The organism is Streptomyces sp. NPDC101219 (genome assembly GCF_044767675.1).
Taxonomy (GTDB): Bacteria; Actinomycetota; Actinomycetes; order Streptomycetales; family Streptomycetaceae; genus Streptomyces.
The window spans coordinates 57,672-114,134 of record NZ_JBIWOK010000009.1; the positions used below are offsets into that span (position 1 = coordinate 57,672).

Annotated in this window: 51 protein-coding genes, 1 tRNA gene and 1 other RNA gene (2 of these 53 running past the window's edge); 34 read left to right on the forward strand and 19 right to left on the reverse strand. The window is 71.7% G+C overall.

Annotated features, from left to right (window positions below; translation table 11 throughout):
* The 4 genes from ssrA to ACIRPP_RS19360 form a co-directional block, all read left to right on the forward strand.
* Positions 1–153: a transfer-messenger RNA gene (gene ssrA / locus ACIRPP_RS19345) on the forward strand (it extends 251 nt beyond the left edge of the window).
* 495 nt (positions 154–648) lie between these two features.
* A complete protein-coding gene (locus tag ACIRPP_RS19350) occupies positions 649–1,737 on the forward strand; it encodes a hypothetical protein (RefSeq protein ID WP_403644093.1) in 1,089 nt (362 codons plus the stop codon).
* Complete coding sequence (locus tag ACIRPP_RS19355; protein ID WP_403644096.1) at positions 1,737–3,929, forward strand: glycosyltransferase; 2,193 nt, start codon at positions 1,737–1,739, stop codon at positions 3,927–3,929. Before ACIRPP_RS19350 ends, ACIRPP_RS19355 begins: the two co-directional genes overlap by 1 nt.
* A gap of 62 nt (positions 3,930–3,991) precedes the next feature.
* Entirely contained in the window at positions 3,992–5,212 is a 1,221-nt protein-coding gene (locus tag ACIRPP_RS19360; protein ID WP_403644625.1) for an acyltransferase family protein, read from the forward strand.
* A gap of 74 nt (positions 5,213–5,286) precedes the next feature.
* Here ACIRPP_RS19360 and ACIRPP_RS19365 read toward each other — a convergent pair whose 3' ends face one another.
* From ACIRPP_RS19365 to ACIRPP_RS19375, 3 genes are all read right to left on the reverse strand, one after another.
* Entirely contained in the window at positions 5,287–6,018 is a 732-nt protein-coding gene (locus ACIRPP_RS19365; protein WP_403644099.1) for a Crp/Fnr family transcriptional regulator, read from the reverse strand.
* 3 nt (positions 6,019–6,021) lie between these two features.
* On the reverse strand, positions 6,022–6,357 hold the full coding sequence (locus ACIRPP_RS19370) for a hypothetical protein (RefSeq protein WP_403644102.1): 336 nt from the start codon (positions 6,355–6,357) through the stop codon (positions 6,022–6,024).
* 563 nt (positions 6,358–6,920) lie between these two features.
* Complete coding sequence (locus ACIRPP_RS19375; protein ID WP_403644105.1) at positions 6,921–7,397, reverse strand: integrase; 477 nt, start codon at positions 7,395–7,397, stop codon at positions 6,921–6,923.
* Between the two features lie 71 nt (positions 7,398–7,468).
* Here ACIRPP_RS19375 and ACIRPP_RS19380 point away from each other — a divergent pair, with 71 nt between their 5' ends.
* Entirely contained in the window at positions 7,469–8,095 is a 627-nt protein-coding gene (locus ACIRPP_RS19380) for a nucleotidyltransferase family protein (RefSeq protein ID WP_403644108.1), read from the forward strand.
* Here ACIRPP_RS19380 and ACIRPP_RS19385 read toward each other — a convergent pair.
* On the reverse strand, positions 8,070–8,549 hold the full coding sequence (locus ACIRPP_RS19385; RefSeq protein ID WP_403644110.1) for a hypothetical protein: 480 nt from the start codon (positions 8,547–8,549) through the stop codon (positions 8,070–8,072). The two genes, ACIRPP_RS19380 and ACIRPP_RS19385, sit on opposite strands and share 26 nt — an antisense overlap.
* Positions 8,550–8,945: 396 nt before the next feature.
* A complete protein-coding gene (locus ACIRPP_RS19390; protein ID WP_403644113.1) occupies positions 8,946–9,164 on the reverse strand; it encodes a hypothetical protein in 219 nt (72 codons plus the stop codon).
* A 273-nt stretch (positions 9,165–9,437) separates the two neighbouring features.
* Here ACIRPP_RS19390 and ACIRPP_RS19395 point away from each other — a divergent pair, with 273 nt between their 5' ends.
* The 8 genes from ACIRPP_RS19395 to ACIRPP_RS19430 all read left to right on the forward strand — a co-directional run bounded on the left by ACIRPP_RS19395 (position 9,438) and on the right by ACIRPP_RS19430 (position 19,344).
* Entirely contained in the window at positions 9,438–10,796 is a 1,359-nt protein-coding gene (locus ACIRPP_RS19395; protein WP_403644115.1) for a nitrate/nitrite transporter, read from the forward strand.
* Positions 10,797–10,920: 124 nt separating this feature from the next.
* A complete protein-coding gene (locus ACIRPP_RS19400; protein WP_403644118.1) occupies positions 10,921–12,072 on the forward strand; it encodes a uroporphyrinogen-III synthase in 1,152 nt (383 codons plus the stop codon).
* 159 nt (positions 12,073–12,231) lie between these two features.
* Positions 12,232–12,825 carry a CGNR zinc finger domain-containing protein gene (locus tag ACIRPP_RS19405; protein WP_403644120.1) on the forward strand — a complete coding sequence of 198 codons (594 nt, stop codon included), beginning with the start codon at positions 12,232–12,234 and terminating at the stop codon, positions 12,823–12,825.
* Between the two features lie 267 nt (positions 12,826–13,092).
* Complete coding sequence (locus ACIRPP_RS19410; RefSeq protein ID WP_164338096.1) at positions 13,093–13,674, forward strand: sigma-70 family RNA polymerase sigma factor; 582 nt, start codon at positions 13,093–13,095, stop codon at positions 13,672–13,674.
* Between the two features lie 47 nt (positions 13,675–13,721).
* Complete coding sequence (locus ACIRPP_RS19415) at positions 13,722–14,510, forward strand: zf-HC2 domain-containing protein (RefSeq protein WP_403644123.1); 789 nt, start codon at positions 13,722–13,724, stop codon at positions 14,508–14,510.
* 60 nt (positions 14,511–14,570) lie between these two features.
* Positions 14,571–16,868: a HelD family protein gene (locus ACIRPP_RS19420; RefSeq protein ID WP_403644126.1), complete on the forward strand. Its 2,298-nt coding sequence runs from the start codon at positions 14,571–14,573 to the stop codon at positions 16,866–16,868.
* Between the two features lie 345 nt (positions 16,869–17,213).
* Positions 17,214–18,635, forward strand: coding sequence for an NAD-dependent malic enzyme (locus ACIRPP_RS19425; RefSeq protein ID WP_403644129.1), 1,422 nt, complete (start codon positions 17,214–17,216; stop codon positions 18,633–18,635).
* Between the two features lie 427 nt (positions 18,636–19,062).
* A complete protein-coding gene (locus ACIRPP_RS19430) occupies positions 19,063–19,344 on the forward strand; it encodes an HU family DNA-binding protein (protein ID WP_003990598.1) in 282 nt (93 codons plus the stop codon).
* Between the two features lie 581 nt (positions 19,345–19,925).
* Here ACIRPP_RS19430 and murA read toward each other — a convergent pair.
* Entirely contained in the window at positions 19,926–21,272 is a 1,347-nt protein-coding gene (gene murA, locus ACIRPP_RS19435) for a UDP-N-acetylglucosamine 1-carboxyvinyltransferase (protein ID WP_164335564.1), read from the reverse strand.
* 254 nt (positions 21,273–21,526) lie between these two features.
* Between murA and ACIRPP_RS19440 the strand changes: the two genes are divergently transcribed.
* Complete coding sequence (locus tag ACIRPP_RS19440) at positions 21,527–22,099, forward strand: YqgE/AlgH family protein (RefSeq protein WP_164442524.1); 573 nt, start codon at positions 21,527–21,529, stop codon at positions 22,097–22,099.
* 29 nt (positions 22,100–22,128) lie between these two features.
* Positions 22,129–22,401: a DUF3039 domain-containing protein gene (locus ACIRPP_RS19445; RefSeq protein WP_403644133.1), complete on the forward strand. Its 273-nt coding sequence runs from the start codon at positions 22,129–22,131 to the stop codon at positions 22,399–22,401.
* 34 nt (positions 22,402–22,435) lie between these two features.
* Here the strand turns inward: ACIRPP_RS19445 and ACIRPP_RS19450 are convergent, their stop codons facing one another.
* Positions 22,436–23,644 carry an RNA-guided endonuclease InsQ/TnpB family protein gene (locus ACIRPP_RS19450; protein ID WP_403644135.1) on the reverse strand — a complete coding sequence of 403 codons (1,209 nt, stop codon included), beginning with the start codon at positions 23,642–23,644 and terminating at the stop codon, positions 22,436–22,438.
* A 25-nt stretch (positions 23,645–23,669) separates the two neighbouring features.
* On the opposite strand from ACIRPP_RS19450, the gene tnpA reads away from it, so the two are divergent.
* The 9 genes from tnpA to ACIRPP_RS19495 all read left to right on the forward strand — a co-directional run bounded on the left by tnpA (position 23,670) and on the right by ACIRPP_RS19495 (position 35,964).
* Positions 23,670–24,101, forward strand: a complete 432-nt coding sequence (gene tnpA, locus ACIRPP_RS19455; protein ID WP_403644137.1) for an IS200/IS605 family transposase — start codon at positions 23,670–23,672, stop codon at positions 24,099–24,101.
* Positions 24,102–24,434: 333 nt separating this feature from the next.
* Complete coding sequence (locus tag ACIRPP_RS19460) at positions 24,435–25,730, forward strand: extracellular solute-binding protein (protein WP_403644140.1); 1,296 nt, start codon at positions 24,435–24,437, stop codon at positions 25,728–25,730.
* Positions 25,727–26,713, forward strand: a complete 987-nt coding sequence (locus ACIRPP_RS19465) for a carbohydrate ABC transporter permease (RefSeq protein WP_403644143.1) — start codon at positions 25,727–25,729, stop codon at positions 26,711–26,713. Before ACIRPP_RS19460 ends, ACIRPP_RS19465 begins: the two co-directional genes overlap by 4 nt.
* A 29-nt stretch (positions 26,714–26,742) precedes the next feature.
* A complete protein-coding gene (locus tag ACIRPP_RS19470; protein WP_403644146.1) occupies positions 26,743–27,588 on the forward strand; it encodes a carbohydrate ABC transporter permease in 846 nt (281 codons plus the stop codon).
* Position 27,589: 1 nt separating this feature from the next.
* On the forward strand, positions 27,590–29,266 hold the full coding sequence (locus ACIRPP_RS19475; protein WP_403644148.1) for a beta-N-acetylhexosaminidase: 1,677 nt from the start codon (positions 27,590–27,592) through the stop codon (positions 29,264–29,266).
* 287 nt (positions 29,267–29,553) lie between these two features.
* Positions 29,554–30,447, forward strand: a complete 894-nt coding sequence (locus tag ACIRPP_RS19480) for an FAD binding domain-containing protein (RefSeq protein WP_403644151.1) — start codon at positions 29,554–29,556, stop codon at positions 30,445–30,447.
* Positions 30,444–32,216 carry a 2Fe-2S iron-sulfur cluster-binding protein gene (locus ACIRPP_RS19485; RefSeq protein WP_403644154.1) on the forward strand — a complete coding sequence of 591 codons (1,773 nt, stop codon included), beginning with the start codon at positions 30,444–30,446 and terminating at the stop codon, positions 32,214–32,216. Before ACIRPP_RS19480 ends, ACIRPP_RS19485 begins: the two co-directional genes overlap by 4 nt.
* Positions 32,213–34,528 carry a xanthine dehydrogenase family protein molybdopterin-binding subunit gene (locus tag ACIRPP_RS19490; RefSeq protein WP_403644157.1) on the forward strand — a complete coding sequence of 772 codons (2,316 nt, stop codon included), beginning with the start codon at positions 32,213–32,215 and terminating at the stop codon, positions 34,526–34,528. Before ACIRPP_RS19485 ends, ACIRPP_RS19490 begins: the two co-directional genes overlap by 4 nt.
* A 269-nt stretch (positions 34,529–34,797) precedes the next feature.
* Positions 34,798–35,964 (forward strand): SUKH-4 family immunity protein, encoded by a 1,167-nt coding sequence (locus ACIRPP_RS19495; RefSeq protein ID WP_403644159.1) that lies wholly within the window; start codon positions 34,798–34,800, stop codon positions 35,962–35,964.
* 83 nt (positions 35,965–36,047) lie between these two features.
* On the opposite strand, the gene ACIRPP_RS19500 is transcribed toward ACIRPP_RS19495, so the two are convergent.
* Positions 36,048–36,371, reverse strand: coding sequence for a hypothetical protein (locus ACIRPP_RS19500; protein WP_403644161.1), 324 nt, complete (start codon positions 36,369–36,371; stop codon positions 36,048–36,050).
* The gene (locus ACIRPP_RS19505; RefSeq protein ID WP_403644164.1) at positions 36,368–36,685 is read right to left on the reverse strand and encodes a hypothetical protein; all 318 of its coding nucleotides are present in this window, start codon (positions 36,683–36,685) and stop codon (positions 36,368–36,370) included. Before ACIRPP_RS19505 ends, ACIRPP_RS19500 begins: the two co-directional genes overlap by 4 nt.
* A gap of 170 nt (positions 36,686–36,855) precedes the next feature.
* Here ACIRPP_RS19505 and ACIRPP_RS19510 point away from each other — a divergent pair, with 170 nt between their 5' ends.
* Complete coding sequence (locus ACIRPP_RS19510) at positions 36,856–37,098, forward strand: GntR family transcriptional regulator (RefSeq protein ID WP_403644166.1); 243 nt, start codon at positions 36,856–36,858, stop codon at positions 37,096–37,098.
* A 152-nt stretch (positions 37,099–37,250) separates the two neighbouring features.
* On the opposite strand, the gene ACIRPP_RS19515 is transcribed toward ACIRPP_RS19510, so the two are convergent.
* Together ACIRPP_RS19515 and ACIRPP_RS19520 are read right to left on the reverse strand one after the other, a co-directional pair.
* On the reverse strand, positions 37,251–38,423 hold the full coding sequence (locus tag ACIRPP_RS19515; RefSeq protein ID WP_403644169.1) for a serine hydrolase domain-containing protein: 1,173 nt from the start codon (positions 38,421–38,423) through the stop codon (positions 37,251–37,253).
* Positions 38,424–38,496: 73 nt separating this feature from the next.
* Positions 38,497–39,840, reverse strand: a complete 1,344-nt coding sequence (locus ACIRPP_RS19520) for a transcriptional regulator (RefSeq protein WP_403644172.1) — start codon at positions 39,838–39,840, stop codon at positions 38,497–38,499.
* 251 nt (positions 39,841–40,091) lie between these two features.
* Here ACIRPP_RS19520 and ACIRPP_RS19525 point away from each other — a divergent pair, with 251 nt between their 5' ends.
* The 4 genes from ACIRPP_RS19525 to ACIRPP_RS19540 all read left to right on the forward strand — a co-directional run bounded on the left by ACIRPP_RS19525 (position 40,092) and on the right by ACIRPP_RS19540 (position 43,082).
* Complete coding sequence (locus ACIRPP_RS19525; RefSeq protein ID WP_403644175.1) at positions 40,092–40,712, forward strand: ATP-binding protein; 621 nt, start codon at positions 40,092–40,094, stop codon at positions 40,710–40,712.
* A 128-nt stretch (positions 40,713–40,840) separates the two neighbouring features.
* Positions 40,841–41,008: a hypothetical protein gene (locus ACIRPP_RS19530; RefSeq protein ID WP_403644177.1), complete on the forward strand. Its 168-nt coding sequence runs from the start codon at positions 40,841–40,843 to the stop codon at positions 41,006–41,008.
* Positions 41,009–41,094: 86 nt separating this feature from the next.
* On the forward strand, positions 41,095–42,291 hold the full coding sequence (locus ACIRPP_RS19535; protein WP_403644628.1) for a JmjC domain-containing protein: 1,197 nt from the start codon (positions 41,095–41,097) through the stop codon (positions 42,289–42,291).
* Complete coding sequence (locus ACIRPP_RS19540) at positions 42,225–43,082, forward strand: aldo/keto reductase (protein ID WP_403644180.1); 858 nt, start codon at positions 42,225–42,227, stop codon at positions 43,080–43,082. Before ACIRPP_RS19535 ends, ACIRPP_RS19540 begins: the two co-directional genes overlap by 67 nt.
* Here ACIRPP_RS19540 and ACIRPP_RS19545 read toward each other — a convergent pair.
* Complete coding sequence (locus ACIRPP_RS19545; protein ID WP_403644182.1) at positions 43,070–43,927, reverse strand: hypothetical protein; 858 nt, start codon at positions 43,925–43,927, stop codon at positions 43,070–43,072. The two genes, ACIRPP_RS19540 and ACIRPP_RS19545, sit on opposite strands and share 13 nt — an antisense overlap.
* Positions 43,928–44,151: 224 nt before the next feature.
* Positions 44,152–44,223: transfer RNA gene (locus tag ACIRPP_RS19550), tRNA-Cys, on the reverse strand.
* Positions 44,224–44,455: 232 nt separating this feature from the next.
* On the opposite strand from ACIRPP_RS19550, the gene ACIRPP_RS19555 reads away from it, so the two are divergent.
* The 4 genes from ACIRPP_RS19555 to ACIRPP_RS19570 all read left to right on the forward strand — a co-directional run bounded on the left by ACIRPP_RS19555 (position 44,456) and on the right by ACIRPP_RS19570 (position 49,834).
* Entirely contained in the window at positions 44,456–45,949 is a 1,494-nt protein-coding gene (locus tag ACIRPP_RS19555) for an MFS transporter (protein WP_403644185.1), read from the forward strand.
* Between the two features lie 145 nt (positions 45,950–46,094).
* Complete coding sequence (locus tag ACIRPP_RS19560) at positions 46,095–47,888, forward strand: DEAD/DEAH box helicase (RefSeq protein WP_403644187.1); 1,794 nt, start codon at positions 46,095–46,097, stop codon at positions 47,886–47,888.
* A gap of 332 nt (positions 47,889–48,220) precedes the next feature.
* On the forward strand, positions 48,221–48,859 hold the full coding sequence (locus tag ACIRPP_RS19565) for an IclR family transcriptional regulator (protein WP_403644189.1): 639 nt from the start codon (positions 48,221–48,223) through the stop codon (positions 48,857–48,859).
* A 186-nt stretch (positions 48,860–49,045) separates the two neighbouring features.
* The gene (locus tag ACIRPP_RS19570; protein WP_403644192.1) at positions 49,046–49,834 is read left to right on the forward strand and encodes a PDZ domain-containing protein; all 789 of its coding nucleotides are present in this window, start codon (positions 49,046–49,048) and stop codon (positions 49,832–49,834) included.
* 15 nt (positions 49,835–49,849) lie between these two features.
* Here ACIRPP_RS19570 and ACIRPP_RS19575 read toward each other — a convergent pair whose 3' ends face one another.
* From ACIRPP_RS19575 to ACIRPP_RS19595, 5 genes are read right to left on the reverse strand one after another with little or no spacing between them, the layout of a single operon-like run.
* Positions 49,850–50,818 carry a glycine betaine ABC transporter substrate-binding protein gene (locus tag ACIRPP_RS19575; RefSeq protein ID WP_403644195.1) on the reverse strand — a complete coding sequence of 323 codons (969 nt, stop codon included), beginning with the start codon at positions 50,816–50,818 and terminating at the stop codon, positions 49,850–49,852.
* Between the two features lie 44 nt (positions 50,819–50,862).
* The gene (locus ACIRPP_RS19580; RefSeq protein WP_403644197.1) at positions 50,863–51,723 is read right to left on the reverse strand and encodes an ABC transporter permease; all 861 of its coding nucleotides are present in this window, start codon (positions 51,721–51,723) and stop codon (positions 50,863–50,865) included.
* On the reverse strand, positions 51,720–53,000 hold the full coding sequence (locus tag ACIRPP_RS19585) for a betaine/proline/choline family ABC transporter ATP-binding protein (RefSeq protein ID WP_403644199.1): 1,281 nt from the start codon (positions 52,998–53,000) through the stop codon (positions 51,720–51,722). Before ACIRPP_RS19585 ends, ACIRPP_RS19580 begins: the two co-directional genes overlap by 4 nt.
* The gene (locus ACIRPP_RS19590; protein ID WP_164332651.1) at positions 52,993–53,640 is read right to left on the reverse strand and encodes an ABC transporter permease; all 648 of its coding nucleotides are present in this window, start codon (positions 53,638–53,640) and stop codon (positions 52,993–52,995) included. Before ACIRPP_RS19590 ends, ACIRPP_RS19585 begins: the two co-directional genes overlap by 8 nt.
* A gap of 25 nt (positions 53,641–53,665) precedes the next feature.
* On the reverse strand, positions 53,666–54,166 hold the full coding sequence (locus ACIRPP_RS19595) for an Lrp/AsnC family transcriptional regulator (RefSeq protein ID WP_164332652.1): 501 nt from the start codon (positions 54,164–54,166) through the stop codon (positions 53,666–53,668).
* A gap of 122 nt (positions 54,167–54,288) precedes the next feature.
* On the opposite strand from ACIRPP_RS19595, the gene hppD reads away from it, so the two are divergent.
* A complete protein-coding gene (hppD, locus tag ACIRPP_RS19600; protein ID WP_403644204.1) occupies positions 54,289–55,434 on the forward strand; it encodes a 4-hydroxyphenylpyruvate dioxygenase in 1,146 nt (381 codons plus the stop codon).
* A gap of 78 nt (positions 55,435–55,512) precedes the next feature.
* Here the strand turns inward: hppD and ACIRPP_RS19605 are convergent, their stop codons facing one another.
* On the reverse strand, positions 55,513–56,463 hold the 3' portion of the coding sequence (locus tag ACIRPP_RS19605) for a tetratricopeptide repeat protein (protein WP_403644207.1). It continues 537 nt past the right edge of the window; 951 of the gene's 1,488 nt are visible here — the last part of the coding sequence; its start codon lies beyond the right edge, outside the window — the gene reads right to left on this strand; it ends in the stop codon at positions 55,513–55,515.

Here is a 56,463-nt window from a genome sequence, read left to right on the forward strand (position 1 = left end):
TCACGGGGTGAAAAGGGAAATCTCACAGTGACTGGGCCCGTCGGAGACTTGTCGGCGTGATCTCCGGGGCCGAGAAAAGCACAGCCGACTGCACACGGAGAAGCCCTGGTTCCGCACCGTTGGACGCGGGTTCGATTCCCGCCATCTCCACTTGCCCCATGTGGGCGGAGGCCCCGTCGCGAAAGCGGCGGGGCCTCTGTCGTTCCCGTACCCGGGCGCGGCCCGGCGTGTCGCGGGGACGCGGCGGGCGTGGCGCGATCCGGCGGATCATGGCCGGATCCCAGCGACCGGAAGGGGATGAGGGCGTGAGGGGGCGGACCGGTGCCCGCTGCCCCCGGACACGCACGCCACCGGCCCGTCCGGCTATCCGCTTCCCTACCATGACTTCGCCCGGTATCGGGCGGCTCATGGGGAAATGTGGACCGAAAGGATCCGGCCAGCCCCTTTGTCGTGGTGCCGTCCCCGAGATGTCTCACGATCGATACGAATCGCCACCCGGTCCGCACGGGACCTCCGCGTGCGCTACATTCAACTCCCGAGCACAGTGTGATAAACGGGGCGCTCGGAGCGGGTTGGGGGCCCGGTCCGCCGACGAGTGCTCGGGTCGAACGCGCACCCGGATCTGTCCCTGGGGGGAAGTGCGTGCGCGTGAAAGACTGGCGAGAAGACGCCCAACCGGAGCGTCCCGAAGGCGCGTCGGCGGCCGAGAAGATGCTGAAGACCGGCCGCGACGCCACCTCCGGCATCCCCGGCCCCGGCGCCCCCGGCCCGGAGGTCCCCGAAGCCGAGCGGACCACGGCCCTGCGCGTGCCGTCCGTGCGCCCGCCCCGGCCGGCGTCCCCGACGACGTCGCTGCTGAAACCCGCGCCGGCCTCCCACACCCCCGACGAGGCGGCTCCCGCCCCGCCGGCCGGCACCGGCCGCCCGGTGCGCGACCCCTGGCAGGAGGACGACGCCGGGGAGACCGGGGACGGGGACCACACCCACGACCCGCACGAGGTCACCGTCCAGCTCGACGCCGTGCAGTTCGCGGACGGCGTGCTGCGCAGGACCCCCGGCGTGCAGCCCGCGGGCCCCGAGCCGTCGGAGGGCCCCGTCTTCGTCGACGAGTCCGGCCGCCGCGGCCGCCGCTACCGCCGCATCGGCCTGGCCGTCGGCCTCGCCTGCGCCGGGTACGCCGTCGTCATCGTCGCCACGCTGCTGTCGGGGAACTCCGACGCCCCCTGGCTCCCCGTCCCCGGCCAGGAGGCCGACGCGCCCGCGGGCCAGGTCGACACCTCGCCGCAGCCGGCCGAGTCCGACGACGCCGCCGGCTCCGGCGCCAGCCTCGGCCCGGGCGGCCTGCCCAGCGCGGGCGACCTCACCGTGCCGACGCCCGGCGCCAGCCTGCCCGCACCCGGCACGACCGCCCGCCAGGACGGCGGCGGCGCGAAGACCACCGCCCCCACCCAGGGGGCCACCCGCGGCACCACGAAGCCCGACTCCGGCGGTGACACCGACCCCACCCCGTCGGCCCCGCCCGCGACCACCGTCGCCCCGCCGCCCGCCACCACCCCGGCGGACGAGCCCCCGCCCGTGACGACCGAACCGGGGAGCGCCGGCGGCGGTGACGGGGCCGGCGCCGACAACGTCGCCGGCGGCTCCGCCGACCAGCCCGTCGTGGCCGCCGGCGGTCCCGCCGCCCCGCAGGACCCCTCCGCCCCTCCCGCCGCACCGTCCCCGGAGCACGTTCTCTGATGGCCATCCGCACCCGCCGCCCGGGACCCGCAGCCGCGGCCCGAGGCGGTTCCCGGCGACGCCGCCTGCCCCTGCGCCTGCTGCTGCCGCTGCTGTTCCTCGTCGCCCTGATGGCGATGCTGCTGCTGCGCGGCTTCGTGCACAGCGAGATCCTCGCCGACCACCGCATCCAGTCGCCGGCCGCCGCCGACCGCGTGCCCGACGAGATCCTCGACGGCGGTCCGGTGATAGACACCCGGGGCGCGCAGGCCAAGACCCTGCAGGTGCCCGACCGTCACATCGTGCTCACCTTCGACGACGGGCCCGACCCGGAGTGGACGCCCCAGGTGCTCGACGTGCTGCGGAAGCACGACGCGCACGCCGTCTTCTTCGTCACCGGCACCATGGCCTCCCGCTACCCGGACCTCGTCCAGCGCATGGTCGACGAGGGCCACGAGGTGGGCCTGCACACCTTCAACCACCCCGACCTCGCCCTCCAGTCGGACCGCCGCATCGACTTCGAGCTGTCCCAGACCCAGCTCTCCATCACGGGCGCGGCCGGCATCCGCACCTCCCTGTTCCGGCCGCCGTACTCCTCGCAGGCCGGGGCCATGGACAACAACTCCTGGCCCGTGACGCAGTACATAGGCGAACGGGGCTACATCACCGTCGTCAACACCCATGACAGCGAGGACTGGCGCAAGCCCGGCGTGGAGGAGATCATCCGCCGCTCCACGCCCGAGGGCGGCAAGGGCGGCATCGTCCTGATGCACGACTCCGGCGGCGACCGCCACCAGACCGTCCAGGCACTCGACCGGATGCTGCCCGACCTGCGCGAGAAGGGCTACACGTTCGACAACCTCACCGAGGCCCTGGAGGCGCCCAGCGCGCACACCTCGGTCACCGGCCCCGACCTGTGGAAGGGCAAGGCCTGGGTCTTCCTCGTCCAGGCCAGCGACTCGATCACCGGCGTGCTGGTCGTCGGCCTGGCGGTCATCGGCTTCCTGGTCATCGCCCGGTTCCTGCTGATGCTGGTGCTGTCCGCGCTGCACGCCCGCAAGGTGCGCCGCCGCGGCTTCGCCTGGGGGCCGCCGATCACCGAGCCGGTGTCGGTGCTCGTGCCCGCCTACAACGAGGCCAAGTGCATCGAGAACACGGTGCGTTCGCTGATGGCCAGCGACCATCCGATCGAGGTCGTCGTCATCGACGACGGCTCCAGCGACGGCACCGCCCGCATCGTGGAGAACCTCGGCCTGCCGAACGTGCGGGTGGTGCGGCAGCTCAACGCGGGCAAGCCCGCGGCGCTCAACCGAGGCGTCGCCAACGCCCGTCACGACATCATCGTGATGATGGACGGCGACACCGTCTTCGAACCCACCACCGTGCGTGAACTCGTGCAGCCCTTCGGCGACCCGCGCGTCGGCGCCGTCGCCGGCAACGCCAAGGTCGGCAACAAGGACAAGCTGATCGGCGCCTGGCAGCACATCGAGTACGTGATGGGCTTCAACCTCGACCGCCGGATGTACGACGTCCTGCGGTGCATGCCCACCATCCCCGGTGCCGTCGGCGCGTTCCGCCGCTCGGCGCTGGAGCGGGTCGGCGGCATGAGCGACGACACGCTCGCCGAGGACACCGACATCACCATGGCCATCCACCGCGACGGCTGGAAGGTGGTCTACGCCGAGAACGCCCGCGCCTGGACCGAGGCCCCGGAGTCGGTCCAGCAGCTGTGGTCCCAGCGCTACCGCTGGTCCTACGGCACCATGCAGGCCATCTGGAAGCACCGCCGCGCCGTCATCGACCGGGGCCCCTCGGGCCGCTTCGGCCGCGTCGGCCTGCCGCTGGTGTCGCTGTTCATGGTCCTGGCGCCGCTGCTGGCCCCGCTGATCGACGTGTTCCTCATCTACGGCCTGGTCTTCGGCCCCACCGGCAAGACCGTCCTGGCCTGGTTCGGCGTCCTCGCCATCCAGGCGGCCTGCGCGGCCTACGCGTTCGTCCTCGACAAGGAGAAGCTCACCCCGCTGCTCTCCCTGCCGCTCCAGCAGATCCTCTACCGGCAGCTGATGTACGTCGTCCTGCTGCAGTCCTGGATCACCGCGCTCACCGGCGGCCGGCTGCGCTGGCAGAAGCTGCGCCGCAAGGGCGGCGTCTCCGCCCCGCCGGGTGCCGAGATCCCGTCCCAGCAGGTCCGGGACGGCAGGCCGGTGGCGTGAGCGTCCCACCCCCCGCCGGGCAGGCGGCCACCGCCCCGGGCACGACGACAAGTCCGCACCGCATGACCACCACCGGCCCGCCGTCCCCCCGGGACGGCGCCACCGGCCCGGAGAAGCCGTCCGGGCCCCCGCCGGCCGAACCGGCCACCCGGCCCCCGGCCCGCGACCGGTACTTCGACCTGCTGCGCGCGGTCGCCCTGTTCCGGGTCGTCCTCTACCACCTGATGGGCTGGGCCTGGCTGCCCGTCGTCTTCCCGTCCATGGGCGTGATGTTCGCCCTGGCCGGCAACCTCATGGCCCGCTCCCTGAAGCGGCCCGCCGTCCAGGTCGTGCGCGGCCGGATGCGCCGGCTGCTGCCGCCGCTGTGGCTGCTCGGCGCGATCGGCGTGACCGGCATGCTGGCCCAGGGCTGGAGCCCGGACGACGACGGCCACCCCGGCTGGTGGTTCCTGCACCTCGGCTTCTGGATCCTGCCGCTGAGCGACCCTCCCCACGCCGAGGGCCTGCCCGGCATCCACGGCGTCGTCGGCGAGGACTGGGCCGCGGAACTCGCCGGGCCGCTCTGGTACATCCGCGCCTACCTGTGGTTCGTGCTGCTCTCCCCGTACCTGCTGAAGCTGCTGCGTGCGCTGCCCTGGCCGACGGTCTTCTCCCCGCTGGTGCTCTCGGCGGTGCTCCAGGCCGGCTGGGTCTCCCTGCCCGGTGAGCGCGTCGACTCCGCGCTCACCGACTTCAGCACCTTCGGCGCCTGCTGGATCCTGGGCATGGCCCACCAGCAGGGCGTCCTGAAGCGCCTGCCGCAGTACGTGGTGCCGTCGATCGCGCCGATCGTCGCCTGCGCGGGCCTGTGGTACGCCTTCCGCAACGACTTCGGGGCGGACCACGACCTGGACTCCATCCCCCTGGCCCAGGCGCTGTGGTCCTTCGGCACCGTCCTGCTGCTGCTCCACCTCAGCCCCTCCTGGACCGAGTGGCCGCGCCGGCTGCGTCGCTGGGACCGGCTGATCACGCTGCTCAACTCCCGCGCGGTGACGGTCTACCTGTGGCACAACGTGTGCATCCTGACCGCCGCCACCCTCTACGACCGGCTGTGGGGCTTCGAGACGCTGGAACTCAACGTGCCCTGGCTGCTGGAGAGTTCCTGGCCGGTGCTGCTGCTGGCGTGGATCCTGATCGCGGGCTGCGTGCTGGCCTTCGGCTGGATGGAGGACCTGGCGGCGAAACGCAGACCGCGCCTGTGGCCGGACGGTTCCACCGGACGGCGCCTTATCCGAACCAAGTGACCGGTATGGTGCCGTGATCGACTCGGGCCCCGGTGCGAGACAGCACCAGGGCCCACGATCACAGGGACAGGTGATCACACCCCACGAGCGACTTTGTTCAGTCGATCGCGGTCGAGGATTTCGTAGAACCGGTTCGTGCGCTTCCCCGTGGGCCGCGCCAGGATCTCGTCCGCGCGCAGGCTAGCCAAGACCTTCTCGACTGTTGCCCTGCCGAGGGCAAGCGCATCAGCGAGGTCCGCCTGGGACGGCCCCTCGATGAATCCACCCGGGATGAACTTCACAACCTGGCGTCCCTCCACGGACCGGGTCTGATATCCCCGCCCCGTGTTGTCGGAGAGATAGAGCAGGAGACGCGCGACGCGGGCCCCGGGGGACTGCCTGCTCGCACCGTAGACGCTGTCCAGCATGCTCATGCGGAAGGTGTCCATCTGCGCAAGTGCCTTGCACAGTTCGCTGTGCTCCATGGCCAGGTGGTAGATCTCCGACGAGTCGGCGGACAGACCGGTGGAGCCAGCCAGAGTCCACCCCGCCGAACCGAAGGAGGTCCGTGCGCTTGCCCATCGGCCGAACATCGTCCCGTCTCTCCAGAGGCGAGTGTGTCCGAAGGGCGCCTCTTCCCGGATACAGCCGGAGACGAGGAAGAAGACCTGACCACGCCGCCTAGGCCTGAAGGCGAGTTCATCCCGCTTCAGGATGTGCGGGGTCATGACCTTGACGAGCGCGTCAACGACTTCCTCGTTTTCGACCCTCGGGGCGAAGAAGTGGTCGGTGATGCGGCGCTTGGCGTTCACCAGCCTTACTGCCATCGCCTACTTCACCTCTGTGGTGGCCACCGCGAAGGAGGCCGGCGCAGGCACGGACAGCGGGATGTCGGTGGGCGACGAGCTGCTCGCCCCGGAACCCGTGGTCGCAGGCTCTCCCGGGATGGTAGTTGCCGCAGGCGGTGTGACGGAGGTGCCCGGCGACACGGTCGACTGCTGCTCGCTGAGCAGTGCGACAAGGGGCTTGAGCGCGCCGACCAATGTGGCCAGCGCGATGATCACGGCGACGATACGCGCCGGCGTGCTCGTCAGCCGCCAGATGGCGAAGCCGGCCACAGCGAGCACGCCGAAGCAGATGAGGAGGATCGTCAGGTTCGCGTCCATGCGCGACACCCCTTAGCTGAGAATGAGCCAATGGCTCACAGCGGCAGGGCTTCGGCTGGGGCCGAAGCCCCTTCCGCTAAGTGGAATTGGGCTGCCACCAGTAGATTCCGAGCCCTGGCGAGGGGCCCCTACCGGCTGATCTCGAATCCTAGAGCATGCGTGCGGCCTCATAGCAATTCGAGTGTCCGGGCAGGGATTTGAGCCCCCCCTGGGGTGACTGAGTTTCACATTCCGCATGTGCAACAGAACTCGCGCCGAGCAACGCCGCCATGATGATGCCTGACGCCGTGTAGGACGACCGCGATCCGATGGCTTGAGTACAGAAGCCCCGCCGGCGCGGCCGTGCGGGGCTTCTGGACGAAAGTGCCGGGACCCCGGGGGGCCACCCTCGGGGAAGCCCGGCAGACGCTGATGCCAGCCCAATTCCGTAAGCCGTGTCTCAGCGAGTTATAGAGAACCCTCCATTCGGCAGCCAGTATCCCTCCTGTGAGGGAATATGGGCGCCTACCGCTCTACATCCCCTCGCGGGAGGGGTTTTCGGGCCGGTTTTGCTGTGGCGGGCATCACATTCGTCGGCCCGCCGACGGTCCGAAGTTAGGCATTCCGAGGTGCGTGGGTCCGTGTCGCTGGAGAAGTTCACGCATCGTCTTGAGCTTTCCCTGTGCCGCGGCGAGGGTCGCTTCAAGACCGGCGACTTCGCCCCGACAACCTCGAGCTTGGGCTTCCTCGATGCGGGCCTGCAGGTTGGCAGTGATCTCTTCTAGCCGGTCACGCTGGTCGGGATCTGGGCGCAGGGCTGGGCAGCGAACGCATGCGTGTTCGTGGACGCAGGGGGTGCCGTAGTCGCGGGTGCAGACGCCGAGCGCGACCTTGCGGAGCTCGAAGTGGGTGATGAACTCGTTCCACTCGTCTGGGGTGAGGTCGCGGTACTCCTCGCTCGGCCGGAGCTTTCGGCGGCGGGCGATGTAGGAGCGGTGGTGGGCGATGACATCCTCGGGATAGATCGCTAATGGTGGAGTCGGGTATTGGAACTGTCCCAATACCCCTGTGCCCGATGGGCCTTGAGAGGCAGATGGGCCTGCTTCCGGACGTGTTGTGGTAGGCAAGGGGGGTGATCAGCCGACTCCCTCTCGACCAGCAACTTGAGTCCCTGCGTGCGGTGCTGTCCCGCAACGACGTGCTGACGGAGGTGCTGACGCGGACTGCGACGTTGGACCTCCCCGAGTGGTATGTGACGGCAGGATGCCTGTTCCAGACCGTGTGGAACGTGGTCACGGACAGGCCGCCAACCAGTGGCATCAAGGACTACGACGTTTTCTACTTCGACGGCAGTGATCTGTCCTGGGAGGCCGAGGATGCGGTGATCAAGGCCGGGCGGGAGGTCTTCGCCGACCTGCCGGCAGATGTTGAGATCCGCAACGAGGCACGAGTTCACCTCTGGTATGAGGACAAGTTCGATGTCGCGTGTCCGCCGTATGAGTCCACCGAGGCGGCGATCGACAGTTTTGCCGCGACGACGTGCTGCCTGGGAGTACGTGCGGAGACCGACGGCCGGTGGCGCGTGTATGCGCCCCATGGCCTTTCGGACGTGTTCAACCTCGTCGTCCGGCCGAACCCGGTGCTCGCCCCGCGCTCGGTCTATGAGACCAAGGCAGCACGATGGCAAGCGCAATGGCCCGAGCTGACCGTGCTGGACTGGCCCGCCCCGAGCATCACGACGACCTGGTCCGGCGGCTGACCTCGGCTGCGTAGGCGCCCCAGTCTCCGGCGGCGGCCCGCTGGTCCTTGCCGCGGCTGCGGCGGCGAAGCCGCCGCAGGAGGTGCCAGGTCGCGTACCGGCGCAGGATTTTCCGTCCCTCGGCCGTCGCATGGCAGGTGACGAGGTTCTTCACGTGCCGTTCGAGACGGACCATCTGCTCGTCCCGCTTGGGCAGGACTGCGGTGGCCACGAGGACGCTGCGGAGGTGTTCGACGACCTTGCCTTCCGGGAGCTCGTCCAGGGCCTCGTGGGTGAGGGGGCGGCGGCCGGAGCCGAGATGGGACAGGACGGTGGAGACGATGCCCTTGGAGAGCCAGCGCATCGCGGTGCCAGCCCGTTCGGTGCCGGCCAGGGCCTCGTGGAGAGGCTGCAGCTTCGGGCGTATGGAGCCGGTGCCATCGGCAAGGAGCTCGTGGAGCCGCTGCTTGAGCATGCAGCGCGGGCACGGGCCAGGAGCGTGCAGCCGTTCGGCTTCTCCGCAGATGGGACAGGGGCGCCAGAGCTCGGCGTCCGGATTGGATGTCGGTCAGGGACAGCTTCGGACCATCGACCATGCGGTGGGCCGCGGCATGACGCAGGTCGTGGAGGCTCCAGTTCGTGCCCAGCGCCTCGTTGGCACGGGTGAAGAGCATCCGGGCCGCGTCGTAGGTCAGCGGTTTCCACGGACGTCGCAGGGTCACCCAGAACGGGGCGCCGGGCCCGCGCGGGGCGTCGGCGGCCAGCTCGTGACGGTAGAGCTTGAGCCAGACGAAGGCGTCCGTGGCAGCGGGCAACCACTGCAGGGCCCGTGTGCCCTTGCGGATGACGCCGATGAGCTGCTGCCCGGTGTTCAGCCGCGCCGCCACCGCAGCAGCGCGAGCCCGTACGAACGCAGGCTGTGTGGGCTGTAGTCGCTGGCGGTAAGCGAGCGGAAGTAGTCGGTGACCGGATGTACCTCGCTGCCATCGACATCGAGCAGTTGGTACGGCACTGACGCGTCGGCGACCGCGGCCAGGCGGCCGATCTGCCGTACACGCAGCGACCGGACATCACGCATCACAGTGGTCAAGAGCCCTCCCATAGGTTCCAAGGGACTGGGACGCCAACGAGAACGCTCCGGGCCTCGATGTCGCTCGGTCAAGACACACCGCTTAGTTCGGTCAACACGACGCACCCGGCGTCACCGGGCCGCCGCCTGACACCTCACCCCCGGCCGCCACCGGGGGTGAGAGCAACGTTCCCGTCCGGTCACCGGGTGCCACAGCACCGAAACGCTCCCTCCCTACCTTCGGGACCATCCCTCGCGGCACCCGTCCGCGCCCCGAAGCACAGTGGAGGCCCGATGACAGCCCCCAGCGGTCGCTGGATCCAGCAGTGGGACCCGGAGGACGAGACCTTCTGGAACCGGACCGGGCAGCGGATCGCCCGCCGCAATCTCCTCTTCTCCGTCCTGTCCGAGCACATCGGCTTCTCGGTCTGGACGATGTGGTCCGTCCTGGTGCTCTTCATGGGCCCGGAGTACGGCCTCACCCCGGCCGACAAGTTCCTGCTCACGTCGGTGGTCACGCTGGTCGGGGCCGTGGTCCGGGTGCCGTACACCTTCGCCGTGGCGGTCTTCGGCGGGCGGAACTGGACGATCGTGTCCGCCGCCCTGCTGCTCGTCCCCACCGTCGCCGCGTTCGCCGTGATGGAGCCGGGCACCTCCTTCACCACGTTCCTGCTGGTCGGCCTGCTGGCGGGGATCGGCGGCGGCAACTTCGCCTCCTCCATGACCAACATCAACGCCTTCTTCCCGCTGCGCAAGAAGGGCTGGGCACTCGGCCTGAACGCCGGCGGCGGCAACATCGGGGTGCCGGTGATCCAGCTCGCCGCCCTCGCGATCATCGGCGCGAGCGGCGGACCGCGGGTGCTGCTCGGGATCTACATCCCGCTGATCGTCGCCGCCGCCGTGCTCTCCGCGCTGTACATGGACAACCTCGCCTCGGTGCGCAACGACACCGGTGCCGCCAGGGACGCCGCGCGCGACCCGCACACGTGGATCATGTCCTTCCTCTACATCGGCACCTTCGGCTCGTTCATCGGCTACAGCTTCGCCTTCGGGCAGGTGCTCCAGATCCAGTTCGGCCGGACGCCACTGCAGGCCGCGTACGTCACCTTCCTCGGCCCCCTGCTCGGCTCGCTGATCCGGCCGGTGGGCGGGTGGCTCGCCGACCGGTACGGCGGCGCCCGGATCACGCTGCTGAACTTCGCCGCCATGGGCGCGGCCACCGGGGTGCTGGTCGTCGCCTCCGTCCAGCGGTCGCTGACGCTGTTCACGGCCGCCTTCGTGGTGCTGTTCGTGCTGACCGGCCTGGGCAACGGATCGACGTACAAGATGATCCCCGGCATCTTCCGGGCGAAGGCGCTGGCCCGCGGGCTGACGGGCGAACCGGCCGCGGCGTACGGGCGGCGGCTGTCCGGGGCGGCCATGGGGCTGATCGGCGCGGTGGGCGCGCTCGGCGGCGTCGGCATCAACCTGGCCTTCCGGCAGTCCTACCTCTCCCACGGGTCCGGCACCGGCGCGTTCGTTGCGTTCCTCGTCTGCTACGCGCTCTGTTGCGCGGTCACCTGGGCGGTATACCTGCGCCGCCCGGCGGCCCGGCCCGCCGGGCCGCACCCCGCGGAGCGGGAGCAGCGGCGGCTGGACTACGCCGAGGTGTGAGCGGGGATGACGTAACACTGGTGACACGACGCCGAACCGGGCCCGTCATGGAGTGTTGACAGGCTCGGTCGGCAGGCGGGTGGAGCCGCACCCGCCGGCATGCCTACTACGCGGGACGAGAGCCATGAACGACGCACAGCACCGACCGGACCACGGACCGCTCGCGGGCTTCACCGTGGGCGTGACCGCGGCACGCCGGGCCGACGAGCTCGGCGCGCTGCTGGAGCGCCGCGGGGCCGTCGTGCTGCACGCGCCCGCCCTGCGGATCGTGCCGCTGTCCGACGACAGTGAACTGCTGGCCGCCACCAAGGACCTCATCGGCCGCGCCCCGGACATCGCGATCGCCACCACCGCGATCGGGTTCCGCGGCTGGATGTCGGCCGCCGACGGCTGGGGCCTCGGCGAGGACCTGCTGGCCACCCTGCGCGGGGCGCGGATCCTGGCCCGCGGCCCCAAGGTGAAGGGCGCCGTCCGGGCCGCCGGACTCACCGAGGAGTGGTCGCCGTCCTCGGAGTCGATGGCCGAGGTGCTCGAACGCCTGCTCGCGGAGGGCGTCGACGGGCTGCGCGTCGCGATCCAGCTGCACGGCGAACCGCTGCCCGGCTTCGTGGAGTCGCTGCGGGCGGCGGGAGCGGAGGTGGTCGGGGTGCCGGTCTACCGGTGGCTGCCGCCGGAGGACCTGGGCCCCGTCGACCGGCTGCTGGACGCGGCCGTGGCGCGCACCGTGGACGCGGTGACCTTCACCAGCGCGCCCGCCGCGGCGTCCCTGCTGGCCCGGGCCGGGGAACGCGGCCGGCTCGACGACCTGCTCGCCGCCCTCGGCCGGGACGTCCTGCCCGCCTGCGTCGGCCCGGTCACCGCGCTGCCGTTGCAGGCCCGCGGCATCGACACGGTCCACCCGGAGCGCTTCCGGCTCGGTCCCCTGGTGCAGCTGCTCTGCCGGGACCTGCCCGCCCGCGCACGGTCCCTGCCGGTGGCCGGGCACCGGCTGGAGATCCGCGGACACGCGGCCGTCGTCGACGGCGAGCTGAGGCCGGTGCCGCCGGCCGGGATGTCGCTGCTGCGCGCGCTGGCCCGGCGGCCCGGCTGGGTCGTCTCCCGCGGGGACCTGCTGCGGGCCCTGCCCGGCGCCGGCCGCGACGAGCACGCCGTGGAGACCGCGATGGCCCGCCTGCGCGCGGCCCTCGGCGCCCCGCAGCTGATCCAGACCGTCGTCAAGCGCGGCTACCGCCTGGCCCTGGACCCGCAGGCGGGGGAGAAGTACGCCGGCACCTGAGGCGGGGCATCGGCCGGGAGGGTCCGGGGGCTTCCGGGCGCGCACGCGGGCGGGCACTGTAGAAGGACGGTTCCCCGGCAGAAGAACGGTTCCCGGCCCCCTCGCTCGCATCGCACCGGCCTCCCGCGGCCGGGGCGAACCCTAGGCGGTGACAGGCTCATGGCACTCGGTACGGCCACGGCGCCCTACGAGCTGCGGTTCGACACCGGACGGGTCTGTCTGGACCTGCTCGCCACCACCCATCCCGCCGAACGCCTCGACTCCCTGCCGGTGCTGCGCGCCTGGGTCACCGGCTCCGGCCTCGTCCCGCCGGGCACCGCGCTGGCCCACGCCGACGCGTCCTGGCCGCCCGCCTTCCGCGAACTGCGCGGCCGGCTCGCGCCGTTGCTGCGCGGCCGCCCGGCACCCGGACGTCCCTCGTACGACCTGGCGCTCGCCCGGATCAACGAACTGGCCCGGGTCGCGCCGCCCGCCCCGCGGGCCGTGGTGGGGGAGGACGGCCTGCTGGTGCGCCGCCTCGACGGGCCGCCCCGGCGGGGTGCGCTGCTCGGCGCGATCGCCCGGGACGCCGTGGACCTGCTGACCGACCCGGTGGCCCGGGCGAGCCTGCGCCAGTGCGAGGGGGACAACTGCCCCATCGTGTACCTGGACACGTCCCGGGGACGCAGGAGGCGCTGGTGCTCCAGTGAGGTCTGCGGGAACCGTGAACGGGTGGCCCGCCACCGCCGGCGCGCCGCCCTCACCCGCGCCTGACCCCGCCCCGTGTCCCGTATGCCGCTTCTGTGCTCCGGACCCTGAAGTGACGTTGCTTACACCTCGTTTGACGCTCCCGGCGCACGGGCAGCGGGGCGGCCCGCGCCAGGTGTGTCGGAAATGTAAAGAGCGCGGGGGGAATATGTGGCTCCATGTCCCGCTCGTCACGTCACCCCGCAGAAATTGTCACCCCGCTTTGAACACCTGCCACGTGCCCTGCGTACCGGTAGTCGAGCGACCGACTGGGGGATCCCCCGGACACCGGAGGTGGGCGTGCGCAAGGATTCCGTCGTGGCCAATGAACGTGGAACGAGGGCCCGACATCGCGCGTCCCAGCCCTCGGAACCTGACGAGGAGCTGATGCGTGCTCTGTATCGAGAGCACGCCGGACCCCTGCTGGCCTATGTCCTGCGGCTGGTCGCCGGAGACCGGCAGCGCGCCGAGGACGTCGTGCAGGAAACGCTCATCCGTGCCTGGAAGAACGCCGGTCAGCTCAATCGGGCGACCGGTTCGGTACGCCCCTGGCTGGTGACGGTCGCCCGGCGCATCGTCATCGACGGCCACCGCAGCCGGCAGGCCCGGCCGCAGGAGGTCGATCCGTCGCCGCTGGAGGTCATCCCCGCGGAGGACGAGATCGACAAGGCGCTGTGGCTGATGACGTTGTCGGACGCACTCGACGACCTGACCCCTGCCCACCGGGAGGTGCTCGTCGAGACGTACTTCAAGGGACGTACGGTCAACGAGGCGGCCGAAACGCTCGGGATACCCAGCGGTACGGTGCGCTCCAGGGTGTTCTACGCCCTGCGGTCGATGAAGCTGGCACTGGAGGAGCGGGGGGTGACGGCGTGATGAGTGTGTACGGGGGAAACCAGGGATTCGGCGCGGGTGGTACGGGTATGTCTGCTCCCATGGAGGGATCACCGGTGCCGAACGAGCACGAGACCGTCGGCGCCTACGCCCTCGGCATCCTCGACGACGCCGAGGCGGGCCGGTTCGAGATGCACCTCGCGAGCTGCGAGTGGTGCGCCCAGCAGCTCGACGAACTCGCCGGGATGGAACCGATGCTGGCCGCGCTCGCGGACCTGCCCGGCTCCGGCACGCCGTCCATCGGCGAGTCGCTGTCCGCCAAGCCCTCCCCGCGCGTGGTGGAGAAGCTGGTCGACGAGGTCGCCGAACGCAGGGCCAAGAAGCGCCGCCGCAACTTCTACATGGTGGCGGCCGCCGGCGCGCTGATCGTCAGCGGCCCGTTCGTCGCCGTCGCGGCGAACAGCGGGGGCGGCGACGGCGGGGGCGGGGGCGACACCAACCGGACGCTCGCGGCGAACCCCGCCAAGGAAGCCTTCGAGCAGATCCCCGACAAGATCACCGCCACCGACCCCACCACCAAGGTGTCCGTGACCGTCGCGCTCCAGGAGAAGGAGTGGGGCACCGGCACGGTCACCGAGCTGCGCAACGTCAAGGGTCCCGAGAAGTGCTCGCTCATCGCCGTCGGCAAGAACGGCGAACGCGAGACGGTCACCTCGTGGTCCGTCCCGTCCGAGGGCTACGGCCTGCCCGACGGCAAGACGGACAAGTCCAAGCAGCCGCTCTACATCCAGGGCGGCGCGGCCTTCGAGATGAACGAGATCGACCACTTCGTCGTGGTGAACTTCGACGGCAAGCAGCTCGTCGAAGTGGACGCGTAGCCTCACCCGGCCCCCTTCGCGTACGGTTGACGGCTGCCCAGCACGTCAGAAGGGGGCCCGGTGGCCGCTCAGGCTCAACAGGAATCCGCGGTCGGACCGGTTCACGACTCCGTCCGCGACCGGGAGATCCGTGTCGAACAGGAACACCTGGACCGGGTGTACCGGCGCCTTGAGGAGAAGATCGACGAGGCCGAGTTCCTCATGCGGGACGCGGCCCGGCGCGGGCAGGTCGGCACGCCCGGCGCGCTCGCCGAGCGGGACGCCCAGGTCTTCCGGGCCGGCATCCACCTCAACCGGCTGAACAACGAGTTCGAGGACTTCCTCTTCGGCCGTATCGACCTGCTCCTCGGCAAGGACGGCAAGCGGGGCCCCGACGGCGCCTACACCGCCGTCGAGCCCGCCGACGGCGCCGTGCGCCCCGACGGCACCGCCGACATCGCCGAGACCCTGCACATCGGCCGCATCGGCGTCCTCGACCAGGACTACAGCCCGCTCGTCATCGACTGGCGGGCCCCGGCCGCCGCCCCCTTCTACCGCTCCACCCCCGTCGACCCGGGCCGCGTGGTGCGCCGCCGCGTCATCCGCTCCAAGGGCCGCCGCGTCCTCGGCGTCGAGGACGACCTGATGCGCCCCGAGCTGACCGCCCGCCTCGACGGCGAGGAACTGCCCGTGGTCGGCGACGGCGCCCTGATGGCGGCCCTCGGCCAGGCCCGGACCCACAGCATGCGGGACATCGTGGCTTCCATCCAGGCCGAGCAGGACCTGGTGATCCGCGCGCCCGCCGCCTCCGTCACGCACGTCGAGGGCGGCCCCGGCACCGGCAAGACCGCCGTGGCCCTGCACCGGGCGGCCTACCTGCTCTACCAGGACCGGCGCCGCTACGCGGGCGGCATCCTCATCGTCTCGCCGACCCCGCTGCTCGTCGCCTACACCGAGGGCGTGCTGCCCTCCCTCGGCGAGGAGGGCCAGGTCGCCATCCGCGCCCTCGGCTCCTTGGTGGAGGGCGTCGAGGCCACCGTCTACGACACGCCCGCCGTGGCCCGCGTCAAGGGCTCCGCCCGCATGCTCAAGGTGCTGCGCAAGGCGGCCCGCGGCGCGCTGGAGACGGAGGACGCGCCCACCCGGCTGCGGGTCGTCGCCTTCGGCCGCCGCCTGGAGCTGGACGCCGAGGACCTCAAGGAGATCCGCCGCAGCGCCCTCGGCGGCACCGCCCCCGTCAACCTGCTGCGCCCGCGCGCCCGCAAGCTGCTGCTCGACGCGCTGTGGGAGCGCTCCGGCGCGGGCACCCGGCACACCGACCCGGAACTCGCGGCCGAACTGCGCTCCTCCTTCGACGACGACATCGCCTCCGAGGACGACTTCATCGCCTTCCTCGACGCCTGGTGGCCCGAGCTGACCCCGTCCGCCGTGCTCGACGCCATGGCCGACGAGCGGCGCCTCGGCCGCTGGGCCCGCCGCGTCCTCAACCCCGGCGAGGTCCGCCGCCTCGCCCGCTCCCTGCGGCGCGACGGGCGCTCCGTGCACGACATCGCCCTGCTCGACGAACTCCAGGCCGTCCTCGGCACCCCCGCGCGCCCCCGCAAGCGGCGCGAACTCGACCCGCTGGACCAGCTCACCGGCCTGGAGGAGCTGATGCCGGTGCGCGAGGAGAGCCAGCGCGAGCGGGCCGAGCGGCTGGCCCAGGAACGCGTCGAGTACGCGCACGTCATCGTCGACGAGGCGCAGGACCTCACCCCCATGCAGTGGCGGATGGTGGGCCGCCGCGGCCGGCACGCCACCTGGACGGTCGTCGGCGACCCGGCCCAGTCGTCCTGGTCCGACCCCGACGAGGCCGCCGAGGCCCGCGACGAGGCCCTCGGCTCCCGGCCGCGCCGCCGCTTCGAACTCACCGTGAACTACCGCAACCCGGCCGAGATCGCCGACCTGGCGTCCCGGGTGCTCTCCCTCGCCATGCCGGGCTCGACCGCGCCCCGCGCGGTGCGATCCACGGGCGTGGAACCCCGCTTCGCCGTCGCCCGCGGCGGACTCGGCGAGTCCGTGCGCGCCGAGGCGCATCGGCTGCTGGAGCGGGTGGACGGCACGGTCGGCGTGGTGGTCGCCATGCAGCGCCGGGAGGAGGCCCGCCGCTGGCTCGACGGACTCGGCGACCGGGTGGTGGCCCTGGGGAGCCTGGAGGCCAAGGGACTGGAGTACGACGCGACGGTCGTCGTCTCCCCGGCCGAGATCGCCGACGAGTCCCCGGCCGGCCTGCGCGTCCTCTACGTCGCCCTGACCCGGGCCACCCAGCAGCTCACGGTGGTCTCGGGGGAGCGCGACGAACCGGACGCGGCCGGAGTTCCGGACCTGCTGCGGGACTGAACGCCGCGCGGAAATTCGCCCCCGCGCAGGAATGGCCGACGGCCATCCGTTTGTTAGCCTGGATGTGACACCGGCCCGATCCAAGCCCCCGGGCCCAACCTTCGTCGCTTCGAGCGACCACTTGCCGCGAGGCGAGCATGGCGGGTCGGTGTCACCTACAACGTCCGAGAGGCCCATGTCACCAGTGACGTGGGCCTCTTTTCGTGATCCCGGACGCGCGAACACAACGTTCGCAATCCGCGGCGGCTACCGCGTACTCGCTGGTAGGTGCGACGATCGGACAGCACGGCGCGCCGCTGTGGTGACACGGCGACGCAGTAACGGAAAAAGCAGAGGAAGTCGGCCATGGCAACGGCGCCCAGCGTCTCCTACTCGATGACGATCCGGCTGGAGGTGCCGGCGAGCGGGACCGCCGTGTCCCAGCTCACCACGGCCGTGGAGTCCTCAGGCGGTTCGGTCACGGGCCTGGACGTCACCGCGTCCGGCCACGAGAAGCTGCGCATCGACGTCACCATCGCGGCCACCTCCACCGGCCACGCCGACGAGATCGTGGAGAAACTCCGCGGCATCGAGGGCGTCGTCCTGGGCAAGGTCTCCGACCGTACGTTCCTCATGCACCTCGGCGGCAAGATCGAGATGCAGGCCAAGCACCCGATCCGCAACCGTGACGACCTCTCGATGATCTACACCCCGGGTGTGGCCCGGGTCTGCATGGCCATCGCCCAGAACCCCGAGGACGCCCGCCGCCTCACCATCAAGCGCAACTCCGTTGCGGTCGTGACGGACGGCTCGGCCGTGCTGGGCCTGGGCAACATCGGCCCGCAGGCCGCGCTGCCCGTGATGGAGGGCAAAGCGGCCCTGTTCAAGCGGTTCGCCGGCATCGACGCCTGGCCGATCTGCCTCGACACCCAGGACACCGACGCGATCGTCGAGATCGTCAAGGCCATCGCGCCGGGCTTCGCGGGCATCAACCTGGAGGACATCTCCGCGCCCCGCTGCTTCGAGATCGAGGCCCGGCTGCGCGAGGCCCTCGACATCCCCGTCTTCCACGACGACCAGCACGGCACCGCGATCGTCGTCCTCGCCGCGCTGACCAACGCCCTGCGCGTCACCGGCAAGGCCATCGAGAACATCCGCGTGGTCATGTCCGGCGCCGGGGCCGCCGGTACGGCCATCCTGAAGCTGCTGATCGCCGCCGGTGTGAAGAACGCCGTCGTGGCCGACATCCACGGCGTGGTGCACGCGGGCCGCGAGGACCTCAAGCAGGCCGCGCCCGACTCCACGCTGTGCTGGATCGCCGAGCACACCAACCCGGAGAACCTCACCGGCACCCTCAAGGAGGCCGTGCGCGGCGCCGACGTCTTCATCGGCGTCTCCGCGCCGAACGTCCTCGGCGCCGAGGACGTGGCCGCGATGGCCGAGGGCGCGGTCGTCTTCGCGCTCGCGAACCCCGACCCCGAGGTGGACCCGGCGATCGCCCGGCAGACCGCGGCCGTCGTGGCCACCGGCCGCTCCGACTTCCCGAACCAGATCAACAACGTGCTGGTCTTCCCGGGCGTCTTCCGCGGCCTGCTGGACGCCCAGTCCAGCTCGGTGACCACCCGGATGATGCTGGCCGCCGCGCAGGCCCTGGCCGACGTGGTCACCCCGGACGAGCTGAACCCGAACTACATCATCCCCAGCGTCTTCAACGAGCGGGTCGCGGGCGCGGTCGCCGACGCGGTCCGCGAGGCGGCGAAGGCGGCGGAGGCCGGGCCGGCCGCGTAGGGCGGCCGTGCCGCGGGCGCTGTGAGGATCGCCACGGCCGGCCGGTGCGGCGCGTCGTGGAACCTCCGCGCCCCGGGCGCCCTCTAGGGTGGCGGCCGGTACGAGCTACCGGTCTCCTGCCGTCCGCGGCGGCCGACGGACCCGGCGTCGTCACCGTCCCGAAAGGGCGGGGCGCTCTCCGTGTGACTCCCACGGGTGTACTCACGGCGCATGCGGGTGCCGGATTGGCATTCCCGCCGCAGGTAGAGGCAGGATGCTTCACCAAGGACGACGTCCAGGGGGCACCCCCAGTGGCGCGAGGGTCCGGACGACGGACCCGGGTTCCGGGACTTTCCCGGGGCCCTGGCAGCATCGGCCTGGCCGTGCGCACCATGCGGTCCCGCCGCGTGGCTCGCCTCAACAGCAAGAAGAACACGGGAGTAACAACATGAACCGCAGTGAGCTGGTGGCCGCGCTGGCCGACCGCGCCGAGGTGACTCGCAAGGACGCCGACGCCGTGCTGGCCGCGTTCGCCGACGTCGTCGGCGACATCGTCTCCAAGGGCGACGAGAAGGTCACCATCCCCGGTTTCCTGACCTTCGAGCGCACCCACCGTGCCGCGCGCACCGCGCGCAACCCGCAGACCGGCGAGCCGATCCAGATCCCGGCCGGCTACAGCGTGAAGGTCTCCGCGGGCTCCAAGCTCAAGGAAGCCGCCAAGGGCAAGTGATCTGACGTCCGTACGTCCCGGGACGGCGTACGGCGCACAGTGACGCCGAAGGGGGCAGCCACCCGACCGGGTGGCCGCCCCCTTCCGTCATGCCCGCACCGCCCCGCAGCGGGGCCCTCGCCGTCCCTCCGGGGCCGCGAGGGGCGCCGCCGTGGGCCCGGGACCCCCGGGCGGCGTGAGGGGCGCAGAGCGGTCCGGGAGACGGCCTCCGGCGCCCGGTCCGGGCGGGGGGCCGCCGCCGACGCGAGACCCGGCCGAGGAGCCGAGGACCCTGCCGGGCCGGAGGACGCGGTCAGCCGTTGAGCCTGCCGGGCCGGGATGCGTGGTCGGCCGGGGGCCGTGCCGGGCCGGGAGGCCGTTGCCGGGAGGCTCAGCCGAGGGCCGGACCCTGCTGACGAGGCTCAGCCCAGTGCCTTGCCCGGGAGTTCGACCTTCGTGCCCAGCTCCATCAGCTTCTCCATGCTGTGTCTGCCCGGGGGACCACCCCCGGACCCCCGGCCGGGGGTGGGGTGAGGCCGGCGTGGGCCGGGATGCGTGCTCGGCGAGGGTGCTTCCGGACCGGGTGGCCGCTGCCGGCAGGCTCAGCCCAGTGCCTTGCCGGGGAGTTCGACCTTCGCGCCCAGCTCCATCAGCTTCTCCATGAAGTTCTCGTAGCCGCGGTTGATCAGGCCGATGCCGTGCACGCGGGACGTGCCCTGGGCGGCGAGGGCGGCGATGAGGTAGGAGAAACCGCCGCGCAGGTCCGGGATGACCAGGTCGGAGCCCTGGAGCCGGGTGGGGCCGGAGACGACCGCGGAGTGCAGGAAGTTGCGCTGGCCGAAGCGGCAGTCGGAGCCGCCCAGGCACTCGCGGTAGAGCTGGATGTGCGCGCCCATCTGGTTGAGCGCGGAGGTGAAGCCGAGCCGGGACTCGTACACGGTCTCGTGGACGATCGACAGGCCGGTCGCCTGGGTCAGCGCGACCACCAGCGGCTGCTGCCAGTCGGTCTGGAAGCCGGGGTGCACGTCCGTCTCCAGCGCGATGGACTTCAGCCGGCCGCCCGGGTGCCAGAAGCGGATGCCCTCGTCGTCGATCTCGAAGGCGCCGCCCACCTTCCGGTAGGTGTTCAGGAACGTCATCATCGAGCGCTGCTGCGCGCCGTGGACGTAGATGTTGCCCTCGGTCGCCAGCGCGGCCGACGCCCACGAGGCGGCCTCCAGGCGGTCCGGGAGGGCGCGGTGGGTGTAGCCGCCCAGCTTGTCGACACCGGTGATGCGGATGGTGCGGTCGGTGTCCATCGCGATGATGGCGCCCATCTTCTGCAGGACGCAGATCAGGTCCTCGATCTCCGGCTCCACCGCCGCGTTGGACAGCTCGGTGACGCCCTCGGCGAGGACCGCCGTCAGCAGCACCTGCTCCGTCGTGCCCACCGACGGGTACGGCAGCCGGATCTTCGTGCCCCGCAGCCGCTGCGGCGCCTCCAGGTACTGTCCGTCCGCCCGCTTCTCGATGGTCGCGCCGAACTGGCGCAGCACGTCGAAGTGGAAGTCGATGGGCCGTCCGCCGATGTCGCAGCCGCCGAGGCCCGGGATGAAGGCGTGGCCGAGACGGTGCAGCAGCGGGCCGCAGAACAGGATCGGGATCCGCGAGGAGCCCGCGTGGGCATCGATGTCGGCAACGTTGGCGCTCTCCACGTGCGTGGGGTCGAGGACGAGCTCACCCGGCTCGTCGCCCGGACGGACCGTCACCCCGTGCAGTTGCAGCAGTCCGCGTACGACACGCACGTCGCGAATGTCCGGAACATTGCGCAGTCGGCTCGGAGCACTGCCCAGCAGGGCGGCGACCATGGCCTTCGGTACGAGGTTCTTCGCACCGCGGACACGGATCTCGCCCTCCAGCGGGGTTCCGCCGTGGACCAGCAGTACGTCATCAGCGCCGTTGACGGTCATGGATCTCGCGTTCCGTGGGGAGGTGGGGCAGGGCCGAAAGGCACAGGGTAGTCGGCCACCGGCCCGCTTCTGTATGCCCGGACGGGGTCCGGCCACGTCATGGATCCGTCACAACACGAACCGTTCGGCGGCGGCCACGGGCGGTCACGGGAACCGCCGTGCGCCGGGAGTGCGCCGGGCCGCCCTGAGCTGCGTCCACTCCCGTGCACCCATTGCCTCCCCACGGGATGCGAAGATGCGGGATCATGTCTGGCATGACCGAGGTGTCCTCGCTCACAGGGCGGTTGCTCGTGGCGACCCCCGCCCTGGCGGACCCGAACTTCGACCGTGCGGTGGTGCTCCTCCTCGACCACGACGAGGAGGGCTCGCTCGGCGTCGTCCTGAACCGGCCGACGCCGGTGGACGTCGGCGACATCCTCGAGGGCTGGGCGGACCTGGCCGGCGAGCCCGGTGTCGTCTTCCAGGGCGGCCCCGTCTCCCTGGACTCCGCCCTGGGCGTCGCCGTCGTCCCCGGCGAACAGGCCGGGGAGGCCGCGCCGCTGGGCTGGCGCCGGGTGCACGGAGCGATCGGCCTGGTGGACCTGGAGGCCCCGCCGGAGCTGCTGGCCCCGGCCGTCGGCTCGCTGCGCATCTTCGCCGGGTACGCGGGCTGGGGGCCCGGCCAGCTGGAGGACGAGCTGGTCGAGGGCGCCTGGTACGTCGTGGAGTCGGAGCCGGGGGACGTCTCCTCGCCGGCGCCGGAGCGGCTCTGGCGGGAAGTGCTCCGCCGCCAGCGCAACGAGCTGGCGATGGTGGCCACGTACCCGGACGACCCGTCGCTCAACTGAAGCCTGTGACCTTCAGTACCCTTTCTTCCATGAGCACTCTTGAGCCCGAGCGCGGGACTGGTACGGGGACCCTCGTCGAGCCGACGCCGCAGACCTCCCACGGCGACGGTGACCACGAGCGCTTCGCCCACTACGTCCAGAAGGACAAGATCATGGCGAGCGCCCTGGACGGGACTCCCGTCGTGGCGCTGTGCGGCAAGGTGTGGGTGCCGGGCCGCGACCCGAAGAAGTACCCCGTGTGTCCCATGTGCAAGGAGATCTACGAGTCCATGGGCGCCGGCGACGGCAAGGGCGACAATTGACATCCTCGCCGCCCTGAAGGACGGCGATTCCCGCCTACCGCGCCGTTGAAGGCTGCGGTGTCGGGTGGGTTCCTGCTTCGCTGCGCGGTGCCGGGACGAGTCCCGGTCTTACCTGCGCTCCACAGGCTGTCACGGCCAGTCCGGCCGCCTTGGCGACGTTGACCGCCGCGTTCACGTCCCGGTCGAGGACGGCCCCGCACACCCCACACGTCCACACACGGACGTGCAGCGGCTTGGGGCCGTCCTTCACGCCACACTGCGAGCACACCTGGGAGGTCGGCTCGAATCGGCCGATCTTCACGAAGGTGCGCCCGTACCGGGCGGCCTTGTACTCCAGCATGCTCACGAACGCCGACCATCCGGCGTCGTGGACGGACTTGGCCAGGCGCGTGCGGGCGAGTCCCTTCACCGCCAGGTCCTCCACCGCGACCGCTTGGTTCTCGCGGATCAGCTTCGTGGAGAGCTGGTGGTGGAACTCGCAGCGCGCGTCGGCCACCCGCGCGTGAGCGCGGGCGACCTTCAGCCGGGCCTTGTTCCGGTTGCTGGAGCCCTTCTCCTTGCGGGAGAGGGCACGCTGGGCTTTCTTCAGGCGCTTCTCGGCGCGGCGCAGGAAGCGCGGGCTGTCGACCTTCGTCCCGTCGGAAAGGACTGCGAAGTGCCCGAGTCCGAGATCGATGCCCAGCTCGGGCGTGATCTCGGGAAGGACTTCCTGCGGGCCGGTCTCCACGACGAAGCTCGCGAAGTGCCGGCCCGCGCTGTCCTTGACCACCGTCACCGTCGACGGCACGGAGGGCAGTGTCCGCGACCACCTCACCTTGACGTCGCCGATCTTCGGCAGGCGCAGCTTCCGCCCCGCAGTGATCGACCAGCGGGCGTTCACGGTGAACCGGACCGACTGCCGGGTGTCCCGTTTCGACTTGTACCGGGGTGCGCCCATGCGGGGGCGCTTGCCCTTCAGGCCGTCGAAGAAGTTCCGGTACGCGGCGTCCAGGTCGCGCAGCGACTGCTGGAGGACGACCGCCGAGACTTCGTCGAGCCAGGCCCGTTCCGGTGTGTTCTTCGCCTCGGTGATGAGCTGCTTCGACAGGTCGCCGGTCTTCGGGAACGGCATGCCTTCGCTGCGGGCGGTCTCCCGGGCCCTGAGGGCGTCGTTGTAGACCACGCGGGCGCACCCGAACGCCCTCGCCAGCGCCATGCGCTGACCGGCACTCGGGTACAGGCGGAAGCTGTACCGAAGCTGCACCCGGATCATGATACGCAATTGGTTTATGGGTATCGATGAGAACGTTCGCACAGGTCGTCACTGCGTCTTCCGGATGCATGTCCACTTGGTTTTCGTGACGAAGTACCGGCACTCCGTCTTCGCTGAGCGGCACCTGACGCGGTGTGAGGAGATCATGCGGGCCGTGTGCGAGGACTTCGAGGCCGAACTGGTGGAGTTCAACGGCGAGAACAACCACGTCCACCTGCTCGTGAACTTCCCGCCGAAGGTCGCCGTGTCCAAACTGGTCAACAGCCTCAAGGGCGTCTCCTCCCGGCGGCTGCGCCAGGAGTTCCCCGACCTGGGCCGCCACTACTGGCGGGCACAACGCCTCTGGTCCGGCTCGTACTTCGCCGGATCGGTCGGCGGCGCACCGCTCAGCATCGTGAAGCAGTACATCGAGCAGCAGAACCGGTCGCTCGGACCTGGGCCGAGGTGAACAGTGCGGATCCGTGCACACAGCTGAGGTCGGAGCAGTTCTCAGATTCGCTTCACCACCGGGCTGAAGCCCGGTGCGCTGCGAATAGTCCTGGTAGCCCCGCCGGGCCGGCCGCCCCCGGCCGACGGACGTCCGGGCCCCCGGAGCGTGTTCCGCACGCCTCCGGGGGCCTTTGTGCTGCCCTTTGTGCGCCCGTGTGTTGCGCGGGGTGCGTCGGCCGGTCACAGAGTGGTTGAGACCTCTTGTGGCCCCGCTCACCCTGTCCCTAGCCTCCGGGGTGTTGTGCACAGCAAAACCGCCATTGCGTATGTTGCAACACACCGGAGGAGCTCCATGAAGCTGTCCGTCCGTCTGGTCGCCGCCGCGGCCGTCCTCGCCGCCGCCGTCGCATGCGCCCCCCAGACCTCCGGCAACTCCGCCTCCGACAAGGACGAGCGGACCGGCACCCTGCGGGTGTGGCTCTTCCAGGAGGTCAACAACAAACCGAAGCAGCAGGTCGTCGACTCCGTCGTGGCCGGCTTCGAGAAGGCGCACGAGGGTGCCGAGGTCACCGTCGAGTACATCCCCGTCGAGACCCGCGCCCAGCGCATCAAGGCCGCCTTCAACGACCCCTCCTCCGCGCCCGACCTCATCGAGTACGGCAACACCGACACCGCCGGCTATGTGAAGGACGGCGGACTCGCCGACGTCAGCAAGGAGTTCGCCGCCTGGGACGAGGCCAAGGACACCGACCCCACCGCCCGGCAGTCCGTCACCGTCGACGGCAAGGTCTACGGCGCCCCCTACTTCGTCGGCGTGCGCGCCCTGTACTACCGCACCGACGTCTTCGCGGACCTCGGCCTCGAACCGCCCGCCGACCAGGCCGCACTGATCAGCACCGCCAAGAGGATCCGCGCCGAACGGCCCGAGCTGTACGGCATCGCCGTCGGCGGCGCCTACACCTACGGCGCGATGCCCTTCCTGTGGGCCCACGGCGGCGAACTCGCCACCGGCAAGGGGGGCTCGTACGCCGCCGCCGTCGACAGCCCCGAGGCCCGCAAGGGCATCGAGGCGTACACCTCCCTCTTCGGCGACGACAACTGCCCGGCCGCCAAGTGCGCCGGCATGGGCGGCAACGACACGGTGACCGCCTTCGCCTCGGGCAAGGCCGCCATGGCGATCGGCGGCGACTTCAGCCACGCGGCCGTCGAGGCCGGGAAGGTCAAGGGGAAGTACTCGGTCGTGCCGCTGCCCGGCGTGGAGCCCGGCTCCGTCGCCCCCGCCTTCGCGGGCGGGAACAACATCGGCGTCCTGAAGTCCACCTCCCACCGCACCCTCGCCGTCGGCCTGATGAAGCGGCTCGCCTCCAAGAAGGCGCAGGGCGAGATGTTCGAGGCGATGGGCTTCCTGCCGACCTTCACCGACGTGCGCGAGCAGGCCGCCGCCGACGAGCCCTTCCTCAAGCCGTTCGTCGAGACCCTCGCCGCGGGCACCGAGTTCGTCCCGGCCTCGCCGGCCTGGGCGCAGATCGACTCCTCGCAGGTCCTGCCGACGATGTTCCAGGAGATCGTCAGCGGCAAGAAGGACGTCGACACCGCCGCCGGGGACGCGGCGAAGAAGATGAACGAGGCCTTCGGGTCCGCCGGATGACGGCGCCCACCCGCCCGTCGGCCGCCCGTCCCGGGCGGCCGGCGGACCTCCGCGGCGGGCCCCGCGCCCGCGGCACCGGCCGCCCGTCCCCGCCGGCCCGCCGCCGCCCGGGAGCCTCCCGCACCCCCTGGCTCTACCTCGCCCCCGCCCTCGTCGTCCTCGGCGGGCTGCTCGCCTACCCGATCTACCAGCTCGGCCTGATCTCGCTGTTCCACTACACCCAGGCACAGGTCAGCGGGGGCGAGCCGACCACCTTCAAGGGCTTCGGCAACTACTCGGAACTCCTCGCCGACGACCAGTTCTGGCAGGTGCTGCTCGCCACCGTCGTGTTCGCGGCGGTCTGTGTCGTCTCCACCCTCGCCGTGGGCTGCGCGCTCGCCGTGCTCCTCACCCGGGTCCGGGCCCTGCCGCGGCTCGCGCTGATGCTGGCCGGCCTCGGCGCCTGGGCGACCCCCGCCATCACCGGCTCCACCGTGTGGCTGTTCCTGTTCGACGCCGACTTCGGCCCGGTCAACCGCGTCCTCGGCCTGGGCGACTTCTCCTGGACCTACGGCCGCTACAGCGCCTTCTTCCTGGTCCTGCTCGAAGTGGTGTGGTGCTCCTTCCCGTTCGTGATGGTCACCGTCTACGCCGGGATCCGCGCCGTGCCCGCCGAGGTGCTGGAGGCCGCCTCCCTCGACGGCGCCTCCCCGTGGCGGATCTGGCGGTCGGTGCTCGCCCCGATGCTCCGGCCGATCCTGACCGTCGTCACCATCCAGTCCGTCATCTGGGACTTCAAGGTCTTCACCCAGATCTACGTCATGACGGGCGGCGGCGGCATCGCGGGACAGAACCTCGTGCTGAACGTGTACGCCTACCAGCAGGCGTTCGCGTCCTCGCAGTACAGCCTCGGCGCCGCCATCGGCGTCGTCATGCTGCTGATCCTGCTCGCCGTGACGCTGGTGTACCTGCGGCTGCTGCGCCGACAGGGGGAGGAACTGTGACGCATGTGAGCCAGGCCCGGGAGCACACGGTGAAACCTGTGCGCAGGTTCGTCCGGCGCCCGGGGCGCCTCGCGGCCGAGACCGCCGCCCTGCTGACCGCGGCCGTGGTGGCCTTCCCGCTGTACTGGATGGTGCTCGGTGCCTTCAAGCCGGCCGGCGAGATCGAGTCCACCGAACCCCGGCCCTGGACCCTGGCGCCCACCCTGGACTCCTTCCGCCGGGTCTTCGGGCAGGAGGACTTCGGACGCTACTTCCTCAACAGCGTCGTCGTCGCGGTCGCCGTGGTGATCGCGTCGGCGCTCATCGCCTTTCTCGCCGCGACCGCCGTGACCCGTTTCCGGTTCCGGCTGCGCACCACCCTGCTCATCATGTTCCTGGTGGCGCAGATGGTGCCGGTCGAAGCGCTGACGATCCCCCTGTTCTTCCTCATGCGGGACCTCGGTCAGCTCAACACCCTGTGGTCGCTGATCCTCCCGCACATCGCGTTCTCGCTGCCGTTCGCGATCTGGATGCTGCGGGGTTTCGTGAAAGGCGTCCCGGAGGCCCTGGAAGAGGCCGCGTACATCGACGGGGCGAGCCGGGCCCGCTTTCTGTGGCAGATCCTTTTCCCGCTCGTCCTGCCCGGCCTGATCGCGACGAGCGTGTTCTCCTTCATCTCCACCTGGAACGACTTCCTGTTCGCCAAGTCCTTCATCATCAGCGACATCTCGCAGTCCACGCTGCCGATGGCGCTGCTGGTGTTCTACAAACCGGACGAGCCCGACTGGGGCGGCGTCATGGCCGCCTCCACGGTGATGACGATCCCGGTACTGGTCTTCTTCGTACTCGTGCAGCGCCGTCTGGTCTCCGGACTGGGCGGCGCGGTAAAGGACTGACGTGACTTCACCTTCAGCTTCACCTTCACCGACCGAACTCCTGCCCGCCCCGCGGTCCGTCGACCGGCCCCGCGACGGCACCGTCGAACTGACCGCGGACACCACTCTGTGGGCCGGGCCCGGCACCGGGACCACCGAGCGCTGGCTGCGCGCCACGCTCGGCGCTGCCCTGGCCCTGCCCCTGCGCCCCGGTTCCCCGGACACCCCCGGCGGCCTGCGGCTGCGCGTCGACGACACCCTCCCGCCCGAGGCCTACCGGCTCACCGTCGCGGCCGGTCCGGGCGTGGAGATCGCCGGCGGCAGCGCGGCCGGCGTGTTCTGGGGCGCCCAGACCCTGCGTCAGCTCCTCGGTCCCGACGCCTTCCGCAGGGCGCCCCTGCGCCCGGGCGAACCGCTGCGGCTCGCGGAACAGACCGTCGAGGACGCCCCCCGCCTCCGCTGGCGCGGGCTGATGCTCGACGTGGCCCGGCACTTCATGCCCAAGGACGGAGTGCTGCGCTATCTCGACCTGATGGCCGCCCACAAACTCAACGTGCTCCACCTGCACCTGACGGACGACCAGGGCTGGCGCATCGAGATCGGCCGGTACCCGCGGCTGACCGGGACCGGTTCCTGGCGGGCCCGCACCAAAATCGGCCACCGCGCCTCGCCCCTGTGGGACGACCGGCCGCACGGCGGTTTCTACACGCAGGACGACATCCGGGAAATCGTCGCCTACGCCGCCGAGCGGCATATCAGCGTGGTCCCCGAAATCGACGTGCCCGGCCACTCCCAGGCCGCCATCGCCGCCTATCCCGAACTCGGCAACTCCGACGTCGTCGACACCCGCTCCCTGACCGTCTGGGACACCTGGGGCATCAATCCCAACGTCCTCGCCCCCACCGAGAGCACCCTCCGCTTTTTCGAAGGGGTGCTCGAAGAAGTCCTCGACCTCTTCCCGGCCCGCACCGCGACCGGCACCCCCTTCTCGTCGTTCGTGCACCTGGGGGGCGACGAATGCCTCAAGGACCAGTGGCGCGCGTCGCCCACCGCGCAGAAACAGCTGAGCACGCTCGGGCTGGCGGACGAGGACGCGCTCCAGGCGTGGTTCGTCGCCCACTTCGACCGCTGGCTCACCGCGCGCGGGCGCCGTCTCATCGGCTGGGACGAGATCCTGGAGGGCGGCCTCGCTCCCGGCGCCGCCGTGTCCTCCTGGCGCGGCTACGCGGGCGGGGTCGCCGCCGCACGAGCGGGCCACGACGTGGTCATGTGCCCCGAGCAGCAGGTGTACCTGGACCACCGTCAGGACGCGGGCCCCGACGAGCCGGTGCCCATCGGGTACGTGCGCACCCTGGAGGACGTCTACCGCTTCGAGCCCGTTCCCGCCGAGCTGACCCCGGACGAGGGGGAGCGGGTGCTGGGCACCCAGGCCAACCTGTGGACCGAGGTGATGGAGGACCAGGCGCGCGTCGACTACCAGGCGTTTCCCCGGCTGGCCGCGCTCGCCGAGGTCGCCTGGAGCGCCCTGCCCGCCCCGGCCGAGCGGGACTTCGCCGGCTTCGAGCGGCGGATGACCGCCCACTACCGGCGCCTGGACGCCCTCGGCGTCGCCTACCGGCCGCCCACCGGGCCGCTGCCCTGGCAGAAGCGTCCGGGCGTCCTGGGGCGCCCGATCGACGGCGCGCCCCCCATCCGGTAGCCCGCGCGCCCGCTCCGCCCCCACCGGGTCACGTGTACGCGTCCACCCCACCTCGAACAGGTCACGAAAAAAGGAACAAGGGTCACTGAAGAGTGCCGAACCGAGCACACTGGTGATGTCGTGAGAAATCGGACCATGTGCGGGGTGAGGTGGGCGAATGCCTCCTAGCGGACCCCTGTCTTCGGCACCCGCGAAGATGTGCCAGAGTTGCCACGTCCGCCCTGTCAGGTCGTACCGTACGGCAACACAGGTGGGACCAGGTGGGGCAGCGGGAAGGGGCAGCCGGTTTGACCACGCACGCACCGCAGGCGGCGCAGACCGTCACGCTGCCCACGACACTGGACGAGGCCGTGGCGGCGCTCACCGCCATGCCCGCCGCCGTCCCCGTCGCGGGCGGCACCGACCTCATGACCGCCGTCAACTCGGGCCAGCTCAGGCCCGCCGCGCTGGTCGGCCTCGGCCGGATCAGCGAGATCCGCGGCTGGCAGTACCTGGACGGACACGCCCTGCTCGGCGCCGGGCTCACCCACGCGCGCATGGGCCGTCCCGACTTCGCCGCCCTCATCCCGGCCCTCGCCGCCTCCGCGCGCGCGGCCGGCCCGCCGCACATCCGCAACGCGGGCACCCTCGGCGGCAACATCGCCTCCGCCGCCCCCACCGGGGACGCGCTGCCGGTGCTGGCCGCCCTGGAGGCGACCCTGATCGTCGCCGGCCCCGGCGGGGCCCGCCGCGAGCTGCCCGTCTCCCACCTGCTGGCCGGCATGGAGATGCTGCGCCCAGGAGAACTCATCGGCTACGTGCGGGTGCCGCTGCTGCACGCCCCCCAGGTCTTCCTGAAGGCGACCGGCCGCACCGGACCCGGCCGCGCGGTGGCGTCCGTCGCCCTGGTCCTCGACCCGGCCCGGCGCGGGGTGCGCTGCGCGGTGGGCGCCATAGCGCCGATGCCGCTGCGGCCCCTGGACGCCGAGGAGTGGGTCGCCCGGCTCATCGACTGGGACAACAACCGCGCGATCGTGCCGGAGGCGCTGACGGCGTTCGGCGAGTACGTCGCCGCGGCCTGCATCCCCGACGCGGCCCCCGCCGAGGACGGCTCCCTTGCCCCGCTGCCGCCCGCCGTACTGCACCTGCGGCGCACCGTCGCCGCGCTGGCCCGACGAGCACTGGGGAGGGCGCTGTCGTGACCGACGACCAGCACGGAGAGGGCACCCCGCGCGGGGGCGGCCGCTGGGACCCGCTGCCCCAGGGCGAGTACGACGACGGCGCCACCGCCTTCGTGCAGCTGCCCGAGGGCGGCATCGACGCCCTGCAGTCCCCGGAGAGCCCGCTCGCCGCCCCCGGCCAGGGCTACGTGCCGCCGCAGATAACGGTCGCCCCGGCCACCACCGCGGGCACCGACCCGGCCGCCACCGGCACCTGGGCCGTGCCCGGGGCGCCCGCGGACGGCACCGGCTGGCACGACCCGCAGGCCGGCCAGGACCAGCAGGACCCGCAGGCGGCGCCGCAGACCGTCCACGACCGGTACGGGTACACGCCCGGCGCCACCGGACAGTGGGCCTTCGACGAGGCCGCCGCCGGCGACACCCGGGGTTCCGGGGAGCACGCGGCACCCGGTCAGGACGTGACCGGGCAGTGGTCGATCCCCGTCGCCCGGGGGGACCTTCCGGACGAGTCGGGCGAATTCACGACCTCGGCGCTGGTCGAGCAGTGGGGCGGCACCCCGCCCGCCACCCTCCCGGGCGGCGCCCCTGCCCCCTGGGCCCCGGCGCCGGAGGCCATCGGCACGCCCTGGGGTCCCGGTGTGCCGGGCGTACCGCAGGACGACGGGCCCGGAAGCGGCCACGACCACGGCGAGACGGCCGGCCGGCCCCCGTACGGGGAACCCGCCGCGTCCCCGCCGCCCGCCCGGCCGCAGGCCGACGCCGCCCACGGCGCCCCCGCCGGACCCGCCGCCGAGCCCGGCCGGCCCGGCGACCCCGCGTCCCCTGCCCGCCCGGACACCGCTCCCGGCCAGGAACCCCCGGAGCACGCGCGCCCGGACGCCCGCGAGACCGCCGAGCCCGCTCCCGGCACCCCGGAGGGCCCCGAGGGCCACCGGCGCCCGGACGAGGCCCCCGAGGCCCGCGCCGACGGCGCCGGGGAGGCCCGCGGACCCGCCGCCGGCAGCACGGCACCGGCCGCCCGCGCGCAGGACGCCGACGGCCCCCGCCCCGCCGACGCCGCCTCCGACGGCCCCGACGCCCCCGAGGGGCAGCCGGAGCCCGCCCCCGACGCGGACGCCGCCGGTGACGGCGCCCCGGGCGGCCCCCACGACGACCACCCGCTCGCCTCCTACGTGCTCCGGGTCAACGGCACCGACCGGCCCGTCACCGACGCCTGGATCGGCGAGTCCCTGCTCTACGTGCTGCGCGAGCGGCTCGGCCTGGCCGGTGCCAAGGACGGCTGTTCGCAGGGCGAGTGCGGCGCCTGCAACGTGCAGGTCGACGGCCGCCTCGTCGCCTCCTGCCTGGTCCCCGCCGTCACCGCCGCCGGCAGCGAGGTCCGCACCGTCGAGGGGCTCGCCCAGGACGGCCGGCCCTCCGACGTGCAGCGGGCCCTCGCCCGGTGCGGCGCCGTGCAGTGCGGCTTCTGCGTGCCCGGCATGGCGATGACCGTGCACGACCTGCTGGAGGGCAACCCGGCGCCCACCGAACTGGAGACCCGCCAGGCCCTCTGCGGCAACCTGTGCCGCTGCTCCGGCTACCGCGGCGTCGTCGACGCCGTCCGCGAGGTCGTCGCCGAACGCGAGGCGCACTCCGCGCCCCCCGAGAACGAGACCGAGGCCGACGACGACACCCCGTCGGACACGGCCCGCATCCCGCACCAGGCGGGCCCCGGCGCCGGAGGCGTCGACCCGTCGGCGTACCCGGGACCCGGTGACCAGCCCCACGGCCAGGACGGAGGCCAGGCGTGACCAACGAGACAGCCACCGCGCAGGCCGCACGGGCCGCGGAGGACCTGCCCGAGCCGGAGCCCCTCCCGCACGGGCTCGGCGCCTCCCTGCCCGCCGCCGACACGCGCGCCAAGACCGAGGGCACCTTCCCCTACGCCGCCGACCTGTGGGCGGAGGGCCTGCTGTGGGCGGCCGTCCTGCGCTCCCCGCACCCGCACGCGCGCATCGTGTCCATCGACACCGGCCACGCGCGGTCCATGCCCGGCGTCCGCGCCGTCGTCACCCACGAGGACGTGCCCGGCCGGGACGTGCACGGCCGCGGCAAGAGCGACCGCCCGGTCTTCGCCGCCGAGGTGGTCCGCCACCACGGCGAGCCCATCGCCGCCGTCGCCGCCGACCACCCCGACACCGCGCGGATGGCCGCCGCCGCCGTCATCGTCGAGTACGAGATCCTCGACCCGGTCACCGACCCGGAGCAGGCGTTCGAGGCCGAGCCGCTGCACCCCGACGGCAACCTGATCCGGCACATCCCGCTGCGCCACGGCGACCCCGACGCGACCGGCGACCTCGTGGTCGAGGGCCTCTACCGCATCGGCCGCCAGGACCCCGCCCCCATCGGCGCGGAGGCCGGGCTCGCCGTGCCCCGCCCCGACGGCGGCGTCGAGCTGTACCTGGCGTCCACCGACCCGCACGCCGACCGCGACACCGCCGCCGCCGTGTTCGGCCTCGAACCCGACCGCGTGAAGATCGTCGTCACCGGCGTGCCCGGCGCCACCGCCGACCGCGAGGACCAGGGCTTCCAGCTCCCGCTCGGACTGCTCGCGCTCAAGACGGGCTGCCCGGTGAAACTCACCGCCACGCGCGAGGAGTCCTTCCTGGGCCACACCCACCGCCACCCCACCCTGCTGCGCTACCGGCACCACGCCGACGCCGAGGGCCGGCTGGTGAAGGTCGAGGCGCAGATCCTGCTCGACGCGGGCGCCTACGCCGACACCTCCTCCGACGCGCTGGCCGCCGCCGTCTCCTTCGCCTGCGGCCCCTACGTCGTGCCGAACGCCTTCATCGAGGGCTGGGCCGTCCGCACCAACAACCCGCCCTCGGGCCATGTGCGGGGCGAGGGCGCGATGCAGGTGTGCGCCGCCTACGAGGCCCAGATGGACAAGCTGGCCAAGAAGCTCGGCGTGGACCCCGCCGAACTGCGCCTGCGCAACGTGCTGGCGACCGGCGACGTGCTGCCGACCGGCCAGAGCGTGACCTGCCCGGCCCCGGTCGCCGAGCTCCTCCAGGCGGTGCGGGACCACCCGCTGCCCCCGCTGCCCAAGGACACCCCCGAGGACGAGTGGCTGCTGCCCGGCGGCCCCGAGGGCGCGGGCGAACCCGGCGCGGTCCGCCGCGGCGTGGGCTACGGCCTCGGCATGGTCCACATGCTCGGCGCGGAGGGCGCCGACGAGGTCTCCACGGCCACCGTGAAGGTGCAGGACGGCGTGGCCACGGTGCTGTGCGCGGCCGTCGAGACCGGGCAGGGCTTCACCACCCTCGCCCGGCAGATCGTCCAGGAGACCCTCGGCGTCGACGAGGTGCACGTGGCCCCCGTGGACACCGACCAGCCCCCTGCGGGCGCCGGCTGCCGCGGCCGCCACACCTGGGTGTCGGGCGGCGCGGTGGAGCGCGCGGCGAAGATGGTCCGCACCCAGCTCCTCCAGCCGCTGGCCCACAAGTTCGGCATGTCCACCGAGCTGCTCCAGATCACCGACGGCAAGATCACCTCCTACGACGGCGTCCTGTCCACCACGGTCACCGAGGCCCTGGAGGGCAAGGAGCTCTGGGCCACCGCCCAGTGCCGCCCGCACCCCACCGAACCCCTGGACGAGTCCGGCCAGGGCGACGCCTTCGTCGGCCTCGCCTTCTGCGCGATCCGCGCGGTCGTCGACGTCGACATCGAACTGGGCTCGGTACGGGTCGTGGAGCTGGCCGTCGCCCAGGACGTGGGCCGCGTGCTCAACCCGGCCCAGCTCGCCGCCCGCATCGAAGCGGGCGTCACCCAGGGCGTGGGCGCCGCGCTCACCGAGAACCTGCGCACCCCGCGCGGCCTGATCCGCCACCCCGACCTCACCGGCTACGCCCTGCCGACGGCCCTCGACGCCCCGGACATCCGGATCGTCAAGCTGGTCGAGGAACGGGACGTCGTCGCCCCGTTCGGCGCGAAGGCGGTCAGCGCGGTGCCGGTGGTGACGTCCCCGGCGGCGGTCGCCTCCGCCGTCCGCGCCGCCACCGGCCGCCCGGTCAACCGCCTGCCGATCCGGCCGCAGGCCGCGGTGGTGACCTCGGGCTGAGGCGCGGGGCGCTGCCGGGAGCACGCACCGGCCACCGGCCCGGTGAACGGGGGGCGAGATCCCGCCACCGAGGCAACTCGACGCCCCCTCGGTGCGTCTCCTGATACGGAACGTGCGGGCGCGCGTTCCCGGTCCGGGGGCGTTGTCAGTGGTGACGCGTAATGTGCCGAAGGCGTGGGGGACGGCCGCCGGGCACGGCGGCGGGCCACCGTCCGCCCGGGCGGATCGTTCGTGGTCCGGGACCGAGCACACGTCATCGCGGGGGAAGCATGAGCACGAGGGACACCGTTGTCACGGCGATCGCCCTGACCGAGGACATCCTCGGCCCGCACCTCGTGCACGCCCCCGTCCGTCACCGGCCCGCCGGTCCTCACCGTCCCGGCGGCACGGCCCTGTTGACCTTCACCGGCCTCCGCGCGGCGGACACCGCGTGCTCGGGGACGGCGGGCCGCCCCCTCCTCGGCGACGGGCTCACCGACGTACTGCGCGACCGGCTCGTCATCAGCGCGCTGCTCGGTGCGGCGGGCGCGGTACACCGGGTGCCGCTCGCGGGACCGCCCGCCGCGCTCGCCGGCGCGCGCCTCGCGTGCACCGGCCCCGACCCGATGGACCACCGCCCGCTGGCCCCTTCCCTGCCGACCTTGGTGCGGTTCGCGGCGGCCACGGACGAACTGGCGGGCCTGAGAAGCCGTTTCGCCGCCCGGGCGGCCCGCTTCGGCCTCCAGTCCGCCGCCCGGGCGTCCCGCCGCCTCATGGCCGCCTTCGAGGACGGCCCCGACGGCCGCCCGTCTCCGCCGTGCCGTCTGGCCGCCCTGATCCGCCCCCTGGCCCCGGCGGCCGGCCCGGACACGGTCTCCGGCCTCGCCCTGGACCTGCCGCCGCGCCTGCTGCACGAGACGTTCGGCCGGGGCCGCCTGGTCCGCTTCGAAGAGGTCGACTTCCCCGCCACGCTCACCCACGAGCCGACCCGCCGCTTCCTCCGGGACACGGGCCTGCCCGAGGCGAGCTTCCTCTTCCGCCAGGACACCGACCAGCCCCCGCGCACCCTCGCCGAGTTCCACGCCGAGGAGGGCCACGCCGACGCCGGCCTCCCCGCCCACGCCGACCGGCTGCTCCGCCTCGGGACCCCGGTCGCGCGGCACAGCCTGGTCGTGGACGGCGCCACGGGCGAGGTGCTGCTCTGGGACGAACGCGCGTCCGCCCTGCGCCCCCTGACCGCGGACGTCTCCACCCTCGCCGCCACCCTCTGGCTCCTCCAGCGCGAACACACCCTGGACGCGGACGCGGAGGACGCCCTGACGGCCCGCGCCTACGACCGGCTCGTGATGGCGATGATCGAGGCCCTCTCCGCCTTCGACCCGGCCGACGCGACCGCCGAAACCGACGAGCACGACTGGTCCGGCCTCCTTCGGGAAGAGGCGGACGGGGTGCTGTGAGCCGGCCGGTGCCCCGGGGCGCCGGCCGGAGGCCCCTTTCGTGGCCGTAGACGCCGTGGCCGAAGCCCTCCCGTATCAGGTGACTACGTGTCGGCGTCGTCCGGCTCGGCGTACGGCGGGATGCGCCGGCCCCTGCTCTCGGCGATGAGGAGGAGATCGGTCAGGCTCTCGATGAGCCGCCGTGCGGCCCGACGGAGTTCGGACGCCGTGATGTGCGCGCCGTCCTCGACCATCGGTCTCGTCAGCTTGAGGACGAGGCCGGCTGTCTCGATCTGCTGTTCCTCGACCCTGTCGGCAAGACGGCTCAGGAACGTCTCCGTGCCGTCCGTCACGAGGACGGCCGCCTTATCGTCATCGCCCCACGGGAGGAGACGGAGAAGCCTGCTCTCAGGGTCGGGCTGCGTCACGCGGTCACCCCTGCCGGATAGTCCTGTCCGAGTGTCGCCAGCACGGCTGCCCGTCGCCTGTCCCGCTGGCGTCGTCGTACCTGCTCCCTCTCGTGGGCGATGACATAGGGGCGGACGAGCGGCAACCCGTCGGCCTCGATGAATGTGGTGGGGTGTCCCGGGTGCCCTACGCGCGCCGCGCCGTGCGTGATGATCAGCCGTCGCATCGGGGAATCCGCGGGGGTCGTGTTCTGGACGGCCCCTTCGGCCGGGCGTCGGCGCTTGCCACGAGCGGGCATGAGCCACCCGAGGATGAGGGCCAGTACAGTGCGCATGTCGGTCTGCTCCGTTCAGATCGGCCACGCCCCCGGACGGCTCCACCCGTCGCGGGGGTCCTTTCGTCGTGCTGTGCGTCACGTTAGCGGCGCGAGCTATACCTGTCTATACCCATCTATAGCCGTGCCTGCACATGACTGGACGCGTACACATACGTAGCGTCCGGGATATGGCAGAGCCGCAGTGGGATCCGAAACGGCCGAGGTGGCAGCAGATCGCCGACGCGATCAGGCAGCGCATCCAGGACGGCACGTATCCGCCGGACACCCTGATCAGCGAGTCTCGGATCCAGGGTGAATGGGGCGTAGCCAAGATGACGGCCCGCAAAGCGGTGGCTGCCCTCCGGGCGGAAGGACTGCTCGTGACCACGCCCGGCATGGGCTCGTTCGTCAAGGGCGAGGCCGACGACTGAGGGACTGGTGAGGGCAGGGGCTGCCCTGCTCTGCGGGCGACAATGGCGCCGACGTCGTCGGTCGGCCTCCACTCAGGGGCAGGACCTCATTCTTGACCGTGAGCCTTCACGAATTCTGTGGCTGCGGGACCCGTACCCCCAAGCGGGCAGGGCTACGCGAGCGACCTTCGTACCGCATTGACCAGCGAGGCCGCACGCACGTCGTCGGCTCCCCCGATGATTTTGTTCATCGCGTAACCGAAGGCAACGCCGTGCTCCAAGTCGGCGAAGCCGAGCGAGCCGCCTCGTCCCGTGTGGCCGAAAGAGCGTGCTCCAAGCATCGGGTTGGTCTCGGTAGGCAGCATGTATCCGGTGCTGAATCGACTCGGGATCAGCATCACCCGGTCCTTCCCGCTGGCCTGTTCCTTGGTCGCTGACTCCAAGGTCTCCGGCGCAACCAGGCGCGTACCGTCCACCTCGCCGATCAGCGCGGCGTACATGCGCGCCAGGCCGCGTGCGGTGCCGATGCCGTTGGAAGCCGGGAGTTCCGCGGCCTGTACCTCGGGCGAGCCGAAGTCGATCTCAGCAGGATCGGTGACCGCGTACGCCCTGTTGCTGAACGACTTCGGATCACGCCACGCGGCAACCTGTTCGCGGAGTTCTTCGGGAACCGACTCGGCGGGCACGGTGGTGAGGTCGACGGCCGGTCGCTGATACACCATGCGGCTGACCCGGTCGCGTTCACGCGCCGGCAGCCCGATGAAGAAGTCCAGCCCGAGGGGAGCGGCGATCTCGTCGGCGAAGTAGCGGCCCGCTGTCCGGCCGGAAACCCGGCGGATCACTTCGCCGACAAGCCAGCCCCAGGTCCGACCGTGGTATCCGTGCGCCGTTCCTGGAGTCCACTGGGGACGCTGAGCGGCCAATGCGGCCGCTATCGGATGCCAGGCCAGCGCCTCGTTCAGGGGGACGGGTCGGTCCAGTGTGATCAGGCCGGCCTGATGGGACAGCAGCCAGTGCACCGGGATGTCCGCCTTGCCGTTCGCGGCGAACTCGGGCCAGTACTTCGCCACCGGTGCTTCCAGGTCCAGTGCCCCGCGCTCGGCCAGCATGTGCGCCGCGGTCGCGGTGGCCCCCTTGGTTGCCGAGTAGACGAGTTGCAGAGTGTCTCGCGTCCATGGACGACCGGTCTCGGGGTCGGCGACGCCTCCCCACAGGTCCACCACTGGCCGGCCGTACCTGTAGACGCACACCGCCGCGCCGATGTCCCCGTGCTGGTCGAAGTTCGCCGCGAACGCCTCACGCACTGGTTCGAACCCAGCCGCGACCTCACCGTGGATCGTCGTCATGCCGTCCATCCTGGCATTGCGGCCGCCTGCTTCACGGGGGCGGGATCACCTCCGGAGTCCGGGACGGCGGTGGTCAGGCTGCGACAGGCACGGCCCGAAGCCGCTCGCGGAACTCACGAACAGAGGGGACGGACTTGCGCGGTTCGAGGTGTGCGGAGAACTCCTTCAAGCGGTCCAACGCCCGTACGGAGCTGACACTGCTCTCCAGGAGTTCCGTGCCGTAGTTTGCGGCGTCGAGCGCCCCGTCCAGGTCACCGCCGGCGAGCCGGGCCTCGGCCAGGCGGCTGGAACGTACGGCCTTGTCCCGAGGAGCCGCGCTCTTCACGGAGGACTCCAGGGAACCCGTGGCGCGCTCCACCTGCCCGGACCGCAGCAGAACTTTGCCTTCGGTCGATTTCAGTTGGGCCTCCCCGAACCAGTTGAGCCAGTCCGGGTCTTCCTCCGTCGTGTGGCGTTCCCAGTAGGACATGGCGCGGTTGAGCGCTCTTCCGGCCTTCGCGTGGTCGCCGTCGCGGGACAGCGCCTCGGCCTTGTGCAGGTAGAGGAAGGACCGGGTGTACGGCGACAGCGTGTGAGGGGCGTTGTCGATGGCGGTGGAGATGAGGGCGACGCGCTCGGCGGTCCGCCCGGCCTCGGAGACGTGAACGCCCATCTCCGCGAGGATGAAGGCACCGAACGCGTCGTCTCCAGCTGTACGGGCGCTGCGCAGAGCCCCGACGTAGTAGCGCTGGCCGGCGGACCGCAGCCCCGCGTCGTAGGCCATCCAGCCTGTCAGGTGTGACACCCGGGCTGCCAGGGCGTAAAGCCGGACTCGGATGCGCTCCGTGTACCTGCCGGTGTTCAGGAGGCCGGTGACGAGGGCGAGATCGCCGCGCGCCTGCTCCAAGAGCGCGGCGCCGCCGAGCTGGTCGTCGAGGGTCCGCAGCGTGCTGATGCGCTGTTCGATCGTCGAGACCATCGTGTCTGTGACCTGATCCCCGTCCAGGGCCGAGGCGAAGGCGGACGGCGCGTCCACCCAGCTTGCCGCGAGGCCTGTCAGGGCGGCGCCGGTGATGGTGAGAAAGCCCCGGCGATCCATGCGGCCACTCCCCACCAGTTCGGACAACGCCTCAACGGTACCGGCCTCGGTCCACGGGGCGGTGAGTCCCGTGACCTCCCAGACCGGCAGCCACCGGGGCCACAGTTCCTTCCGGGCCTGCTCGTACGGGACTCGTAACAGGTCGGCGAGGACGCGCTGAGCGTCCGCATCCGGCTCTTGCCCTTGCTCCCACTTCCATACGGTGGTCCGGTTGGTCGCGAGCGGGATTCCGAGCGACCGCCCGTGCGCCTGCATGAGCCGAGCGAACTCGGCCTTCCCCCAACCGCGCGTATGCAGAAGGAAGCTCAGCGGGTGGACCGCCAACGGCTCACCAGGCATGTCATCACTCCCGTCATCCCCTCACGGTGTAGTGGGGAGGCTACTTTGCGTTGCTATGTACGGAGAGGGCGTCCCCATGAGGAACCCCCTAGAAACGTTCCGGCCTGCTGCTTGGGGCCGTTGACTGGATACCAGCCGTCCACGGAGCCTCGCAGGATGTCAGCTCCCGGAACGGTTCTCAGGTCGGCGGCTCCGCCTCTGTTCACCCGTCGGGGACGGAGCCACTCTCCAACTCCTCGGAGGCGTCAGCCATGCCCACGCTCGTCCACCGGTTCGTCCTCGCGGGTGAGGAAAGGGAAGTTCCTCTCGCCCGGCGCAGAGTCGTAGACCAGGTGCGTTCGTGGGGTGTGCCGTTGAACGACGATGTGACGGCCTCCGTCCGTCTTGTCGCCTCCGAGCTCATCAGCAACGCCGTGATCCATGGGAAAGGGCCCGTCACCGTTACGGTGTACCACCGGCCCGGCCGTCTGGTGCTCGACGTCGTCGACGGTAATCCCGCTGCGCCACGAACAAGTTGTGCCCAGGCCGGCGACGAGGGCGGGCGCGGACTGGCGCTGGTCGAGATTCTCGCTTCACGGTATGCCTGGGAGCCTGTCGGCCAGGGAAAACGCGTATGGGCGGAGATCGCGCTTCCCAAGACGGCGCCCGCCGTGCGAGCGGCCGTCCTGCGCGGATCACTCGCGCTACGACCGAAGCACGGGAGCGTCACCGAGTCCCTGGATCGGGCCCGTCCGGTCGAGCGGTATGCACGCGGCCCCTTACGCCTGCCGCGCCTGTCTGTACGAGCTGGACCAGCGCGTTCCGGGAATCAACGTGCGCCACGGCGTGGGTGTCCTTCCGATGAATTGCGGACCGCCCGGTCGTCGGTGTAGGGCCGCGGTCCATCGCGATCCCCAATGACCGTCGTCCCACGGCAATCCCGCTTCTCCCAGGGCCGTGGGACGGCCACTGATCTCCCGTCGGAGCCCTGGCGGGGGAACCGAAGAGGAAGGAGCACGAGGTGGCAGAACCCATGGCACCGCCTCCGGCCCGGAGCGGCCTACTGGTGGCGGTGGAAGAGCTGACCGCCGTCCATGACCGGTACGACAACCTCCGGTCGGACAACCAGGGAAGTTCCGGCGATGCACCGTGGCCGGGCGGCGACGGCAACCTGCACGACAGCGAGTAGGCACCAAGCGGTGGGGGCGGCGTGGTCGGCCGCGCCGGCCCCCGCCGTGTCCGAATCGCGTGGTCGAACCCATGGAGGACGCAATGATGGAACATCAATTGATCCACGCCATCGAGACGGCGCTCGGATGGAGTGGGGCCGAGGAGTTGGGCAAGGGTTTCGCACGCGGGAGCATGGGCGACCCCGCACTCGTCTCCCGCATCATGACCCCGAACCGCCTGCTCGACATCGCGATGCGCAGGAGCCTGAACCGCCCGCAGTTCCGGTGCTTCCAGAAGGGCGAGGAAGTCCACCCGGCCATCTACTACACCGACAGCGTCAGCCCTCGGGGCCAGAGCATCCCCATGGTCAACATGCGCAGCCTGGGCAGGCTCCTGAAGGAAGGCGCGACGGTGATCATGGACCAGGCCAACGTCTTCGATCCGACGATGGAGGTCACGTGCCGGGCCATGCAGTGGTGGTCCCGCGAGCGGGTGCAGGTCAACGCATACCTGACGACGAACGATGCCTCCGGCTTCCCCCTGCATTGGGACGACCACGATGTCGTCATCGTTCAGCTCGCCGGCGAGAAGGAGTGGGAGGTCCGCGGGACCTCCCGCGCGGTTCCGATGTACCGGGACGCCGACCCCAACAGCACACCGAGCGACGAGATCATCTGGTCCGGTCTCATGCGGACCGGTGACGTCATGCACATCCCCCGGGGCCACTGGCACCAGGCGACACGAACCGGCAGCGGTACCGGCAAGAGCCTGCACGTCACCTTCGGCATCACCAAGCGCACAGGGGCGAGCTGGCTCGCGTGGCTGGCCGACTGGTGCCGCGAGCGCGAGATCTTCCGCCACGACCTCGACCGCTGGCAGCAAACCGGCGGCGAGACCCTGGCCACGGCTGCCGCACGGCTCGTCGTCGAACGCTCCCCGGCCGACTTCCTGGCCGCCTACGAACACGAGACGACGCTGCCTCGGCATGTGCGGTTCCTCGACATACTCGGGCCGCTCGACGCCGTGGTGTGCACGACCCACTTCCCGCCCCGCATCCAGGAACATGGAGAGACCGTCCAGGTAGTGAGCTCCGGGAAGAAGCTCACCTTCACGGCCAAGGCCCTGCCCGCGTTGCGTCTGCTGCTCAGCGGCCGGCCGGTCGCGCTTGAGCGAGCTGAGGTCGTCGCCGGAGCCGAAGTGACCGAGGTCGCCGAGAACCTGGTGGAGGAGGAGTTGTGCGCGGTGCTGACCCCCGAGTTGTCCTCGGGTTACACCGGTCTCGTCACGAACGCCGTCTCCTGACCGGAGCGTTGGACCTCGGTGTCACCGCTCTCGACACCAGTAGCAACTACCTCGGCTTTCGTTCGCATAAGGTCCTGGCGCGGAGAGCGGGTGACCTGCTGCCGAGGTTCACGGTCTCCACCAAGGTCGGCTATTTCCCGGGGCCGGACGGGGCGGAACATTCCCTGAACCCCGCACGTCTGCGTGCGGCTGTGGAACAGGCCGCCGAGGACCTCGGGCGGGAGCCGGACCTGGTGTTTCTGCACAACCCGGAGCATTCGCTCCGTGAGGCCGCCCGTCACCACCAGGACGCGCTGGTGCAGGCGTGCGCCACTCTCGACGAGGCGGTCGAGCAGGGACTCTGCGTCGCCTGGGGCGTCGCGTCCTGGGATCCGTCACCGCTGCTGAGTCTGATCGACACCACCGTACCGAAGCCGGCGGTCCTCATGGTCCGCGTCGGTTTGCTGGTGGGAGCCAGGGTGCTGGATGCCGCGGATGCCGTCACGGAGGCGTGGGGCCTGGAGGGCGGCGAGGTGTGGGGGATGTGTCCTTTCGGGGGCAGTACCAGCACTCATGTGTGGGACAGGATCGACCCCCGCGTCTTTCTTCGGGACGGCAGCCGACATTCCCGCGTGCAGGCGGCGTTCAGAACCGCCTATCACCTCCCGCGGGTCGGCTCCGTCGCCGTGGGCACCGATGAGCCCGCCCACCTCGGCGAACTCGTCAGGGCCCTGGAGGGCGAGGTCGAGGAGCGGACCGTCGGGGAATACCGGAGTCTCCTCCGGGACCGCTTGCACGCTCAGCGCGCTTGAAGCTCCTGCATGAACTGCTCGGCCATGCGCCGGGCGGGTTCCAGCCGAGGGTCCTCCGGGTGCGCGTGCGGCCCGAGGATCTTCGAGCAGGCGAACAACGTCATCAACTTGCCGTCCCGGCTCTCGAAGTCCGACCGACGCTCGCGCATCACGCGTTCGGCCAGGGCCGGGACAGCAAGGGAACTCGCCCACAGCGATGCCGAGTCCAGACCCTGTGGTGCGCTGCCCCAGTCCTCCCAGTCGAAGAGGCTGAATGTCGGAGCGGTCATGTTCGCCCAGTTCAGGTCTGCGTGGGCTGGAACCCACCGTCCCACGGTGGTATCGACGTTGTCCGAGAAGACACGGCGGACGGACTCGGTGACGAGACCCTGGGTGATGGTGACGGTGTCCGGTGTGGCGATCCGCCGGGTGTCCTGTGCCGCCAGAGCGTCCAACGAGGCGTTCAACGCCTCCCACCAGTTGTCCGGCAGCTCCGGAGCCTCGCTCAAGATGGCGCTCCCGGCGGGAGCCCCCGGCAGGAGCCCGGTTTCGTCGGCTCGCCACATCGCTGGCTCGTCCGTGTCCCGCCAGACCACGCATCCGTGCCACTCAGGCTGGGCGACGCCCTCCAGACGCGCGGCGCTTTCGGTGCCGTTCCACCCCTGGTCGGGGATCTTCTCGAGCGAGCGCCGTTCGATCCGAACCCAGGTGTCACGGACCGTCCTGGCTCCAACAGATCGGCGTTTGCGTACCACTGTGTCCGGGAGCAGGCGCACCTGCAGAGACCGCTCGACGCGATCAAGAACGTCATCAACCGGCCGCACCCGTAGATCAACAGCCTGCCCCGTGGAGAGCGAGAGCGTCATGCAGGCGACCGTAGCAGTGGTGGGGCGGGAGCGAGGTGGAGCCTACGAGGCTGTTCGGGCGCCGTGGTGCCCTTCATGCTGAAGGGCACCACGGCAAGGCGGGTCCCTTCACCATGCTTGGGCGGGCACTGGTTGGAGAGGACGGTCACGCCCCGTGCGGTACGGCCATCGGCCGGTCGCACGGGGGCGTGGCAACCTTGTTTCGGTCCTCGTCAGGCAGTCAGAGGCCGTGGCGGGAATCGAACCCGCGTTACTCGCTTTGCAGGCGAGTCCCTGAACCACTCGGGCACACGGCCGTGCCGGGGCGAAGTGCCCTGGGGCGCCTCGCCGTTGCAACCGGTGCGTCGACCGTACGGCGGGCCGGAGAGCGGGCTCAAGGGGGAGCGGGGGGCTGCCATATGACTGACATGTGCCGTTCATGAACGGGGCGGGGGGTGGGGCGGGGCCCGGGTCCTACGACCATGGTCCGGGGACCGTACCGACCACCGACAGGCGTGTAACAGCTGCTCGCCCCTTACCCTGGCGAGCATGACCACCCCCGACCCGCGCGACACGCCTGTCGCCGTGCCCGAGGCCGCCAAGAGCGCCCCGGGCGGCATATCCGTCGAGCCCGACGAGACCGTGCTGAGCCGGTCCTACCGGGCGCTGAGCATCGGCATCGTCTCCGTGGTGCTGCTGATCGCCTTCGAGGCGACGGCGGTCGGCACGGCGATGCCGGTGGCGGCGCGGGAACTGGACGGGGTGTCGCTGTACGCGTTCGCCTTCTCCGGGTTCTTCACCACCAGCCTGTTCGCGATGGTGCTCTCGGGCCAGTGGTCCGACCGGCGGGGTCCGCTCGCGCCGCTGACCACGGGGATCGCCTCCTTCGCCGCCGGGCTGCTGCTGGCCGGCACGGCCCAGGCGATGTGGCTGTTCATCCTGGGGCGGGCCGTGCAGGGCCTCGGCGGCGGGCTGGTGATCGTCGCCCTGTACGTGGTGGTCGGGCGGGCCTACCCGGAGCGGCTGCGCCCCGCGATCATGGCCGCGTTCGCGGCGAGCTGGGTGGTGCCGTCGATCGTCGGCCCGCTCGCCTCGGGCGCGGTGACCGAACACATCGGCTGGCGGTGGGTGTTCCTCGGCATCCCGGTGCTCGTGGTGTTCCCGCTGGCGCTCGCGCTGCCGCAGATCCGGCGCCGCGCGGCCGGCCCAGTGGACGACCCGGACGCCGAGGCCGGCCCGCCCGGCAGGCGGCGCCCCTCCTTCGACCGCCGCCGCATCCGCCTGGCCCTCGCCATCTCGCTCGGCGCCGGACTGCTGCAGTACGCGGCGCAGGACCTGCGCTGGATGTCCCTGCTGCCCGCCGCCGCGGGCGTGGCCCTGCTGGTCCCGGCCGTGCTGGGGCTGCTCCCGCGCGGCACCTGGAGGGCGGCGCGCGGGCTGCCCTCGGTGGTGCTGCTGCGCGGCATCGCCGCCGGGTCGTTCGTCGCCGCGGAGTCCTTCGTCCCGCTGATGCTGGTCACCCAGCGCGGGCTCAGCCCGACCCTCGCCGGGTTCTCCCTCGCGGCGGGCGGCGGCACCTGGGCGCTGGGCTCCTGGGTGCAGTCCCGGCCCCGCCTGGAGCCGTACCGCGACCGGCTGATGAGCCTCGGGATGCTGCTGGTGGCCGGTGCCATCGCGGCGGCCCCGAGCGTGCTGATCGAGTCGGTCCCGGCCTGGACCCTGGCCGTCGCCTGGGCGTTCGGCTGCTTCGGCATGGGCCTGGTGATCTCCTCGACCAGTGTGCTGCTGCTCCAGCTCTCCGCCCCCGAGGAGGCGGGCACCAACTCCGCCGCCCTCCAGATCTCCGACGGCCTGTCCAACGTGCTGCTCCTCGCCGTCGGCGGCGCGGCCTTCGTCGCCCTCGGCGGCGGCACCGTCACCCACGTCGCCACCGACGTGACGGGCTCCCACCCGGGCGCCTTCGCCGCGGTGTTCCTGCCCATGGCGGTGGTGGCCCTGATCGGCGTGTGGGTGACGACCCGGCTGCGGACCCCGCGGGGGTGACACCGGCCGCCGCGGGCGCCGACTGTGAGGTGGGTCCCACCCTCCGGCACTCCGGCCGGTCCGTGCCCCCGTCCGGACGGCCCTGGGTAGGGTGGCTCGGTCGTCCTTCGTAGCCGAGCCGCCCGAACCACCCCCGACGGAGACCGTGACTACCACCGCCGCCTCTGCCTCGCACCACCTGTCGCCCGCGTTCCCCGGCCGCGCCCCCTGGGGCACCGCCAGCAAGCTGCGGGCCTGGCAGCAGGGGGCGATGGACAAGTACATCCAGGAGCAGCCGCGCGACTTCCTGGCGGTCGCCACCCCCGGGGCCGGCAAGACGACGTTCGCGCTCACCCTGGCGTCCTGGCTGCTGCACCACCACGTCGTGCAGCAGATCACCGTGGTGGCGCCCACCGAGCACCTGAAGAAGCAGTGGGCCGACGCCGCCGCACGGATAGGGATCAAGCTGGACCCGGAGTACAGCGCCGGTCCGCTCGGCAAGGAGTACCACGGCGTCGCCGTCACCTACGCGGGTGTCGGGGTGCGCCCGATGCTGCACCGTAACCGCGTCGAGCAGCGCAAGACCCTGGTGATCCTGGACGAGATCCACCACGCCGGCGACAGCAAGTCGTGGGGCGAGGCGTGCCTGGAGGCGTTCGAGCCGGCGGCCCGGCGGCTCGCCCTCACCGGTACGCCCTTCCGGTCGGACACCAACCCCATCCCGTTCGTCACCTACGAGGAGGGCGACGACGGGATCCGCCGCTCGTCCGCCGACTACACCTACGGCTACGGCTCGGCGCTCGCCGACGGCGTCGTGCGGCCGGTCATCTTCATGAGCTACAGCGGCAACATGCGCTGGCGCACCAAGGCCGGCGACGAGATCGCCGCCCGTCTCGGCGAGCCGATGACGAAGGACGCCGTCAGCCAGGCGTGGCGCACCGCGCTCGATCCGCGCGGCGACTGGATGCCGTCCGTGCTGCGCGCCGCCGACCAGCGTCTGACCGAGGTCCGCAAGTCCGTCCCGGACGCCGGTGCCCTGGTGATCGCCTCCGACCAGGACTCCGCCCGGTCCTACGCGAAGCTGATCCGGGAGATCACCGGGCACAAGGCCACCCTGGTGCTGTCCGACGACACGGGCGCGTCGAAGCGCATCGACGAGTTCAGCGGCAGCGACGACCGCTGGATGGTCGCCGTGCGCATGGTGTCCGAGGGCGTCGACGTGCCGCGCCTCGCGGTCGGGGTGTACGCCACGACCATCTCCACGCCGCTGTTCTTCGCCCAGGCCGTCGGCCGTTTCGTGCGGTCGAGGCGGCGCGGCGAGACCGCGTCCGTGTTCCTGCCGACCATCCCCGACCTGCTCGGCTTCGCCAATGAGATGGAGCGCGAACGCGACCACGTCCTGGACCGGCCGAAGAAGGACGGCGAGGAAGACCCCTACGCCGAGTCCGAGGCGGAGATGGACGAGGCGAACCGGGAGCAGGACGAGGACACCGGCGAGCAGGACATGCTGCCCTTCGAGGCGCTGGAGTCCGACGCCGTGTTCGACCGCGTCACCTACAACGGGGCCGACTTCGGCATGCAGGCCCACCCGGGCAGCGAGGAGGAGCAGGACTACCTCGGCATCCCGGGTCTCCTCGAACCCGACCAGGTGCAGTTGCTGCTGCAGAAGCGCCAGGCCCGGCAGATCGCGCACAGCCGCAAGAAGCCGGACGCCGAGGCCGATCTGCTGGAACTGCCCGCCGAGCGGCGCCCGGTGGTCTCCCACAAGGAGATGATGGAGCTGCGCAAGCGGCTCAACACGATGGTCGGCGCCTACGTCCACCAGTCCGGCAAGCCGCACGGCGTCATCCACACCGAACTGCGCCGCGTCTGCGGCGGGCCGCCCGCCGCCGAGGCGACCGCGGGACAGTTGCGGGCGCGCATCGCCAAGGTGCAGGAATGGGCCACCCGCATGCGGTGACGCGGGCCGTCCGTGCCGCGTGGCCCGGGCCACCCGGGGCGCGTGGGCGGGGCCACCACCGGGCTCTTGCGGACAAAAGGTGGCATATCGCGAGCAGAGGTGACCGGATTCTGGACGGAGCCTTCCGCTCACCGAACTGGCTCGCTACTGTCCCCCGCAACGCACACGCCCCGTGGCAGCGCTGCCGCGGAACGCAGCCGTGAAGCGACTGTGCCCGGGACAACGGCCGGGCCGCCGGCCGATCGGCGGCCTCTGAAGCGCGTCTCCGACGGGACTCGGTGACGCACACGCCGCGAGGGGGCCGCCGACCTCACCACTAAGGAGTGGGCGTCGTGACCGCGGAGACCTCTCAGACGCTCGACAGGGGACTGCGGGTCCTCAAGCTGCTCGCCGACACCGATCACGGGCTGACCGTCACCGAGCTTTCCCACAGACTGGGCGTGAACCGGACCGTGGTGTACCGGTTGCTCGCCACCCTGGAACAGCACTCGCTGATCCGCCGCGACCTGGGCGGGCGCGCCCGGGTGGGACTCGGGGTGCTGAGGCTGGGACGGCAGGTGCACCCGCTGGTGCGCGAGGCGGCGATGCCCGCGCTGAGGTCACTGGCCGACGACATCGGCGCGACGGCCCACCTGACGCTGGTCGACGGCGCGGAGGCGCTCGCCGTGGCCGTGGTCGAGCCGTCCTGGACGGACTACCACGTGGCCTACCGGGCCGGGTTCCGGCACCCGCTGGACCGGGGGGCGGCGGGCCGGGCCATCCTGTCCGCCCGGCAGCGGCTCGACGACCCCGGCTACACCCTCACCGCGGGTGAGCTGGAGGCCGGGGCCTGCGGGGCGGCGGCACCGCTGCTCGGGGTCACCGGGGTGGAGGGCAGTGTCGGCGTGGTGATGCTCGCAGACGTGGTCCCCGAGCGGGTCGGCCCCCGGGTCGTGGACGCGGCCCGCGAGGTGGCGGAGGCCCTGCGCTGACGGGCCCCCGGCCCCCCCGGACCCCCGGGGCCCACCGGCCCCTGACTCCCGGGGCCCACCCTGGGAGGACCGGCCCATGACTCCCGGGGCGCACCGGCCGCTGACTCCCGGGGCCCACCGGCCCCTGACTCCCGGGGCCCACCCCGGGAGGACCGGCCCGCCGGCGTCACCCCGTAGATTGAACCCGTGCTCTCTCGTCTCACACGCCCCCAGGCCCTGGCCGTCTGCGCGGCCCCCGTCGTCGCCCTCCTGGCCACGGCGGTGTTCGCACCGCTGCCGTTCTCGGTGGCGCAGCCGGGGATGACGGCGAACGTGCTCGGCGAGAACAAGGGCACCCCCGTGATCACCATCTCGGGCGCCCCGGTGCGCGAGACGAGCGGCCAGCTGCGGATGACGACGATCGAGGCGACGTCCCCGGACACCCGGGTGACCCTCCCCGACGTGATCGACAGCTGGTTCAGCACCGACCGGGCGGTCATGCCGCGGGACGCGGTCTACCCGAGCGGGGACACCGTCAAGGAGATCGAGCGGTACAACCGCAGGCAGATGGAGAAGTCCCAGGACGAGGCGACGCAGGCCGCGCTGGGCTACCTCGGCGAGGACGGCAAGGGCATCGAGGTCGAGCTGAAGCTGGCCGACGTCGGCGGCCCGAGCGCCGGCCTGCTGTTCTCCCTCGGCATCGTCGACAAGCTGAACGGCGACGGCGCCGGCGGCGACCTCACCGGCGGCCGGGTCGTGGCCGGCACCGGCACCATCGACGCGGACGGCACGGTCGGCCCGGTGGGCGGCGTGCCCCTGAAGACCCAGGCCGCCCGGCGCGACGGCGCCACCGTCTTCCTGGTGCCGAAGGCCGAGTGCGCCGACGCCCGGGCCGAACTGCCCCGCGGCCTGCGGCTGATCCCGGTCACCACCCTCAAGGGCGCGGTCGACGCCCTGGTCTCCCTGGAGAAGGGCGAGAAGGTCCCCGCCTGCTGACCCCGGCCGGGAGGGTCAGCCCTCCTTGACGAAGCCCTCGTCCACCATCCAGTCCAGCGCGACCTGGTGCGGGTCCTCCCCGTCGACGTCCACCATCGCGTTCAGGGTCTGGGCCACGTCGTTGTTCAGCTTCGCCGTGACGGGGTCGAGGACCTCGCTGATGGCCGGCCACTCCTTCAGGGTCTTGGTGTTGACCGTCGGCGCCGCGTTGTAGTTGGGGAAGAACTTCTTGTCGTCCTCCATCACCACCAGGTTCATGGACTTGATGCGGCCGTCGGTGGTGAACACCTCGCCGTAGGTGCAGGCCCCCTTGGCCGTCTGGGTGTAGATGATCCCGGTGTCCATCTGCGTGACGTTGCCCGCCGGGAGGTTCATGCCGTACGCCTTCTCCAGGCCCGGCAGCCCGTCCGCCCGGTTGGCGAACTCGCCCTCCACGCACAGGGTGACCGCACTCGGGTCGGTCCTCGCCAGCTCCGCCACGTCCGACAGCGTCTTCGTGCCGTACTTCTTCGCGTTGGCCTGGTTCATCGCCAGCGCGTAGGTGTTGTTGAGGGCGGACGGCTCCAGCCACGTCACCCCGTTCTTGAGGTCGGCCTTGCGCACCGCCTCCCACTGCTCGCGCGGGTCCGGCAGCGGCTTGCTGTTGCCCTGGTACGTGATCCACGCGGTGCCGGTGTACTCGTACGCGGCGTCCGCGTCCCCGTTCACGACCGCCTCCCGGGAGCCGACGCTGCCCTGGATGCCGGTGCGGTCGATGACCTCCGCGCCGGCCGCCTGGAAGGCGATGCCCATGATCGCGCCGAGGATGAGCTGCTCGGTGAACTCCTTGGAGGTGACGGTCAGTTTGGCCCCTTCGAGGGGCTTGCCCTGCCCGATGGAACCGGGTTCCACGTCGTCCACCATGGGGGAGCCGCTGGTCAGACCGCAGCCGGCGGCCGCCAGCAGCACCGCCCCGGCGAGCAGCGCCCGCGTCCCCGCCCTCATCGCCGCACGCCCGGAGCCCCGGGCCGGCCGTCGTGTCCGCCGCCTCATGATCCGGCCTCCAGGCCTCGTGGGCGCAGCAGCAGTTCCGCCAGTGAGGCCAGCCAGTCCACCAGCAGCGCCAGGGCCACGGTGAGGATCGACCCCAGCATCAGTACCGGCATCCGCTGGCTGGTGATGCCGGTGGTGATCAGCACGCCGAGGCCGCCGCCCCCGCCGAAGGTCGCCAGGGTGGCCGTGCCGACGTTCAGCACCAGGGCCGTGCGCACCCCGGCGAGGATCAGCGGGACGGCCAGCGGGAGTTCCACCCGGGTCAGCACGCCCATCGGGGACATACCGATGCCGCGGGCCGCTTCCAGCAGGGTCGGGTCGTTGGCCCGCAGGCCCGCGATGGTGTTGGCCAGCACCGGCAGCACCGCGTAGGCGATGATGCCGATCAGCGCCGCCTTGCGGCCGATGCCCAGCCAGATCACCAGCAGCGCGAGCAGGCCGATGGCCGGGGTGGCCTGGCCCATGTTGGCCACCGCCATGGCCACCGGGGTGGCCGGGCGCATCACCCGCCGGGTCAGCAGGATGCCCAGCGGGATGGCGATGATCAGCACGAAGAACGTGGAGATCACCGTGAGTTCGATGTGCTGCCACAGGGCCTTGGACACCTGCCCGCCGGACAGCGCGTTCTGCGAGAGCGGGTCCAGGTCGGCCTGGAGGAACCACAGCCAGGTGCCGAGCAGCAGGGCCACCAGCGCCAGCGGCAGGAACGTCAGCTTGCGCCAGGTCACCCGGGGAGCCCGGACGGTCTGCGGCAGGGGCGGCTGCGTCTCGTCGCCGTCGTCCTCGCCGTCGTCGCGCAGGGCGAGCCGTCCGCTCCCGTTCCCGTCGTCGGACCGGCGCCCGGATGAGGTCCTCATGCCTTCGCCTCCCCGCCGAACCCCTCCTGCTCGGTGTGCGTCCGGTCGGCCCGCTGCGCCTCCAGGTCGTGCTGGGCCTCCATCGCCTCCAGCCGGTCCGCCTCCAGCAGTTCGTGCACCGAGTTCATCAGCGTCTCCACGTCGACGACACCCTCGTACACCCCGCGCGCCCCGGTGACCACCACCCGCCCGGAGCTGTCGGTGAGCACCGCCTCCAGCGCGTCGCGCAGGGTCGCGGCCCGTGTCACGTGGTCCTGCACGAGGGTGCCCGCGCGGGCCAGTGACCCCTTGGCCCGCATCAGGTCGCCGCGCCGGAGCCACTTGTAGGGGCGGCCCCGCCGGTCGAGCAGCAGGATCTCGTTGGTGCCGCTGGAGCGCAGGCGGTTGAAGATGGTCTGGAGCGGGTCGTCCATGGTGACCGTCGGGTAGTCGGTGATCGGCACGTCCCGCACCCGGGTGAGGTTGAGCCGCTTCAGGGCCGCCCCGGCGCCGACGAAGCCGGAGACGAAGTCGTCGGCCGGGTTGGTGAGGATCGCCTCGGGCGTGTCGAACTGGGCGATGTGCGAGCGCTCGCGCAGCACCGCGATCCGGTCGCCCAGCTTGATCGCCTCGTCGAAGTCGTGGGTGACGAACACGATCGTCTTGTGCAGCTCGTGCTGGAGCCGGATCAGCTCGTCCTGGAGGTGGTCGCGCGTGATCGGGTCCACCGCCCCGAACGGCTCGTCCATCAGCAGCACCGGCGGGTCCGCCGCCAGCGCCCGGGCGACCCCGACGCGCTGCTGCTGGCCGCCGGACAGCTGGCGCGGATAGCGGCCGTGGAACTCGCCCGGGTCGAGGCCGACCAGGTCGAGCATCTCCTCCACCCGGGCCCGCACGCGGGCCGCCGGCCAGCGGAGCATCTTCGGCACCAGGGCGATGTTCTGCGCGACCGTCATGTGCGGGAACAGGCCGCTGGCCTGGATCGCGTAGCCGATCTTGCGGCGCAGCCGCACCGGGTCCATGTCGGTGACGTCCTCGCCGTCGATGCGGATCCGGCCGCCGGTCGGCTCGATCAGCCGGTTGATCATCTTCAGCGTGGTGGACTTCCCGCAGCCGGACGGGCCGACGAAGATCACGGTCTCCCCGGCCCTGATGTCCATGGAGACGTTGTCCACGGCGGGCTGGGGGCTGCCCGGGTAGTGCTTGGTGAGGCCGTCCAGTTCGATGGTGGCGCCCGTGGCGCCGCCGGAGCGGGCGGGCGCCTCGTCGGCCGGGGTGGTGGCGGTCGGCTCAGGCACGGATCCCCCTGGGGATGGTCAGCCGCCCGATCAGGACGTACGCGGCGTCGAACAGCAGCGCGAGGATGATGATGCCGAGCGTTCCGGCGAGGACCTGGTTGAGCGCGTTGCTGCTGCCCAGGGAGGCGATCCCGCGGAAGATCAGGTTGCCCAGGCCCGGCCCGGAGGCGTAGGCGGCGATGGCCGCGATGCCCATCAGCATCTGGGTGGAGACCCGGATGCCGGTCAGGATCGGCGGCCACGCCAGCGGCAGCTCGACCCGGGCCAGCCGGGCCGGGCGCGACATCCCGATGCCGGTCGCGGCGTCCACCAGGGACGGATCGACCCCGCGCAGCCCGACGATGGAGTTCCGCACGATCGGCAGCAGCCCGTACAGGGTCAGCGCGATCACCGTCGGCGGCACGCCCAGCCCCACCAGCGGGATCAGCAGACCGATCAGGGCCAGCGAGGGGATGGTCAGCAGGGTGGCGGTGGTGGTCGTGGCGAGGTTGCCCGCCCACTCGCTGCGGTAGGTGACGACCCCGATCAGCACGCCCAGCACGGTCGCCAGGACCATGCACTGGAACACCACGCTGGCGTGCTGGTACGCGTCGGCCAGCAGCTGCTGGTGGCGGCTGCCCAGATACTCGAGGAAGTTCACATCCGCTCACCCCGGCTCCGCGAGTTCAGTCCCGTCCGCCCCGGTCCTGCCCGGACGGATCACGCAGTGCCGCCTGTTCCACCAGCGGGATGATCCGCAGCGGAACGGGATTCTCCATGACGATCGCCGTGGCGGCCCGGACGATGCCATCAAAACCGACGACCCGGTCGATCACCCGCTGGAGATCGGCGTTGGAGCGGGCCACGAGGCGGCACAGCATGTCCCCGGTGCCGGTGGTGGTGTGCAGTTCCAGCACCTCCGGCACGGACGCCAAGTGGGCCCGGACATCGGCGCCTTGGCCCTGCCGGATCTCCAGCGTGGCGAACGCCGTGACCGGGTAGCCGAGGGCCGCCGGGTCCACCTGCGGGCCGAATCCGCGGATGACTCCGTTCGACTGAAGCCGGTCCAGCCGGGCCTGCACCGTGCCCCGGGCGACCCCCAGCCGGCGCGACATCTCCAGCACCCCGATCCGCGGCTCCCGCGCCAGCAGCACGATGATGCGGCCGTCCAGATGATCGATCGCCATCTCCGCCTCCCCGATGGTCATCCTGTACAGGCAGCCCGCCGACACCGGGCTTCGGCTGTGCAGATTGTCCAGTGATCCAGCGAACTATTGCGCACCTTGCAGGGCTGCACCACCCTGCACCTATGACGCAGACCACACACCACACTCCCGACACCGCCCGGCAGGCCGACCCCTTCCCGGTCAAGGGAATGGACGCGGTCGTCTTCGCCGTGGGCAACGCCAAGCAGGCGGCGCACTACTACTCCACCGCCTTCGGCATGAAGCTGGTCGCCTACGCGGGCCCGGAGAACGGCAGCCGCGAGACCGCCTCCTACGTCCTGGAGAGCGGCTCCGCCCGCTTCGTGTTCACCTCGGTGATCAAGCAGTCCACCGAGTGGGGCGCCTTCCTCGCCGAGCACGTCGCGGCACACGGCGACGGCGTCGTCGACCTCGCCATCGAGGTCCCCGACGCGCGGGCCGCCCACGCCTACGCCGTCGAGCACGGCGCCCGCTCGGTCACCGAGCCGTACGAGCTGAAGGACGAGCACGGCACCGTCGTCCTCGCCGCCATCGCCACCTACGGCAAGACCCGCCACACCCTGGTCGAGCGCCGCGGCTACGACGGCCCGTACCTGCCCGGCTACGTCGCCGCCGACCCGATCGTCGAGCCGCCCGCCCAGCGGACCTTCCAGGCCATCGACCACTGCGTCGGCAACGTCGAGCTCGGCCGGATGAACGAGTGGGTCGGGTTCTACAACAAGGTCATGGGCTTCACGAACATGAAGGAGTTCGTGGGCGACGACATCGCCACCGAGTACAGCGCGCTGATGTCGAAGGTGGTCGCCGACGGCACGCTCAAGGTCAAGTTCCCGATCAACGAGCCGGCCATCGCCAAGAAGAAGTCCCAGATCGACGAGTACCTGGAGTTCTACGGCGGTGCCGGCGTCCAGCACATCGCGCTGAACACCAACGACATCGTGCAGACCGTCCGCCAGATGCGCGCCGCCGGCGTGCGCTTCCTGGACACCCCCGACTCCTATTACGACACGCTCGGCGAGTGGGCCGGGGAGACCCGGGTCCCGGTGGAGACCCTGCGCGAGCTGAAGATCCTCGTCGACCGGGACGAGGACGGCTACCTGCTGCAGATCTTCACCAAGCCGGTCCAGGACCGCCCGACCGTGTTCTTCGAACTCATCGAGCGGCACGGCTCCATGGGCTTCGGCAAGGGCAACTTCAAGGCCCTGTTCGAGGCGATCGAGCGCGAGCAGGAGAAGCGCGGCAACCTGTGAGCCGCTGAGCGGCCGGCACTCGTCACGGACGGGGCGGGCACCGGCAGCGGCCGGTACCCGCCCCGACGCCGTGCCCGCTCAGGACGACTCGGGTCCCGCCGCCACCGACGGCTCGCCCAGCCGGGCCAGCGCCGCCCTCGCCTCCGGCACCCGCAGAGGCGAGAAGTACGGGTTGATCCGCAACGCCTCCCGCAGATGCCGCCGCGCCGGGCCGTACCGCTCCAGGGCCCGCTCGATCATGCCCCGGTGGAACACGTGCAGCGCGCTGCGCACCCCGCCGCCGTGTTCGCCCTCCGTCGCCCGCACGGCGTACCGCAGCGCCTCCTCGTGCTCCCCGTCGCGGTGCAGCGCCCAGGCCAGAGCGTCCGCGCCCGCCGCCGACGGCCGCTGCCGGTACTCCGCCCGCAGCCGCCGCACGGCCGCCCCGGCGTCCCCGTGGTCCGCCTCCAGGCGGCCGAGGACCAGATCCCCGTCGACGCCGTGCCCGGCGGCCTTCCGCACCAGCTCGCGCAGCAGCGCGTACTGCGCCCCGGCGTCCTGCCGCCTGCCCAGCGACTCGTACAACTCACCCAGTTCCAGGGCGTACTGGGGCAGCGGCTGCTTCGCCAGCGCCACCCGGTAGGCGCTCAGCGCCTCCGGCGTCCGGCCCAGGGCCGCCAGCGCCCTGCCCTGCCCCGCCCGGGCCTCCCACCGGTCCGGGTCCAGCCGCACCGCCTCCCGGAAGTGCCGCAGGGCGTTCTCCCGCTCACCCCGCTCCCAGGCCAGCTCCCCGGCCTGCGCCAGGTACGCCGCCCGCTCCGCCGGGTCGTCCGCCCCGGCCGCCGCGTCGGCGATCTGCGCCGCCGCGTCCTCCCGCCAGCCCCGCTCCCGGTACACGGCCGCCTTGCGCGCCTTCACGGCCGGACCCGGGCGCAGCTTCACCAGCCGGTCCAGCAGCGGGCCCACCGCCTCCAGGTCACCCAGCCCCGCGCACGCCTCGATCAGCGGCGGGTACGACGTCCAGCGTTTCGGCTCCAGCTTCCGCGCCGC

Bases quoted from the DNA above. Each gene is read 5' to 3' on its own strand.
- ACIRPP_RS19355 (WP_403644096.1), top strand. From the start codon at position 1,737: ATGGCCATCCGCACCCGCCGCCCGGGACCCGCAGCCGCGGCCCGAGGC.
- ACIRPP_RS19360 (WP_403644625.1), top strand. From the start codon at position 3,992: ATGACCACCACCGGCCCGCCGTCCCCCCGGGACGGCGCCACCGGCCCG.
- ACIRPP_RS19365 (WP_403644099.1), bottom strand. From the start codon at position 6,018: ATGGCAGTAAGGCTGGTGAACGCCAAGCGCCGCATCACCGACCACTTC.
- ACIRPP_RS19370 (WP_403644102.1), bottom strand. From the start codon at position 6,357: ATGGACGCGAACCTGACGATCCTCCTCATCTGCTTCGGCGTGCTCGCT.
- ACIRPP_RS19385 (WP_403644110.1), bottom strand. From the start codon at position 8,549: ATGCTCAAGCAGCGGCTCCACGAGCTCCTTGCCGATGGCACCGGCTCC.
- ACIRPP_RS19395 (WP_403644115.1), top strand. From the start codon at position 9,438: ATGACAGCCCCCAGCGGTCGCTGGATCCAGCAGTGGGACCCGGAGGAC.
- ACIRPP_RS19400 (WP_403644118.1), top strand. From the start codon at position 10,921: ATGAACGACGCACAGCACCGACCGGACCACGGACCGCTCGCGGGCTTC.
- ACIRPP_RS19405 (WP_403644120.1), top strand. From the start codon at position 12,232: ATGGCACTCGGTACGGCCACGGCGCCCTACGAGCTGCGGTTCGACACC.
- ACIRPP_RS19415 (WP_403644123.1), top strand. From the start codon at position 13,722: ATGTCTGCTCCCATGGAGGGATCACCGGTGCCGAACGAGCACGAGACC.
- ACIRPP_RS19425 (WP_403644129.1), top strand. From the start codon at position 17,214: ATGGCAACGGCGCCCAGCGTCTCCTACTCGATGACGATCCGGCTGGAG.
- ACIRPP_RS19430 (WP_003990598.1), top strand. From the start codon at position 19,063: ATGAACCGCAGTGAGCTGGTGGCCGCGCTGGCCGACCGCGCCGAGGTG.
- murA (WP_164335564.1), bottom strand. From the start codon at position 21,272: ATGACCGTCAACGGCGCTGATGACGTACTGCTGGTCCACGGCGGAACC.
- ACIRPP_RS19440 (WP_164442524.1), top strand. From the start codon at position 21,527: ATGACCGAGGTGTCCTCGCTCACAGGGCGGTTGCTCGTGGCGACCCCC.
- ACIRPP_RS19445 (WP_403644133.1), top strand. From the start codon at position 22,129: ATGAGCACTCTTGAGCCCGAGCGCGGGACTGGTACGGGGACCCTCGTC.
- tnpA (WP_403644137.1), top strand. From the start codon at position 23,670: ATGGGTATCGATGAGAACGTTCGCACAGGTCGTCACTGCGTCTTCCGG.
- ACIRPP_RS19460 (WP_403644140.1), top strand. From the start codon at position 24,435: ATGAAGCTGTCCGTCCGTCTGGTCGCCGCCGCGGCCGTCCTCGCCGCC.
- ACIRPP_RS19465 (WP_403644143.1), top strand. From the start codon at position 25,727: ATGACGGCGCCCACCCGCCCGTCGGCCGCCCGTCCCGGGCGGCCGGCG.
- ACIRPP_RS19495 (WP_403644159.1), top strand. From the start codon at position 34,798: ATGAGCACGAGGGACACCGTTGTCACGGCGATCGCCCTGACCGAGGAC.
- ACIRPP_RS19505 (WP_403644164.1), bottom strand. From the start codon at position 36,685: ATGCGCACTGTACTGGCCCTCATCCTCGGGTGGCTCATGCCCGCTCGT.
- ACIRPP_RS19510 (WP_403644166.1), top strand. From the start codon at position 36,856: ATGGCAGAGCCGCAGTGGGATCCGAAACGGCCGAGGTGGCAGCAGATC.
- ACIRPP_RS19515 (WP_403644169.1), bottom strand. From the start codon at position 38,423: ATGACGACGATCCACGGTGAGGTCGCGGCTGGGTTCGAACCAGTGCGT.
- ACIRPP_RS19520 (WP_403644172.1), bottom strand. From the start codon at position 39,840: ATGCCTGGTGAGCCGTTGGCGGTCCACCCGCTGAGCTTCCTTCTGCAT.
- ACIRPP_RS19525 (WP_403644175.1), top strand. From the start codon at position 40,092: ATGCCCACGCTCGTCCACCGGTTCGTCCTCGCGGGTGAGGAAAGGGAA.
- ACIRPP_RS19535 (WP_403644628.1), top strand. From the start codon at position 41,095: ATGGAACATCAATTGATCCACGCCATCGAGACGGCGCTCGGATGGAGT.
- ACIRPP_RS19545 (WP_403644182.1), bottom strand. From the start codon at position 43,927: ATGACGCTCTCGCTCTCCACGGGGCAGGCTGTTGATCTACGGGTGCGG.
- ACIRPP_RS19555 (WP_403644185.1), top strand. From the start codon at position 44,456: ATGACCACCCCCGACCCGCGCGACACGCCTGTCGCCGTGCCCGAGGCC.
- ACIRPP_RS19575 (WP_403644195.1), bottom strand. From the start codon at position 50,818: ATGAGGGCGGGGACGCGGGCGCTGCTCGCCGGGGCGGTGCTGCTGGCG.
- ACIRPP_RS19580 (WP_403644197.1), bottom strand. From the start codon at position 51,723: ATGAGGACCTCATCCGGGCGCCGGTCCGACGACGGGAACGGGAGCGGA.
- ACIRPP_RS19595 (WP_164332652.1), bottom strand. From the start codon at position 54,166: ATGGCGATCGATCATCTGGACGGCCGCATCATCGTGCTGCTGGCGCGG.
- hppD (WP_403644204.1), top strand. From the start codon at position 54,289: ATGACGCAGACCACACACCACACTCCCGACACCGCCCGGCAGGCCGAC.